This is a genomic window from Streptomyces sp. NPDC059866, assembly GCF_042731325.1.
GTDB lineage: Bacteria > Actinomycetota > Actinomycetes > Streptomycetales > Streptomycetaceae > Streptomyces > Streptomyces flavusporus.
Window position 1 is genome coordinate 114,651 of record NZ_JBHWJT010000024.1, and the last position, 53,457, is coordinate 168,107.

The 53,457-nt window shown below is 68.2% G+C and carries 58 protein-coding genes, 1 tRNA gene, 3 pseudogenes and 1 riboswitch (2 of these 63 running past the window's edge); of the genes and pseudogenes, 38 read left to right on the top strand and 24 right to left on the bottom strand.

Annotated elements, in window-relative coordinates:
- From ACFV7R_RS32575 to ACFV7R_RS32600, 6 genes are all read left to right on the top strand, one after another.
- On the top strand, positions 1-176 hold the end of the coding sequence (locus tag ACFV7R_RS32575; protein WP_385269869.1) for a DUF2017 domain-containing protein. It extends 427 nt beyond the left edge of the window; only the last 176 of its 603 coding nucleotides appear in the window; its start codon lies off the left edge, out of view; its stop codon occupies positions 174-176.
- 339 nt (positions 177-515) lie between these two features.
- A complete protein-coding gene (locus ACFV7R_RS32580) occupies positions 516-1,934 on the top strand; it encodes an amino acid permease (protein ID WP_385269871.1) in 1,419 nt (472 codons plus the stop codon).
- A 133-nt stretch (positions 1,935-2,067) separates the two neighbouring features.
- The gene (locus ACFV7R_RS32585) at positions 2,068-2,490 is read left to right on the top strand and encodes a Mov34/MPN/PAD-1 family protein (RefSeq protein WP_129799732.1); all 423 of its coding nucleotides are present in this window, start codon (positions 2,068-2,070) and stop codon (positions 2,488-2,490) included.
- A 79-nt stretch (positions 2,491-2,569) separates the two neighbouring features.
- Positions 2,570-2,665: a putative leader peptide gene (locus tag ACFV7R_RS32590; protein WP_309504872.1), complete on the top strand. Its 96-nt coding sequence runs from the start codon at positions 2,570-2,572 to the stop codon at positions 2,663-2,665.
- A gap of 114 nt (positions 2,666-2,779) precedes the next feature.
- The gene (locus tag ACFV7R_RS32595; protein WP_224737453.1) at positions 2,780-3,058 is read left to right on the top strand and encodes a MoaD/ThiS family protein; all 279 of its coding nucleotides are present in this window, start codon (positions 2,780-2,782) and stop codon (positions 3,056-3,058) included.
- 15 nt (positions 3,059-3,073) lie between these two features.
- Positions 3,074-4,024, top strand: a complete 951-nt coding sequence (locus ACFV7R_RS32600; RefSeq protein ID WP_129799730.1) for a PLP-dependent cysteine synthase family protein — start codon at positions 3,074-3,076, stop codon at positions 4,022-4,024.
- 4 nt (positions 4,025-4,028) lie between these two features.
- Here ACFV7R_RS32600 and ACFV7R_RS32605 read toward each other — a convergent pair whose 3' ends face one another.
- The gene (locus ACFV7R_RS32605; protein ID WP_129799729.1) at positions 4,029-4,481 is read right to left on the bottom strand and encodes a type II toxin-antitoxin system PemK/MazF family toxin; all 453 of its coding nucleotides are present in this window, start codon (positions 4,479-4,481) and stop codon (positions 4,029-4,031) included.
- 205 nt (positions 4,482-4,686) lie between these two features.
- Between ACFV7R_RS32605 and ACFV7R_RS32610 the strand changes: the two genes are divergently transcribed.
- On the top strand, positions 4,687-5,439 hold the full coding sequence (locus ACFV7R_RS32610; RefSeq protein ID WP_385269874.1) for an MBL fold metallo-hydrolase: 753 nt from the start codon (positions 4,687-4,689) through the stop codon (positions 5,437-5,439).
- Between the two features lie 73 nt (positions 5,440-5,512).
- On the opposite strand, the gene ACFV7R_RS32615 is transcribed toward ACFV7R_RS32610, so the two are convergent.
- Positions 5,513-6,778 carry a PTS transporter subunit EIIC gene (locus ACFV7R_RS32615; protein ID WP_385269876.1) on the bottom strand — a complete coding sequence of 422 codons (1,266 nt, stop codon included), beginning with the start codon at positions 6,776-6,778 and terminating at the stop codon, positions 5,513-5,515.
- Positions 6,779-6,950: 172 nt separating this feature from the next.
- The gene (locus ACFV7R_RS32620; RefSeq protein ID WP_385269878.1) at positions 6,951-8,237 is read right to left on the bottom strand and encodes a PTS transporter subunit EIIC; all 1,287 of its coding nucleotides are present in this window, start codon (positions 8,235-8,237) and stop codon (positions 6,951-6,953) included.
- Between the two features lie 184 nt (positions 8,238-8,421).
- On the opposite strand from ACFV7R_RS32620, the gene ACFV7R_RS32625 reads away from it, so the two are divergent.
- The 4 genes from ACFV7R_RS32625 (at position 8,422) to rdgB (ending at position 10,648) form a co-directional block, all read left to right on the top strand.
- Positions 8,422-8,655 (top strand): glucose PTS transporter subunit EIIB, encoded by a 234-nt coding sequence (locus ACFV7R_RS32625; RefSeq protein WP_129799725.1) that lies wholly within the window; start codon positions 8,422-8,424, stop codon positions 8,653-8,655.
- Between the two features lie 74 nt (positions 8,656-8,729).
- Positions 8,730-9,467 (top strand): ribonuclease PH, encoded by a 738-nt coding sequence (gene rph / locus ACFV7R_RS32630; RefSeq protein ID WP_129799724.1) that lies wholly within the window; start codon positions 8,730-8,732, stop codon positions 9,465-9,467.
- 142 nt (positions 9,468-9,609) lie between these two features.
- On the top strand, positions 9,610-10,011 hold the full coding sequence (locus ACFV7R_RS32635; protein WP_385269880.1) for a hypothetical protein: 402 nt from the start codon (positions 9,610-9,612) through the stop codon (positions 10,009-10,011).
- A gap of 34 nt (positions 10,012-10,045) precedes the next feature.
- Positions 10,046-10,648, top strand: coding sequence for an RdgB/HAM1 family non-canonical purine NTP pyrophosphatase (gene rdgB, locus ACFV7R_RS32640; RefSeq protein WP_385269882.1), 603 nt, complete (start codon positions 10,046-10,048; stop codon positions 10,646-10,648).
- A 54-nt stretch (positions 10,649-10,702) separates the two neighbouring features.
- On the opposite strand, the gene ACFV7R_RS32645 is transcribed toward rdgB, so the two are convergent.
- The 4 genes and pseudogenes from ACFV7R_RS32645 to bcp all read right to left on the bottom strand — a co-directional run bounded on the left by ACFV7R_RS32645 (position 10,703) and on the right by bcp (position 12,727).
- A tRNA-Leu gene (locus ACFV7R_RS32645) sits at positions 10,703-10,786 on the bottom strand.
- A complete protein-coding gene (locus ACFV7R_RS32650; protein WP_385269884.1) occupies positions 10,786-11,460 on the bottom strand; it encodes an HNH endonuclease signature motif containing protein in 675 nt (224 codons plus the stop codon). Before ACFV7R_RS32650 ends, ACFV7R_RS32645 begins: the two co-directional genes overlap by 1 nt.
- 14 nt (positions 11,461-11,474) lie before the next feature.
- Positions 11,475-12,119 (bottom strand): annotated as a pseudogene (locus tag ACFV7R_RS32655) (HNH endonuclease); the annotation flags it as partial.
- A 140-nt stretch (positions 12,120-12,259) separates the two neighbouring features.
- On the bottom strand, positions 12,260-12,727 hold the full coding sequence (gene bcp, locus ACFV7R_RS32660) for a thioredoxin-dependent thiol peroxidase (RefSeq protein ID WP_385269886.1): 468 nt from the start codon (positions 12,725-12,727) through the stop codon (positions 12,260-12,262).
- A gap of 94 nt (positions 12,728-12,821) precedes the next feature.
- Between bcp and ACFV7R_RS32665 the strand changes: the two genes are divergently transcribed.
- The 3 genes from ACFV7R_RS32665 (at position 12,822) to ACFV7R_RS32675 (ending at position 14,029) form a co-directional block, all read left to right on the top strand.
- Positions 12,822-13,151, top strand: a complete 330-nt coding sequence (locus ACFV7R_RS32665) for a DUF3618 domain-containing protein (RefSeq protein ID WP_385269888.1) — start codon at positions 12,822-12,824, stop codon at positions 13,149-13,151.
- A gap of 44 nt (positions 13,152-13,195) precedes the next feature.
- A complete protein-coding gene (locus tag ACFV7R_RS32670; protein WP_129799718.1) occupies positions 13,196-13,552 on the top strand; it encodes a co-chaperone GroES in 357 nt (118 codons plus the stop codon).
- 47 nt (positions 13,553-13,599) lie between these two features.
- A riboswitch (guanidine-III (ykkC-III) riboswitch) is annotated at positions 13,600-13,672 on the top strand.
- Positions 13,673-13,708: 36 nt separating this feature from the next.
- Positions 13,709-14,029 (top strand): multidrug efflux SMR transporter, encoded by a 321-nt coding sequence (locus ACFV7R_RS32675; protein WP_129799717.1) that lies wholly within the window; start codon positions 13,709-13,711, stop codon positions 14,027-14,029.
- A gap of 10 nt (positions 14,030-14,039) precedes the next feature.
- Here the strand turns inward: ACFV7R_RS32675 and ACFV7R_RS32680 are convergent, their stop codons facing one another.
- A complete protein-coding gene (locus tag ACFV7R_RS32680; RefSeq protein ID WP_385269890.1) occupies positions 14,040-16,424 on the bottom strand; it encodes a transglycosylase domain-containing protein in 2,385 nt (794 codons plus the stop codon).
- A gap of 239 nt (positions 16,425-16,663) precedes the next feature.
- Here ACFV7R_RS32680 and ACFV7R_RS32685 point away from each other — a divergent pair, with 239 nt between their 5' ends.
- The 4 genes from ACFV7R_RS32685 (at position 16,664) to ACFV7R_RS32700 (ending at position 20,132) form a co-directional block, all read left to right on the top strand.
- Complete coding sequence (locus ACFV7R_RS32685; protein WP_385269892.1) at positions 16,664-17,464, top strand: ABC transporter permease; 801 nt, start codon at positions 16,664-16,666, stop codon at positions 17,462-17,464.
- Positions 17,465-17,513: 49 nt separating this feature from the next.
- Positions 17,514-18,278, top strand: a complete 765-nt coding sequence (locus ACFV7R_RS32690) for an ABC transporter permease (protein ID WP_385269978.1) — start codon at positions 17,514-17,516, stop codon at positions 18,276-18,278.
- 4 nt (positions 18,279-18,282) lie between these two features.
- Entirely contained in the window at positions 18,283-19,254 is a 972-nt protein-coding gene (locus ACFV7R_RS32695; protein WP_385269894.1) for an ATP-binding cassette domain-containing protein, read from the top strand.
- Between the two features lie 71 nt (positions 19,255-19,325).
- Positions 19,326-20,132: a DUF1707 domain-containing protein gene (locus ACFV7R_RS32700; protein WP_385269896.1), complete on the top strand. Its 807-nt coding sequence runs from the start codon at positions 19,326-19,328 to the stop codon at positions 20,130-20,132.
- 175 nt (positions 20,133-20,307) lie between these two features.
- Here ACFV7R_RS32700 and ACFV7R_RS32705 read toward each other — a convergent pair whose 3' ends face one another.
- A complete protein-coding gene (locus ACFV7R_RS32705; protein ID WP_385269898.1) occupies positions 20,308-21,639 on the bottom strand; it encodes an SGNH/GDSL hydrolase family protein in 1,332 nt (443 codons plus the stop codon).
- 224 nt (positions 21,640-21,863) lie between these two features.
- On the opposite strand from ACFV7R_RS32705, the gene ACFV7R_RS32710 reads away from it, so the two are divergent.
- Positions 21,864-23,255, top strand: a complete 1,392-nt coding sequence (locus tag ACFV7R_RS32710; protein ID WP_385269980.1) for a DUF445 domain-containing protein — start codon at positions 21,864-21,866, stop codon at positions 23,253-23,255.
- A gap of 186 nt (positions 23,256-23,441) precedes the next feature.
- Here the strand turns inward: ACFV7R_RS32710 and ACFV7R_RS32715 are convergent, their stop codons facing one another.
- Together ACFV7R_RS32715 and ACFV7R_RS32720 are read right to left on the bottom strand one after the other, a co-directional pair.
- Complete coding sequence (locus ACFV7R_RS32715; RefSeq protein ID WP_385269982.1) at positions 23,442-24,902, bottom strand: alginate lyase family protein; 1,461 nt, start codon at positions 24,900-24,902, stop codon at positions 23,442-23,444.
- 155 nt (positions 24,903-25,057) lie between these two features.
- Positions 25,058-25,360 (bottom strand): hypothetical protein, encoded by a 303-nt coding sequence (locus tag ACFV7R_RS32720; RefSeq protein ID WP_385269900.1) that lies wholly within the window; start codon positions 25,358-25,360, stop codon positions 25,058-25,060.
- 160 nt (positions 25,361-25,520) lie between these two features.
- Between ACFV7R_RS32720 and ACFV7R_RS32725 the strand changes: the two genes are divergently transcribed.
- The 7 genes from ACFV7R_RS32725 to ACFV7R_RS32755 all read left to right on the top strand — a co-directional run bounded on the left by ACFV7R_RS32725 (position 25,521) and on the right by ACFV7R_RS32755 (position 29,370).
- Positions 25,521-25,940 (top strand): Hsp20/alpha crystallin family protein, encoded by a 420-nt coding sequence (locus tag ACFV7R_RS32725; protein WP_385269902.1) that lies wholly within the window; start codon positions 25,521-25,523, stop codon positions 25,938-25,940.
- Between the two features lie 93 nt (positions 25,941-26,033).
- A complete protein-coding gene (locus ACFV7R_RS32730; RefSeq protein ID WP_385269904.1) occupies positions 26,034-26,522 on the top strand; it encodes a DUF2267 domain-containing protein in 489 nt (162 codons plus the stop codon).
- Between the two features lie 184 nt (positions 26,523-26,706).
- On the top strand, positions 26,707-27,390 hold the full coding sequence (locus ACFV7R_RS32735; protein WP_385269906.1) for a CPBP family intramembrane glutamic endopeptidase: 684 nt from the start codon (positions 26,707-26,709) through the stop codon (positions 27,388-27,390).
- Positions 27,391-27,782: 392 nt separating this feature from the next.
- Positions 27,783-28,340: a lamin tail domain-containing protein gene (locus tag ACFV7R_RS32740; RefSeq protein ID WP_385269908.1), complete on the top strand. Its 558-nt coding sequence runs from the start codon at positions 27,783-27,785 to the stop codon at positions 28,338-28,340.
- A 73-nt stretch (positions 28,341-28,413) separates the two neighbouring features.
- A complete protein-coding gene (locus tag ACFV7R_RS32745; RefSeq protein WP_385269910.1) occupies positions 28,414-28,629 on the top strand; it encodes a DUF397 domain-containing protein in 216 nt (71 codons plus the stop codon).
- A gap of 58 nt (positions 28,630-28,687) precedes the next feature.
- Entirely contained in the window at positions 28,688-28,975 is a 288-nt protein-coding gene (locus ACFV7R_RS32750; protein WP_385269912.1) for a hypothetical protein, read from the top strand.
- On the top strand, positions 28,972-29,370 hold the full coding sequence (locus ACFV7R_RS32755) for a hypothetical protein (RefSeq protein ID WP_385269914.1): 399 nt from the start codon (positions 28,972-28,974) through the stop codon (positions 29,368-29,370). Before ACFV7R_RS32750 ends, ACFV7R_RS32755 begins: the two co-directional genes overlap by 4 nt.
- A gap of 74 nt (positions 29,371-29,444) precedes the next feature.
- Here ACFV7R_RS32755 and ACFV7R_RS32760 read toward each other — a convergent pair whose 3' ends face one another.
- Together ACFV7R_RS32760 and ACFV7R_RS32765 are read right to left on the bottom strand one after the other, a co-directional pair.
- Complete coding sequence (locus tag ACFV7R_RS32760; RefSeq protein WP_385269916.1) at positions 29,445-30,053, bottom strand: hypothetical protein; 609 nt, start codon at positions 30,051-30,053, stop codon at positions 29,445-29,447.
- A 74-nt stretch (positions 30,054-30,127) separates the two neighbouring features.
- Positions 30,128-31,768 carry a NucA/NucB deoxyribonuclease domain-containing protein gene (locus ACFV7R_RS32765; protein ID WP_385269917.1) on the bottom strand — a complete coding sequence of 547 codons (1,641 nt, stop codon included), beginning with the start codon at positions 31,766-31,768 and terminating at the stop codon, positions 30,128-30,130.
- 815 nt (positions 31,769-32,583) lie between these two features.
- Here ACFV7R_RS32765 and ACFV7R_RS32770 point away from each other — a divergent pair.
- Positions 32,584-34,017: a glycoside hydrolase family 43 protein gene (locus tag ACFV7R_RS32770; protein ID WP_385269919.1), complete on the top strand. Its 1,434-nt coding sequence runs from the start codon at positions 32,584-32,586 to the stop codon at positions 34,015-34,017.
- Between the two features lie 234 nt (positions 34,018-34,251).
- Here ACFV7R_RS32770 and ACFV7R_RS32775 read toward each other — a convergent pair whose 3' ends face one another.
- The gene (locus ACFV7R_RS32775) at positions 34,252-35,268 is read right to left on the bottom strand and encodes an NADP-dependent oxidoreductase (protein WP_385269921.1); all 1,017 of its coding nucleotides are present in this window, start codon (positions 35,266-35,268) and stop codon (positions 34,252-34,254) included.
- Between the two features lie 150 nt (positions 35,269-35,418).
- Between ACFV7R_RS32775 and ACFV7R_RS32780 the strand changes: the two genes are divergently transcribed.
- Complete coding sequence (locus ACFV7R_RS32780; RefSeq protein ID WP_385269923.1) at positions 35,419-36,285, top strand: LysR family transcriptional regulator; 867 nt, start codon at positions 35,419-35,421, stop codon at positions 36,283-36,285.
- 69 nt (positions 36,286-36,354) lie between these two features.
- Here the strand turns inward: ACFV7R_RS32780 and ACFV7R_RS32785 are convergent, their stop codons facing one another.
- From ACFV7R_RS32785 to ACFV7R_RS32800, 4 genes are read right to left on the bottom strand one after another with little or no spacing between them, the layout of a single operon-like run.
- Entirely contained in the window at positions 36,355-37,638 is a 1,284-nt protein-coding gene (locus ACFV7R_RS32785) for a hypothetical protein (protein WP_385269925.1), read from the bottom strand.
- Positions 37,635-37,901, bottom strand: coding sequence for a hypothetical protein (locus ACFV7R_RS32790; protein ID WP_385269927.1), 267 nt, complete (start codon positions 37,899-37,901; stop codon positions 37,635-37,637). The genes ACFV7R_RS32785 and ACFV7R_RS32790 overlap by 4 nt, the downstream gene beginning before the upstream one ends.
- A complete protein-coding gene (locus tag ACFV7R_RS32795) occupies positions 37,898-40,552 on the bottom strand; it encodes an SUMF1/EgtB/PvdO family nonheme iron enzyme (RefSeq protein WP_385269929.1) in 2,655 nt (884 codons plus the stop codon). Before ACFV7R_RS32795 ends, ACFV7R_RS32790 begins: the two co-directional genes overlap by 4 nt.
- A complete protein-coding gene (locus ACFV7R_RS32800) occupies positions 40,549-41,289 on the bottom strand; it encodes a class I SAM-dependent methyltransferase (RefSeq protein WP_385269931.1) in 741 nt (246 codons plus the stop codon). The genes ACFV7R_RS32795 and ACFV7R_RS32800 overlap by 4 nt, the downstream gene beginning before the upstream one ends.
- A gap of 256 nt (positions 41,290-41,545) precedes the next feature.
- On the opposite strand from ACFV7R_RS32800, the gene ACFV7R_RS32805 reads away from it, so the two are divergent.
- Positions 41,546-42,226, top strand: coding sequence for a hypothetical protein (locus ACFV7R_RS32805; RefSeq protein ID WP_385269933.1), 681 nt, complete (start codon positions 41,546-41,548; stop codon positions 42,224-42,226).
- Positions 42,227-42,264: 38 nt separating this feature from the next.
- Positions 42,265-42,711 carry a hypothetical protein gene (locus ACFV7R_RS32810; protein ID WP_385269935.1) on the top strand — a complete coding sequence of 149 codons (447 nt, stop codon included), beginning with the start codon at positions 42,265-42,267 and terminating at the stop codon, positions 42,709-42,711.
- A 378-nt stretch (positions 42,712-43,089) separates the two neighbouring features.
- Here the strand turns inward: ACFV7R_RS32810 and ACFV7R_RS32815 are convergent, their stop codons facing one another.
- Together ACFV7R_RS32815 and ACFV7R_RS32820 are read right to left on the bottom strand one after the other, a co-directional pair.
- The gene (locus ACFV7R_RS32815; RefSeq protein WP_385269937.1) at positions 43,090-43,500 is read right to left on the bottom strand and encodes a cupin domain-containing protein; all 411 of its coding nucleotides are present in this window, start codon (positions 43,498-43,500) and stop codon (positions 43,090-43,092) included.
- Complete coding sequence (locus tag ACFV7R_RS32820) at positions 43,490-43,774, bottom strand: hypothetical protein (protein ID WP_385269939.1); 285 nt, start codon at positions 43,772-43,774, stop codon at positions 43,490-43,492. The genes ACFV7R_RS32815 and ACFV7R_RS32820 overlap by 11 nt, the downstream gene beginning before the upstream one ends.
- A 153-nt stretch (positions 43,775-43,927) precedes the next feature.
- Here ACFV7R_RS32820 and ACFV7R_RS32825 point away from each other — a divergent pair, with 153 nt between their 5' ends.
- Complete coding sequence (locus ACFV7R_RS32825) at positions 43,928-44,437, top strand: hypothetical protein (RefSeq protein WP_385269941.1); 510 nt, start codon at positions 43,928-43,930, stop codon at positions 44,435-44,437.
- Between the two features lie 66 nt (positions 44,438-44,503).
- Here ACFV7R_RS32825 and ACFV7R_RS32830 read toward each other — a convergent pair whose 3' ends face one another.
- On the bottom strand, positions 44,504-47,854 hold the full coding sequence (locus tag ACFV7R_RS32830) for a DNRLRE domain-containing protein (protein ID WP_385269943.1): 3,351 nt from the start codon (positions 47,852-47,854) through the stop codon (positions 44,504-44,506).
- 267 nt (positions 47,855-48,121) lie between these two features.
- Here ACFV7R_RS32830 and ACFV7R_RS32835 point away from each other — a divergent pair, with 267 nt between their 5' ends.
- On the top strand, positions 48,122-48,307 hold the full coding sequence (locus ACFV7R_RS32835) for a hypothetical protein (protein ID WP_385269945.1): 186 nt from the start codon (positions 48,122-48,124) through the stop codon (positions 48,305-48,307).
- 273 nt (positions 48,308-48,580) lie between these two features.
- Here the strand turns inward: ACFV7R_RS32835 and ACFV7R_RS32840 are convergent.
- A pseudogene (locus ACFV7R_RS32840) lies at positions 48,581-48,909 on the bottom strand (IS5/IS1182 family transposase); the annotation flags it as partial.
- A gap of 133 nt (positions 48,910-49,042) precedes the next feature.
- On the opposite strand from ACFV7R_RS32840, the gene ACFV7R_RS32845 reads away from it, so the two are divergent.
- The 4 genes and pseudogenes from ACFV7R_RS32845 to ACFV7R_RS32860 form a co-directional block, all read left to right on the top strand.
- Positions 49,043-49,456, top strand: coding sequence for a VOC family protein (locus ACFV7R_RS32845; protein ID WP_385269947.1), 414 nt, complete (start codon positions 49,043-49,045; stop codon positions 49,454-49,456).
- Between the two features lie 144 nt (positions 49,457-49,600).
- A complete protein-coding gene (locus tag ACFV7R_RS32850) occupies positions 49,601-50,044 on the top strand; it encodes a peptidoglycan-binding protein (RefSeq protein WP_385269949.1) in 444 nt (147 codons plus the stop codon).
- 262 nt (positions 50,045-50,306) lie between these two features.
- Complete coding sequence (locus ACFV7R_RS32855) at positions 50,307-50,606, top strand: hypothetical protein (RefSeq protein ID WP_385269951.1); 300 nt, start codon at positions 50,307-50,309, stop codon at positions 50,604-50,606.
- A 277-nt stretch (positions 50,607-50,883) separates the two neighbouring features.
- Positions 50,884-50,979: pseudogene (locus ACFV7R_RS32860) on the top strand (IS5/IS1182 family transposase); the annotation flags it as partial.
- On the opposite strand, the gene ACFV7R_RS32865 reads toward ACFV7R_RS32860, so the two are convergent.
- Positions 50,980-51,357, bottom strand: coding sequence for a winged helix-turn-helix transcriptional regulator (locus tag ACFV7R_RS32865; protein ID WP_385269953.1), 378 nt, complete (start codon positions 51,355-51,357; stop codon positions 50,980-50,982).
- A gap of 146 nt (positions 51,358-51,503) precedes the next feature.
- Between ACFV7R_RS32865 and ACFV7R_RS32870 the strand changes: the two genes are divergently transcribed.
- Positions 51,504-52,355 carry an NAD(P)-dependent oxidoreductase gene (locus ACFV7R_RS32870; protein WP_385269955.1) on the top strand — a complete coding sequence of 284 codons (852 nt, stop codon included), beginning with the start codon at positions 51,504-51,506 and terminating at the stop codon, positions 52,353-52,355.
- A 173-nt stretch (positions 52,356-52,528) separates the two neighbouring features.
- Here ACFV7R_RS32870 and ACFV7R_RS32875 read toward each other — a convergent pair whose 3' ends face one another.
- Positions 52,529-52,906, bottom strand: a complete 378-nt coding sequence (locus tag ACFV7R_RS32875; protein WP_385269957.1) for a MerR family DNA-binding transcriptional regulator — start codon at positions 52,904-52,906, stop codon at positions 52,529-52,531.
- A gap of 75 nt (positions 52,907-52,981) precedes the next feature.
- On the opposite strand from ACFV7R_RS32875, the gene ACFV7R_RS32880 reads away from it, so the two are divergent.
- A protein-coding gene (locus ACFV7R_RS32880) for an SDR family oxidoreductase (protein WP_385269959.1) crosses the window boundary here: on the top strand, positions 52,982-53,457 show its 5' portion. The gene runs 253 nt beyond the window's last position; 476 of the gene's 729 nt are visible here — the first part of the coding sequence; its start codon is at positions 52,982-52,984; its stop codon lies beyond the right edge, outside the window.

The following is a 53,457-nucleotide window of genomic DNA, read 5'->3' on the forward strand; positions in this document are numbered from 1 at the left end:
TCGGCGCCCTCAACGACCTGCGCCTGGCCATCGGTTCCCGGCTGGAGATCACCGACGAGGACGACAGCGACCTTCTCTACCGGCTGCCGGACGAGGACCCTCGTAAGCCGATGGTGATGGCGTATCTGTGGCTGGGCGGGCTCCAGGAGACGTTGGTCGGCACGCTTATGCCGTAAATGTGCGGATCTTGTGTTCGCTCAGCGGACACTCAAATCCGAATAACGATCCCGTTACCTTGCCTGCGTTGTATGTGTGTTTAAGGTGCGGTCTGTCCGCTTCTTCCTGTGTGATGCGCCACAGGGTCGCCGGGTGATCAGAGTTGCGGCCGTGATAAATCTTCACGACCGCCCGGCGAACACCACCCTTATGTCCGCCGGGTGCGCCACCAGCCGGCGACCGCCGGCCAGGCACGAGCGGCCCGGGGAGGCCGCTCAGCTCCATCAATCCGGGGGGATCGAAACCCGATCCGAGGCCGACGAGAGGCCGGGGTCGGCATGGAGAAAGGCGCACTACACATGACCTCTGCGAAGGTCACCGAAGCCCCTGAAGAGGGGTACGAGCGGGGACTCGGCAGCCGTCAGGTCCAGATGATCGCGATCGGCGGCGCCATCGGCGTCGGCCTGTTCCTGGGTGCCGGGGCGAACATCGCCAAGGCCGGTCCCAGCCTGATCCTCATGTACGCCCTCGCGGGCGTGATCATCTTCTTCATCATGCGGGCGCTCGGTGAGCTCCTGCTCTACCGCCCTGTCTCGGGCTCCTTCGCGGAGTACTCCCGCGAGTTCCTCGGCCCGTTCTTCGGCTACTTCACCGGCTGGACGTACTGGCTGATGTGGGTGGTCACCGGCATGGCGGAACTCACCGCCGCCGCGATCTACGTCAACTACTGGTTCCCGTCCATTCCGCAATGGGTGACGGCACTGGTCTTCCTGGTGATCCTGTTCGGGGTCAACCTGATCTCCGTGAAGCTCTTCGGCGAGCTGGAGTTCTGGTTCTCGATGGTCAAGGTCACCGCCCTGATCGGCATGATCGTGATCGGCCTCGGCGTGCTGACCTTCGGCTTCAGCAGCGCCGGTGACACGGCGGCCGTCTCCAACCTCTGGGCCTTCGACGGCTTCTTCCCCAAGGGCATCGGCTCGTCCCTGATGACCCTCCAGGGCGTCATGTTCGCCTACCTCGCCGTCGAGCTGGTCGGTGTCACGGCCGGCGAGTCCGAGAACCCGGAGAAGACCCTCCCCAAGGCGATCAACACCCTGCCGTGGCGCATCGCCCTGTTCTACGTCGGTGCCCTCACCGTCATCCTCTGCGTCGTGAAGTGGACGGAGTTCGCGCCGGGCGTCAGCCCGTTCGTCGAGGCCTTCGCGCAGATCGGCATCCCGGCGGGCGCGGCCATCGTCAACTTCGTCGTGCTCACCGCGGCGCTGTCGTCCTGCAACTCCGGCATGTACTCGACGGGCCGCATGCTGCGGAACCTGGCCGAGAGCGGCGAGGCCCCCAAGGCCTTCACCAAGCTGTCGTCGACCAAGACGCCCGCCCTGGGCATCCTCGTCTCCGTGTGCTTCATGGGCATCGGCGTGATCCTGAACTACGTCGTCCCGGAGAAGGCCTTCGGCTACGTCACCTCCATCGCCACCGCCGCCGGCATCTGGACCTGGCTGATGATCCTGGTCAGCCACGTCCTGTACCGCCGCGCGGTCGATGCGGGGCGTCTGCCCGCCTCGTCCTTCCCGGCCCCCGGCGGCGCGAAGTGCTCGTACGTCGCCATCGCGTTCCTGCTCTTCGTGACCGGCATCATCGCCTACGACGCCGACGCCCGCGTCTGCCTGTACGTGATGGCCGGCTGGGCCGCCGCCCTGGGCATCGGCTGGATGATCCTCAAGGCCCGCAACCCGGAGATCGCCGAGCGCCGCACGCCGGAGTTCGAGAAGGTCGGCTGACGACCACCGGACGGCCCTGGCGGCAGGGAGTACTCGTGGCACTCCCTGCCGCCGCCGCTCAGGACGTCCGGCATGTGGGCCGCTCCGTACCACCCCTCGGTACGGAGTGGCCCTTCTGCTTATCCTGGCCAGCATGCTGACCCTCACCCAGGCCCTCTTCGACCAGATCGTCGCCCACGCGCGCGAGGACCACCCCGACGAGGCGTGCGGCGTGGTCGCGGGCCCGGTGGGCTCGGGCCGCCCGGAGCGCTTCATCCCGATGCTGAACGCCGCCCGCTCACCCACGTTCTACGAGTTCGACTCCGGCGACCTCCTCAAGCTCTACCGCGAGATGGACGACCGCGACGAGGAGCCGGTGATCATCTACCACTCCCACACGGCCACCGAGGCCTACCCCTCCCGCACCGACATCTCCTACGCCAACGAGCCCGGCGCGCACTACGTCCTGGTCTCCACCGCGGACACCGACGGAGCCGGCGAGTTCCAGTTCCGGTCGTTCCGGATCATCGACGGCGAGGTGACGGAGGAGGAGGTCAAGGTCGTGGAGGCCTACTGATCCCGGGATTCGGTCAGAATTCATCCACTATCCGAGATCACATTCCAGGACCCGGACCGGGAATCGATACGATGAGCCCATGGTTTTCCACGACGTGAGCGAGAAGACGCCGGGCGCACTGCTCGTGGCGCGGCTGCACGTCGACCTGTGCAGGCTCGCCAGCGCCATCTGTTGACGCTGCCCTGCCGCCGTACGGCCGTGAGCCGCGGCGCCTCCTCACGCACGACCTGCTGTAGCTGCGCTGCCGCGCGCCCACCGACCTGACCACTCCCGACAGGAGCCCTGAGCCATGGCCATCGAGGTCCGCATCCCCACCATCCTCCGCCAGTACACCGACGGTCAGAAGGCCGTCGAAGGCAGTGGGGACACCCTCGCCGAGCTGTTCGCCGACCTCGACGCCCGGCACACGGGAATCCAGGCCCGCATCGTGGACGGCGACCAGCTGCGCCGCTTCGTCAACGTCTACCTGAACGACGAGGACGTCCGCTTCCTCGACGGCATCAACACCAAGCTGTCCGACGGCGACAGCGTCACGATCCTGCCGGCCGTGGCCGGCGGCATGGCCTGAGGTCTCTGACCACCGATGCGTTACGACTCCCCGCTGGCCGCGGTGGGCAACACCCCGTTGGTGCGCCTGCCGCGGCTCTCGCCGTCCGCCGACGTCCGGATCTGGGCCAAGCTGGAGGACCGCAACCCGACCGGCTCGGTCAAGGACCGTCCCGCCCTGCACATGATCGAGCAGGCGGAGAAGGACGGCCGGCTGACCCCGGGCTGCACCATCCTCGAGCCCACCTCCGGCAACACCGGCATCTCGCTGGCCATGGCGGCCAAGCTCAAGGGCTACCGCATGGTGTGCGTGATGCCCGAGAACACCTCCACCGAACGCCGGGACCTGCTCGGCATGTGGGGCGCCGAGATCATCTCCTCCCCGGCCGCGGGCGGCTCCAACACCGCCGTCCGCGTCGCCAAGGAGCTGGCCGCCGAGCACCCCGACTGGGTGATGCTCTACCAGTACGGCAACCCGGACAACGCCGGCGCCCACTACGCCACCACCGGCCCCGAGATCCTCGCCGACCTCCCCTCCATCACCCACTTCGTGGCCGGACTGGGGACGACGGGCACGCTGATGGGCGTCGGCCGCTATCTGCGTGAGCACAAGCCGGACGTGAAGATCGTCGCCGCGGAGCCCCGCTACGACGACCTGGTGTACGGCCTGCGCAACCTCGACGAGGGCTTCGTACCCGAGCTGTACGACGCCTCCGTCCTCACCACCCGCTTCTCGGTCGGCTCCGCCGACGCGGTCACCCGCACCCGGGAACTCCTCCAGCAGGAGGGCATCTTCGCGGGTGTCTCCACCGGCGCCGCCCTGCACGCGGCGATCGGCGTCGGAAGGAAGGCGATCAAGGCCGGCGAGAGCGCCGACATCGTGTTCATCGTGGCCGACGGCGGCTGGAAGTACCTCTCCACCGGCGTCTACACCGCGGCCACCACGGAAGAGGCCATCGAGACACTGCAGGGCCAGCTCTGGGCCTGACCCCCTACGTCGCGAGGTGACGGACCTGGTCCCACAGGACCGGGTCCACCACCCCCACCCGCCGCCGGAAGTCCCACACCGCGACCTCCCGCAGCTCGTCCGTCTCCAGGAAACTCGCCCGGCCCTGGGTGTCCCCGACCGAGCCCGGCGGCAGGGGTATCACCCCGGCCCGCTCGTCGTGGAACCTGCTGGTGATCTTCGCGACCGTCGCCCGCCGCCCGTGCACCGCCAGCACCAGACACGGCCGGTCCTTCGCGCCGGGACCGTCCTCGTAGGGCACGTTCGCCCACCAGATCTCCGCGGCCCGCGGCCGCTGCGCCGCCCGCGACCGCTCCGCCCGCCCCGGCGGCCGCGTGCGACGGCCCTCGGGACGCCGCCGCCCCCAGCCGTCGACGAGTGCGGCAACGAGCGCGAGCAGTATCACCGCCGCGAGTGCCAACCACCAGGACGTGTCCATACGATGACGTTACCGGCGCACGCATCAGGTCGCGCGCCCTGTCCCACACCCCATGCGCCCCACATCCAGCCGAATCGGTGACAGCACAGGTGAGTTCGCCCACAACGGCCCTTGGTGGAGGAGCGACCAACGGTTTTGCGCCTTACGCTCGACGGACCGCACGACCCCCGTTTTCTCCACATCCGCCAGCGGAGGTTTCTGCTTCATGAAGCTCACCGTCGTCGGCTGCTCGGGGTCGTTCCCGTCCGCGGAATCGGCCTGCTCGAGCTACCTCGTCGAGGCCGACGGCTTCCGGCTGCTTCTCGACATGGGCAACGGCGCCCTGGGCGAGCTGCAGCGCCACTGCGGTCTCTACGACCTCGACGCGATCTTCCTCAGCCATCTGCACGCCGACCACTGCATCGACATGTGCGCCTACTTCGTGGCGCGCTACTACCGGCACGAGGGCGGCCGCTGCGCCCCCCTCCCGGTCTACGGCCCCGAGGGCACCGAACACCGCCTGACCACCGCGTACGCCGACACCCCCTCGGCCTCCTCGATGAGCGAGGTCTTCGACTTCCACACGGTCAAGCCGTCCACCTTCGAGATCGGCCCCTTCACCGTCCACACCGAGCGGGTGGCCCACCCCGTCGAGGCCTACGGCATCCGCATCGAGCACGGCGGACGGACCCTGACCTACTCCGGCGACACGGGCGTCAGCACGGCACTGGACGAACTCGCCCGGGACGTCGACCTGTTCCTGTGCGAGGCCGCCTTCACCCACGGCAAGGAAAAGATCCCCGACCTGCACCTCAACGGCCGCGAGGCGGGCGAGACGGCCGCCCGGGCAGGCGCCCGCCGGCTGCTGCTCACCCACATCCCCCCGTGGACCGACCCGCAGGTCAACCTGGCCGACGCCCGCGCGGTCTACGACGGGCCGGCGGAGCTGGCGGTGCCCAGGAAGTCGTACGAGATCTGACGCCCACGGCATCACGGCATGACGAAGGCCCCCGGAATTCCGGGGGCCTTCGTACGGTCGGGTCGGACCGGGCCTACTTCGCCTCGGCCTTCTGCAGTTCCGCCAGTTCCTCGTCGGACTCGCGGCCCGGCGTCGGCAGGTTGAACTTGGTGATCGCGAAGCGGAAGACCACGTAGTAGACCGCCGCGAAGCACAGGCCCACCAGCGCCAGGCCCCACGGGTTGGTCGCGATACCCAGGTTCAGGAAGAAGTCGATCGCTCCGGCCGAGAAGCCGAAGCCGTCCTTCATGCCGAGCGCCCAGGTCAGCGCCATCGAGACGCCCGTGAGGACCGCGTGGATCGCGTACAGCACCGGCGCGATGAACATGAACGTGAACTCGATCGGCTCGGTGACACCGGTGAGGAACGAGGTCAGCGCGAGGGAGAACATCATGCCGCCGACAACCTTGCGGCGCTCGGGGCGGGCGCAGTGGACGATCGCCAGGCACGCGGCGGGGAGGGCGAACATCATGATCGGGAAGAAGCCGGTCATGAACTGGCCCGCGGTCGGGTCACCGGCCAGGAAGCGGGCGATGTCGCCGCTCTTGCCCTCGTACTCGCCGGCCTGGAGCCACGGGAAGGAGTTCAGCAGGTGGTGCATGCCGATCGGGATCAGCGCACGGTTGGCGACACCGAAGATGCCCGCGCCGGCCGCCCCCGAACCGACCAGCCACTCACCGAGGTTGTGCAGACCCGCGCCGAGGACCGGCCAGATGTAGCCGAAGACGATGCCGATGAGCAGACCCGCGAAGGCCGACAGGATCGGGATCAGACGGCGGCCGCCGAAGAAGCCCGCCCAGTCCGGCAGCTTGGTGCGGTAGAAGCGCTGGTAGAGAAGGGCGACGACGATGCCCATGACCACGCCGCCGAGGACACCGGCGTTGACCGCCTTCTCCACCATGACGATCTTGTCGTCGACGACCGTGGCCTCCTTGGGGAGGTTGGGGTCGGTGAAGGTGGCGAGGACCTTCTGGAAGACGAGGTAGCCGACGACCGCAGCGAGCGCCGTCGAACCGTCCGACTTCTTCGCGAAGCCGATCGCGATGCCCACGGCGAACAGCAGCGCCATGTTGTCGAGGATCGCGTTGCCGCCGGCCGCCATGAAGCCCGCGATCTTCGTGAGGAACGCGGGGAACTCCGGACGGCCCAGCATGTCGTCGTTGCCGAGCCGGACCAGCAGTGCGGCCGCGGGCAGAACCGCCACCGGCAGCATCAGGCTGCGGCCGATGCGCTGCAGGACAGCCATCGTGCCGGAGCCCTTCTTCTTGTCGGCCGCGGGAGCGGCGCTGGCCGTGGTCACAACTTCCTCCAGTGGGCATGGCGCCGCCCAGGGACAATGAGAAGGGGACGGCGGCGTCCGGCGATGCCCCGCGGCAGCACCGCAAGGGTCTACACCACTCAGTGGTGTAGACCTGTTGTAGCACGATGAAGGCGGGATAAGGAACCCGCGATTCCCGCGCCCGTTCGGCTGCTTACCCCTTCGTGACGTCCTCCACCTCCTCCTCCGCCTCCCGCCCCGGCGTCTTCAGATCGAACCTGGTGATCGCGAAGCGGAACACGACGTAATAGACGGCAGCGAAGCACAGCCCGATCGGAATGATCGCCCAGGGTCTCGTTGCCAGATTCCAGTTGATGAGGTAGTCGATCAGGCCGGCCGAGAAGCTGAACCCGTCGTGCACCCCGAGCCCCCACGTCACCGCCATCGACACACCCGTCAACAGTGCGTGGACCGCATACAGTGCCGGCGCGATGAAGAGGAACGAGTACTCGAGCGGCTCGGTGATGCCTGTGACGAACGACGTCAGGGCGGTGGACAGCATCAGCCCGCCGACCTCCTTGCGGCGGCCCGGCCGCGCGCAGTGCGTCATCGCCAGCGCGGCGGCCGGCAGCGCGAACATCATGATCGGGAAGAACCCTGACGTGAACTGACCCGCGTCCGGATCGCCCGCCAGGAACATGTTGATGTCGCCGTGCACCACCGTGCCGTCGGGCTTGGTGTACGTGCCGAACTGGAACCAGACGGGCACGTTCAGGAACTGGTGCAGGCCGATCACCAGAAGCGCCCGGTTGGCGACGCCGAAGACACCCGCGCCCCACGCGCCCAGGTCGCTCAGCCAGTCGCTGAAACTCTCCAGCGCGGCACCGACCGGCGGCCAGACCCACAGGCACAGCACCGCGAACGCGATCGCCACGAACGCCATGATGATCGGCACCAGCCGACGCCCGTTGAAGAAGCCGAGCCAGTCCACCAGCTTCGTACGGTGGAAACGAGCCCAGAAGAAAGCCGCCAGCAACCCCAGGACAATGCCGCCGAACACCCCCGGATTCGGGTAGGTGAACTCGGTCACCGTCCCGTCCACCACCTGGCAGCCCGTGTCCACCGCCCGCGAACCCTCCGGACAGTCCTCCGGGAACTGGCGCAGCACATTGAAGTAGACGAGGAACCCGGCAACCGCCGCGAGCGCCGTCGACCCGTCCGCCTTCTTCGCCATGCCGATGGCCACACCCACACAGAACAGCAGCGGCAACCCCAACGAAGCGTCCAGGAGCGCGCCGCCCGCGCCCGCCATCACCCTCGAGACATCGGTCCAGCCCAGCCCCTCCTCGCCGAACACATCCGGCTGCCCCAGCCGGTTCAGAATGCCCGCGGCCGGCAGCACCGCGATCGGGAGCTGAAGACTGCGCCCCATCTTCTGCAAGCCCTGGAACAGGCGGTTCCAGCGCACCCGGGAAGGACTGGCAGCGCTGTCGGCACTCATCGGGCTCCTCCCGGAAGGACCGGGTTTGGCGACCACCCCCCAGCTGGTGTAGACCAGTTGGCGGAAGGTTCCGCTGTCGTGACGCCATCATTCGGTACGCACACCATGACCGCGCGCGAAGCTGGGCCAACTGTGGATAACTGCGACATAGCGCTACGGATCAGGCCGGATCAGGGAGAAAGACATGGCCAGCAAGGCTGAGAAAATCGTTGCCGGGCTCGGCGGCATCGACAACATCGAAGAAGTCGAAGGCTGCATCACACGGCTGCGCGTCGAGGTGGCCGACGCCTCGCTGGTCGACGACGCCGCACTCAAGGGCGCCGGCGCCCACGGCGTCGTCAAGATGGGCACCGCCATCCAGGTCGTCATCGGCACCGACGCCGACCCCGTCGCCGCGGACATCGAAGACATGATGTGAGCACCCCCTCACCCTCAGGGGCCCCTTCCCACACCGGAAGGGGCCCCTCGGCCCCAGCGAGCTAGGCTCACCTCATGTCTCGAATCGACGGCCGCACCCCCGAACAACTCCGCCCGATCACCATCGAACGCGGCTGGAGCAAGCACGCCGAAGGCTCCGTCCTCGTCTCCTTCGGCGACACCAAGGTCTTCTGCACCGCATCCGTCACCGAAGGCGTCCCACGCTGGCGCAAAGGCAGCGGCGAAGGCTGGGTCACCGCCGAATACGCCATGCTGCCCCGCTCCACCAACACCCGCGGCGACCGCGAATCCGTCAAGGGCAAGATCGGCGGCCGTACACACGAGATCTCCCGCCTCATCGGCCGCTCCCTGCGCGCCGTCATCGACTACAAGGCCCTCGGCGAGAACACCATCGTCCTCGACTGCGACGTACTCCAGGCCGACGGCGGCACCCGCACCGCCGCCATCACCGGCGCCTACGTCGCCCTCGCCGACGCCGTCTCCTGGGCCCAGAAGAAAAAGCTCGTCAAGCCCGGCCGTAACCCCCTCACCGGCACCGTCTCCGCCGTCTCCGTCGGCATCGTCGGCGGCATCCCCCTGCTCGACCTCTGCTACGAGGAAGACGTCCGCGCCGAAACCGACATGAACGTCGTCTGCACCGGCGACGGACGCTTCGTCGAAGTCCAGGGCACCGCCGAAGCCGAACCCTTCGCCCGTGACGAACTCAACGCCCTCCTCGACCTCGCCGTCGCCGGCTGCACCGAACTGGCAGCACTGCAGCGCACCGCGCTCGAAACCCCCGCCGAAAAGTAAAAGGCACACCAAGACACGGGGTCGGAGCGGGCAACCACGCCCACCACCACCGCGTCTGAAGAAATACGGGCGCACGGCTCATCCCTGTGCGCCCGGCCAGCTGACCGGGCCCGCCGGGCCCAACCAAGGGAGGGACCGTTCCATGGCCGCGAGCCGCCGCCGACGCCGTACCGCCGCCGTCGCCACCACCCTGGCGGCGATAGCGCTGACCGCCGGACTGACCACCGGCTGCGACGCCGTCGACAAGGCACTCGACTGCGTCCAGACCGCCGACGCCATCGCCGACAGCGTCACCGACCTCCAGCAGGCCGTCGACAACGCGGCCAACGACCCGACCCAGCTCGACGAATCCCTCGACTCCATCGAGCAGAACCTCGGCGAAATCGGCGACAAGACCGACAACACCGACGTCAACAAGGCGGTCGACGACCTCGAGAAGGCCGTCACCAACGTCCGCACCGCCATCGAGAACGGCGACGAGACCCCCGACATCAGCCCCGTCACCGACGCCGCCGGCGAACTGACCAAGGTCTGCACGCCGTAACGGGCCCGGCGGGGCAGCCGGGATACTGGACGGCATGACCCGCTTGATCCTCGCCACCCGCAACGCCGGAAAGATCACCGAACTCAAGGCCATCCTCGCCGACGCAGGCCTCCCACACGACCTCGTCGGCGCGGACGCCTACCCCGACATCCCCGACGTCAAGGAAACAGGCGTCACCTTCGCCGAGAACGCACTGCTCAAGGCCCACGCCCTGGCCCAGGCCACCGGCCTGCCCGCCGTGGCCGACGACTCCGGCCTCTGCGTCGACGTCCTCAACGGCGCACCCGGCATCTTCTCCGCCCGCTGGTCCGGCCGCCACGGCGACGACAAGGCCAACCTGGACCTACTGCTGGCCCAGCTGGCCGACATCGCCGACGAGCACCGGGGGGCCCACTTCGCGTGCGCGGCGGCGCTGGCGTTGCCCGACGGTACGGAACGGGTGGTCGAGGGCCAGCTGAGGGGCGTACTGCGGCATGCGCCGGTGGGCACCGGCGGCTTCGGCTACGACCCGATCCTCCAGCCGGAGGGTGAGACGCGGACGTGCGCGGAGCTGAGCCCCGAGGAGAAGAACGCGATCAGCCATCGGGGGAAGGCGTTTCGGGCGTTGGTGCCGGTGGTGCGGGAGTTGTTGGGCTGAGGCAGACACGGCAACGGCCTGCGCATCAATCCTTTGATTCGCAGGCCGTTTATGTGCGGCGGAAGGGATTCGAACCCTCAAGCCCGATCAGGGGCCACAGATCCTAAGTCTGCTGCGTCGCCGTTGCGCCACCGCCGCTAGCCGCCTGCCATCGTACCGGGAGCTGTCCGACGCCTTCTCCCTCCCCTGCACCAGGTGCTGGTGACCGAATGGCAGTTGGGGCACAGCAACCGCAGGTTCTCCCGCCGGTCGTCGCTCCAGTCCCCGTTGATGTGATCGACCTCCAGCGTCATGGGCTTGCCGAGCCACTCGGGGCCGACTCCGCACCTGGAGCACTGCTCGGGTACGCCGACTTCGCATAGCGCGCGGCGTAGGCGCGAGGTCTGCGTCCGGTGCCCGCGGTCGTGCCGTACCAGAACATCTTCTGGGCGTTTGGCGTTTCTTCCCGGCTTTCCCCGCTGGTGCGCCTGGCCCAGGAAGTGGGAGGTCGCAAGGTCGTCCTCGGCGATCCACTCGCGCAGCTTCGCGCGTTGCGAGCCATTGTTCGGTCGCCCCAGGCGGCGCAGCACCTCCCTGATCGAGACCGACTCGGCGACCGCCGCCCGCAACTCCTCGGGGCTGGGCCGGACAGGTCTTCCATGGGGACGGAAATGCGAGACGTCGATGCCGAAGTGAGCGAAACGCTTCATGAGATACCGAGGTAGGTATCCGTAGGGCCGTGTGCCGAAGAAGGCGATGACCTCGTCGATGCCGGAGCACTTCTCGGCGGCTTCTGCCAGCCGCTCGCGGGTGTACTGCACGGAAGTGCCCATGAGGCGGACACCCTGGCACGCCGCTTGCCGCGACCGCGGTAACTATCAGTTGTGGAGTGACAGTTGGGGCAAAGGAGCCGGAGATTTTTGATCCGGTTGTTTCGCCAGTTGCCGTCGATGTGGTCGACCTCAAGTGGCAACGGCTCTCCGAGCCACAACGCCTCGATGCCGCACAGGGCGCAGCGTTCCTCCACGCCCAGTTCCTGCATTGCCCTCTTGAGCCGACTGCTCGGGATGCGTACGGCGTGTACCGACGTGTCCTCGACGAGGATCTCTTCGGCTGTCCGGCGACGCTGGTTGTACCTCATGCGCTCGGTGCGGACCACCGGTGTGAAGTGCGAGGTGTCGATTCCACAGGCCTTGATGCGCCGCGCGATGTTGGCCTGGTGACCACCCACGGAGTCGAGCCCAAGCCGCCGCACCACCTCGTTCACACTCGAGGACGCAGCAACCACCGGCTCGAGGATCTCCCTCGTCCACTTCACCCCCTCCCGCTCGAAGTGCGACGTATCCACCCCCAGCTTCTTCATCCGCTCCCGGATGTAGTTCCGCCTCGAACTCCCCGGATCCACCCCCAACCTCCCCAACGCCTCCGACAACGTCCGCGCCCCCCGAGCCGCCTCCTCCAGCCGCTCCTTGGTGTACGCACTGGCCCCCATCGAGCCCCCTCCGTTCCGGCCACACGTTCGTGGTCCACACGGAGTAACGAACCGTTTATCGGACAGTCACGCCCGAAATGCAAAGCGGCCCGTGCCGGGTCGCCCCGGTACGGGCCGCTCGCGTCGGGCGGAGCCTGTGCTCAGATGTCCAGGTCCTTGATGATCTTGGCCACGTGCCCCGTCGCCCGCACGTTGTACAGCGCGCGCTCGACCTTGCCCTGCTCGTCGACGACGATCGTGGAGCGGATGACGCCCATGTACGTCTTGCCGTAGTTCTTCTTCTCGCCGTAGGCGCCGTAGGCCTCGATGACGGTCTTGTCGGGGTCGCCGGCCAGGGTGACCTTCAGGGATTCCTTCTCGCGGAACTTCGCCAGCTTCTCGGGCTTGTCCGGCGAGATGCCGATGACGTCGTAGCCGGCGGCGGCCAGGACGTCGAGGTTGTCGGTGAAGTCGCAGGCCTGCTTCGTGCAGCCGGGGGTCAGGGCGGCCGGGTAGAAGTAGACGATGACCTTGCGGCCCTTGTGGTCCGACAGGGAGACCTCGTTGCCGTCGGCGTCGGGGAGGGTGAAGGCGGGGGCCACGTCCCCGGGCTGGAGTCGCTCACTCATCGGGCTAGCGTAACCGGGGGTCCTGACGGTGCGGTCGCCCGAAGAACTGACAGACTGTCCGGAACAAGCATCAGCAGACTTCGGAGGCCGTACGGTGGCGGACACGTCGGACACCAGAACCCCGGCGCAGATCGAGGCGGACATCAGGCGCCGCCGCGAAGTGCTGGCCGAGACGCTCGACGAGATCGGGGTGCGGGTGCATCCGAAGACGATCGTCGGGGACGCCAAGGCCAGGGTCGTGTCGAATGTCGATCAGACCCTTGGGCGGGCGTACGTGCAGGTCAATCGGATGGTGAGTGATGTGAAGGGGCAGTTCGTCGATGAGGAGGGCGCGCCTCGGATGGAGCGTGTGCTGCCCGTCGCGCTCGTGGCCGTCGGGGTTGTGGGGCTGCTCGTGCTGGGTACTCGGCGGCGGAACCGCTGACCCTCCCGCGGACGAACGCTTCGATGGCAGGTAGGTTCAAAGGCGTGAGCTCCAACAGAAACGACCACAGCACCCATCCCGACAAGCTGCCCATCCGGATGTTGCACGACCGTGTGCTCGTGCGGCAGGACACCAGTGAGGGCGAGCGGCGTTCCGGTGGCGGCATCCTGATTCCCGCCACGGCGGCCGTGGGCCGTCGGCTGGCGTGGGCGGAGGTTGTCGCGGTGGGGCAGAACGTACGGACCGTCGAGCCGGGCGACCGGGTGCTGTACGACCCGGAGGACCGTGCCGAGGTGGAGGTGCGGGGTATCGCGTATGTGCTGATGCGCGAGCGCGACCTGCATGCCGTGGCCGCGGACCGGTTCGAGGGGTCGGAGGATTCGACCGGGCTGTACCTGTAGACAAGGGCTGAGAAGGGGCTGGTGACCATCGTCACCGGCCCCTTTTGTCGTCCTCCTTGCTACATTCGAAGGAGCCCGACGAGACGCGCCGTACCGGGACGAAGGCAAAGACGACGCACCCCCGTTCGTTCTGTCTGTCTCTCGGAGGTGCCTGTCATGGCCTGGGTTCTGCTGATCGTCGCCGGTGTGCTCGAAGTCGGCTGGTCGGTCGGGATGAAGTACACCGACGGTTTCACGCGGCTGGTTCCGAGCCTGTTCACCGGTGCCGGCATTGTCGCCAGCATGCTGTTGCTGTCGTATGCGGCGAGGTCCCTGCCCATCGGTACGGCCTATGGGGTCTGGGTGGGGATCGGGGCCGCCGGGTCGGCGGTGGTCGGCATGGTGGTGCTGGGGGAGCCGGCGACCGCCGCCCGGATCTTCTTCGTGTGTCTGTTGCTGGTGGCCGTGGTGGGGCTGAAGGCGACGTCGGGGCACTGAGCCGCGCGGTTCACAGTCTGATCGTGTACCGCGGAGCCGAGTTCGATGTGCCCGTGGTCGTTCCGTCGCCGGTGGTGCCGCCGGTGGTGCCGCCTGTGGTGGTGCCGCCGCTTGTGGTGGGGTCACCGCCGGTTGTGGTCCCGCCGCCGGTGGTGGTCCCGCCGTCGGTGGTCGTGCCCCCGTCCGTGGGTGTGCCGCCTGTCGTGGTGTCGCCGGTCGTTCCGTCCGTGGGGGTGCCTCCGGTCGTCCCGTCCGTGGGCGTGCCCCCGGTCGTCCCGCCGTCCGGGGTCTCGTCCGGGCTCTCCTGGTCGGCGTCGTCGCTCGGTGTGGCGCCGTCGGTGGGGGCGTCGGTGCTGGGGTCCTGGGAGGGCGGGATCTCGGGCAGGTCCCATTCCTCGGCGCCGTCCTGGAGCTGGAGGTTGAAGTCGGTGGGTGGGGTGCCTTCGAGGGCGTCCTTGGTGAACTGGGCCCAGATGTCGGCGGGCGCGCCGCCGCCGTTGACGCGGTTCAGGCCCATGGCGCCGTAGAGGGGCATGTGGTCGGCGGTGACGGGGTCCTGGCCCATGACGGCGACGACGGTGGCGAGGTCGGGGGTGTAGCCGGCGAACCAGGCGGCGGTGTCCTCCTCGGCGGTGCCGGTCTTGCCCGCGGCGGGGCGGCCGGCGGCCTGGGCGGCGGTGGCGGTGCCGTTCTCGACGACGCTCTGCAGGACCGATGTCGTGGTGTCGGCGGCTTCGCGGCTGACGGCCTGGTGGGTCTGGCGGGCGGGCAGTTCGATGACCTCGGTGCCGTCCTTGGTGATCTTCTCGATCATGGTGTACGTGCCGTGTTCGCCGTGGTTGGCGAGGGTGGCGTAGGCCTGGGCCATGTCGAGGACGCTGGCCCGGGCCACGCCGAGTGCGATCGACGGGTAGGGGCCCATCTCCGGTGTGGCGGTGGGCAGGCCGAGGTCGATCGCGGTCTGTTCGACCTTGTCGGGGCCGACGTCGACGGCCATCTGTGCGTACACGGCGTTGACGGACTTGTCGGTGGCCTCGCGGACGGTGATGTCGCCGTACGACTTCTGGTCCTCGTTCTCGGGGTTGTAGGCGCTGTTCCAGCCCTGGACGGGGCGTTTGTTGGTGCCGTCGTAGTAGGTGTTGGGGGTGATCGGTGTGCCGCCCTGGGTGGTGGAGTCGTTCTCGACGGCGGAGGTGAACACGAACGGTTTGAAGGTGGAGCCGACCTGGAAGTCCCGGCGGGTGGCGCCGTTGGTGTACTGCTTGACGTAGTCGATGCCGCCGTACAGGGCGACGACCTTGCCGGTCTTGGGGTCGACGGCGGCGCCGCCTGCGCGGACGTAGGTGTCGACCTTGCGGTTCTTCGGGTCGAGTTTGGACATCAGCTGGTCGTTCACGGCGTCGACGAAGGCGTCCTGCCGGGGTTTTTCGAGGGTGGTGGTGATGCGGTAGCCGCCCCTTTCGAGCTCGTCCGGGTCGACGATCTTGTTCTCGGTGAGGTACTGCTTGATCGCGTCGACGACGTAGCCGCGCTGCCCGGACATGCCGGTGGAGACGGTGGCTTCCTTCGGCATCGGGAACTTCAGGCCGGCCCGCTCGGAGCGGCTGAGCCAGCCTTCCTTGACCATGCCGTTGAGGACGTAGTTCCAACGGGCCTCGGCGGCGGGCTTGTTCTCGGGGTGGGCGACGACGTCGTACTCGCTGGGCGCGTTGAGCAGTGCGGCGAGGTAGGCGCCGCGGGCGGGGTCGAGGTCGGTGGCGTCCATGCCGTAGTAGGCGTGGGCGGCGGCCTGGATGCCGTAGGCGTTGCGGCCGAAGTAGCTGGTGTTGAGGTAGCCCTCCAGGATGTCGTCCTTGGTCTTTTCCTGGTCGAGCTTGATCGAGATGAAGAACTCCTTCACCTTGCGGGTGAGGGTCTGTTCCTGGGCGAGGTAGTAGTTCTTGACGTACTGCTGGGTGATCGTGGAGCCGGACTGCTTGCCCTTGCCGGTGGCGGTGTTCCAGGCGGCGCGGAGCATGGCCTGGGGGTCGATGGCGGACTCGCTGTAGAAGTCGCGGTCCTCGGCGGCCAGTACGGCGTGCTGGGCGTCCTTGGAGATCTGGGCGAGGGTGACGTTCTCCCGGTTGACCTCGCCGTCCCGGGCGAGTTGGGAGCCGTCTGCGTAGAGGTAGACGTTGCTCTGCTTGGTGGCGAGGGCGTTCGCCGGTGGGATCTTGACCAGTGAGTAGCCGAGGAAGAACAGGCCGATCACCAGCAGGGCGCCGAGGACGAAGGTGCTGAGCACCATGCGCCAGGTGGGGATGATCCGGCGCCAGCCGGTGCGCTTGGGCCGCTTGGGCTTGCCGTCCCCCGTCGCGCCCTGGGTCGGCTGCTGCGGCTGCGGCTCGTGGCTCATGTCGTGCACGGACTCCTGTTTTCCTCGTACGTTCCGGTACGAATTTCTCCTCGTACGATCCCGTACGATCCAGTACGCCCTCGTACGTCTTCTGCGCCCCCTGTTGAAGACTCTCGCACCAAGCGTTCCGTTCCCGGTTCCCGGCACGCGTTGTGCCCGGAAAATGCGTGGCCGCTCGGATCGGCCGCGTACTAGGCTCCTGCGCTTCGGTGCCGGGCGCGGTCGGGAGGGTGGTGGGTGTGGGCGCGGGACGGTTGTACGTGGCCGTCGCGGTGGGAGGTTTCCGACGATACGCGACGTACCGGGTGGCCACGGTCGCCGGGGTGTTCACCAACACCGTGTTCGGGCTGATCCTCGTCTACACGTACCTGGCGCTGTGGGAGGAGAGACCGCAGCTCGGCGGGTACGACCAGGCGCAGGCCGTCACCTATGTGTGGCTGGGGCAGGCGCTGTTGTCGACGCTCGCGATCGGGGGTGGCGGCTTCGAGGACGAGTTGATCGAGCGTATCCGTACGGGTGATGTGGCGATCGACCTCTACCGGCCGGCCGACCTCCAACTGTGGTGGCTGGCGGGTGACTTGGGGCGGGCGATGTTCCAGTTGCTGGGGCGTGGGGTGGTGCCGTTCGCGTTCGGGGCGCTGGTCTTCGATGTCGCGCTGCCGTCGGATCCGGTGACGTGGGCGGGTTTTCTGCTGGCGGTGCTGCTCGGGATGGTGGTCGGTTTCGGGATCCGGTACCTGGTGGCGCTGAGCGCGTTCTGGCTGATGGACGGCACCGGGGTGGTGCAGATGGCGTGGCTGCTGGGGTTCTTCTGTTCGGGGATGCTGCTGCCGCTGAACGTCTTCCCGGGCCTGCTGGGCGAGATCGTACGGGTGCTGCCGTGGTCGTCGCTGTTGCAGGCGCCGGCGGATGTGCTGCTGGGGCGGGCCGATCCGCTGGGCACGTTCGCGTTCCAGGGGGTGTGGGCGGTTGCGCTGCTGGCGGCGGGGCGGCTGGTGCAGTCGGCGGCGACGCGGCGGGTGGTGGTGCAGGGTGGGTGAGCGCGGTCGGGTGGCGGAGGGGCTGCGGGCGTACGGCCTGATCGTCGCGATGTGGATCCGTTCGACGATGGCGTACCGGGCCTCCTTCGTCATGACCACGGTCGGCAACTTCGCGGCGACGTCGCTGGACTTCGTCGCGATCCTGCTGATGTTCTCCCGCGTGGAGGCGCTCGGCGGTTATGCGCTGCCCGAGATCGCTTTCCTGTACGGCCTGTCCAGTGTCGCTTTCGGTCTTGCCGATCTGGCGATCGGGTCGATGGACCGGCTGGGGCGCCGGGTGCGTGACGGCACGCTGGACACGTTGCTGGTGCGGCCAGCGCCGGTGCTCGCGCAGGTCGCCGCGGACCGCTTCGGGCTGCGCCGCCTGGGCCGGGTCACCCAGGGGGCGCTGGTGCTCGGCTACGCGCTGGCGACGGTGGACATCGACTGGACGCCGCTGAAGGTGCTGCTGATGCCGGTGATGCTGCTCAGCGGGGCGGTGATCTTCTGTGCGGTGTTCGTCGGGGGCGCGGCCTTCCAGTTCGTGGCGCAGGACGCCTCCGAGGTGCAGAACGCGTTCACCTACGGCGGTACGACGCTGCTCCAGTATCCGCCGACCGTGTTCGGCAAGGAGCTGGTGCGCGGGGTGACGTTCGTGCTGCCGCTGGCCTTCGTCAACTGGCTGCCCGCGAGTTATGTGCTGGGGCGGCCGTATCCGCTGGACCTGCCGGCCTGGGTGGCGTTCTCGCCGCCGCTGGTGGCGGTGGGGTGCTGTGCGCTCGCGGGAGTGGCGTGGCGGGCGGGGCTGAAGTCGTATCGAAGCACAGGGAGTTAGACCGTTGACTGGTGGTGGCTTCATCGAACTCGACCGGGTCGAGAAGGTCTTCGACGTGCGGAAGAAGTCCGGTTTCCTCAGGTGGGAGCGGCGTCAGGTGCGGGCCGTCGACTCGCTGTCGTTCTCGGTGGCGCGCGGTGAGATGGTCGGCTACATCGGGCCGAACGGCGCCGGCAAGTCGACCACGATCAAAATGCTGACCGGCATCCTGACCCCGAGCGGCGGGCGGCTGCGGGTGGCCGGCATCGACCCTTCCCGTGAGCGGACGCGGCTCGCGCACCGCATAGGGGTGGTGTTCGGGCAGCGGACGACGCTGTGGTGGGACCTGCCGCTGATCGACTCGTACAAGCTGATGCACCGTATGTACCGGATCCCGGACGCCCGTTACCGGGCGAACCTCGAACAGTGCGTGGAACTGCTGCAGCTGGACGCCCTGTTGGATGTTCCGGTACGGCAGCTCTCCCTCGGTCAGCGGATGCGCGGCGACATCGCGGCCGCCCTGCTGCACGACCCCGAGGTGCTCTACCTGGACGAGCCGACCATCGGCCTGGACGTCATCTCCAAGGCCCGGGTGCGGGAGTTCCTGCGTGAGCTGAACAGCGAGCGCGGGACGACGGTGCTGCTGACCACGCACGACCTGCAGGACATCGAGCAGCTCTGCTCCCGGGTGATGGTCATCGACCACGGCCGTCTGATGTACGACGGTCCGCTGGCCGGTCTGCACGAGGCGGGGGAGAGCGAGCGGACCCTGGTCGTGGACCTGGAGCGCGAGCTGCCGCCGATCGACGCGCCGGCACCGGCCCGGGTGGTACGGGTGGAGGGGCCGCGGCAGTGGCTGGCCTTCCCGGCGGCGCAGTCCGCGGCGCCGCTGGTGGCGCGGATCGCCGCGGAGTATCCGCTGGTGGACCTGTCGGTGCGGGAGCCGGACATCGAGGCGGTGATCGCGCGCATGTACGCGGACCGGGCGACGGCGTAGGGCAGCGTGCAGGCGGCGGGGATGCGCTGAGCGCATAGTCTCCGGGCCGGGGAAAACGTACGCTGCTGTGCATGACCGACGATGCCCCGGAGCTGCGTGCCTCCGACGCCGATCGTGAACGGGTTGCCGAGGTCCTGCGGGACGCCCTCGCGGAGGGCCGGCTGGACATGACGGAGTTCGAGGAGCGGCTGGACGCGACGTACCAGGCACGGACGTACGGCGAGCTGGCGCCGATCACCCGCGACCTGCCGGTTGCCGGCGGCGCCCCGGCCCCCTCGGTCTCGCTGGTCAAGGAACCGGCCGGGAGCGGGAGTTGGGCGGAGCGGATCGTCGGCGGCGAGGGCACCTCGACGTGGGGTGTCGCCGTGATGTCGGGATTCCAGCGCAAGGGGCGCTGGACCGTGCCGAAGCGGTTCACCTGCTTCACCTTCTGGGGCGGCGGCGAGATCGATCTGCGTGAGGCGAACTTCGCCGACCGTGAGGTCGAGATCAACTGCATCGCGATCATGGGCGGGATGAACGTCGTCGTGCCGCCCGGCGTCGAGGTCGTGGTGCGCGGCATCGGGATCATGGGCGGCTTCGATCACCGCGAGGAGGGCGTGCCGGGCGACCCCGGCGCCCCGCGGGTGATCGTCTCCGGGTTCGCCTTCTGGGGTGGGGTCGGCGTGGAACGGAAGCTGACCCGGGCCGAGCGGAAGCGGCTGAAGGAGGAACGCCGGAAGGGGAAGCTGGAGCGCAAGGCGGCGATGCGGGATCTGCACGCGTCGTTCCACGAGGATGTCGCGCAGGCGCATCGCAAGATGGTCGAGGGTCATCGGGATTTCGTGCGCGGGCTGCACGAGGAGCGGCGCGAGCGGCGCGAGCGGCGCGAGGACTGAGCGGCGTAGCCGCGCCACCTCGTCAGTCCGCGGGCATTCGTGCCTCCCCCAGAGGGGGGACCCCCAGGGCGGCACGGGTGGGCGCGGGCGGCGCCCCGCCAACGCCGGGCTGCGCGACCCACCCCCCACCAGCACCAGTGGCGGCGGCACGACTGCCCGCGGGCTGACGGGGGCGTTACAGCTGCGCCGGCACCGACCCCTTCAGGTCCTCGAGGTCGAACTCCTCCGCCATCCGCGCATACCCCTTGTCGTTGGGGTGCAGATGATCGCCCGAGTCGTAGTCGGAGCGGAACCTGCGCGGGTTGTACGGATCCCGCAGCGCCTCGTCGAAGTCGACGACCGCGTCGAACACCCGCCCCGAGCGGATCTCGGCGTTGATCTCCTGCCGTATGGCTTCGCGGGCGTCGCTGTAGCCGCGGTGCCCCTGGAACGGCATCAGGGTCGCGCCGACGACCTTGATGCCGCCCGCGTGCGCCTGGCCGACCAGGGTGCGCAGGCCGTCGAGGATCTGGTCGGGGTCGGTCACCGGAGGATTGCGCAGGATGTCGTTGACGCCGAGGTCGATGACGACGACCTTGACGTTCGTACGGCCCAGGACGTCCCGGGAGAAACGGTTGAGCCCGCTGGGGTTGTCGGCGGGGCGGCCGTTGCCGCCGGTCAGGACGCGGTTGCCGCCGATGCCCTGGTTGACGATGCCGTAGCGGGGCACGTCCTGCCCGGCGTCGGCCGCCTCGCGCAGCCGCTGGGCGAGGACGTCGGTCCAGCGCCGGTTGGCGCCCACGGTCGAGGAGTGGCCCTCGGTGAGGGAGTCGCCGAAGGCGACCAGGGTGCCGTCGGACTCCCTGCTGAGCACGTCCAGCGCGGTCAGGTACCGCCAGGACTCGACCTGCTCGGTGTACGGGGCGCCGGTGACGTCCTCGGCGTAGTCGCCCTGTGCGGCGTAGGAGATCTGGCGCGCATGCGCGTGGACGGTGACCGGCCCGGGCTCGGCGGGGGAGTAGGTGGTGACCAGGACGTCGCTGTCGGGCGGGATGGTCAGGCGCGCGGCGTCGCTCACCATCTGCCGTCCGGCCGGGACGACGACCGTGGTGGTGCCGTTGAACGTCAGCCGCCGCATCGTGTCGGGCGCGGCGGCCGCGCTGTCGTCGGCGGCGGCGAGGGCGATCGTCGCGTGGGTGATGGTCAGCGGCTGCCGGCCGTACAGGTTGGACAGCGTGATCCGGGCACTCGTACCGCCGACACTCGTGTGTACGACGTTGCGCACCGAGCGGTCGGTCAGTCCGGCCGTCTCGGTGCCGGGTTCCGCGGCGGCGGGGGACGTCGACCAGGAGCCGACCCAGATGCCGGTGGAGGCCGGGGCGGCGGAGTTGTGGGGGCGGGGGCCTGCGACCGTGCGCTGGGCGGTGCCGTTGTCGGAGGCCACTCCGACGTAGATGGCGACCGACAGTCCCACGATCAGAGCGATGATCGCGCTGAGTAAGGCATAACCGTGATGACGCCTGGTCATGCGGTGCGTTTCTCCTCGGGCGAAATGGAGCCCGGGGCTCCGATGTTGATCATCCCATGATGCGGCATGGAGCTGCGGGAAGTTGACCGGGTCCCCCCTTCGGGCCACGAGAGTTCACCTGCGAACTTCCCCGCCCGGAAGGACGCCGGGAACTCTTCTTTCGTTCCAGGAGTCGGTCAGGAAGGGACAATGTTGCTGTGAGGGATCGTGAACGGGTGGAGCGGATGGACCGTACGAAACCGGAAGAACAAGGTGAAACCGGAGCAGCTGCCGTAGAGCAGCATGCCCGGCCAGACACCGCCGGTAACCGCGCCGGCGCTCGCGGCAGTGTTCCCGCCTCGGCGGTCCGCGCCATGACGACCTTCAGCGCCGCCGACGAGGAGAAGCAGCGCGGGGTGCGGCGGATGAAACTCACCGCGACCGGCCTGCTGCTGTTCGTGGCCGTGGTGTACGTCCTCGCCAAGTGGGCGTCGAACGCGGGCGCAGGCCCCTGGGCGGGCTATGTCGCGGCGGCGGCCGAGGCCGGCATGGTCGGCGCGCTCGCCGACTGGTTCGCGGTCACCGCCCTCTTCCGCCACCCGCTCGGCATCCCGATCCCGCACACCGCGATCATCCCCACCAAGAAGGACCAGCTGGGCGTCACGCTGGGCGACTTCGTCGGCGAGAACTTCCTCTCCGAGGCCGTCGTACGCCAGCGGCTGCGCGCCGTCGGCATCGGCAGCCGCCTCGGCGCCTGGCTCGCCGAGCCGCAGAACGCCGACCGGGTCACCGCCGAGCTGGCGACGGCCCTCAGAGGCGCCCTGACCGTGCTGCGCGACTCCGACGTCCAGGCCGTGGTCGGCGAGGCGATCACCCGGCGGGCCAACATCCAGGAGATCGCGCCCGGCATAGGCAAGATGCTGGAGAAGATCGTCCTCGACGGCGGCCACAAACGCGTCGTCGACCTCGTCGTCTCCCGTGCGCACGACTGGCTGGTGCTGCACGACGAGCAGGTCATGGACGCCGTGCAGGGCGGCGCGCCCGGCTGGACCCCGCGGTTCGTCGACAAGAAGGTCGGCGAGCGGGTCTACAAGGAGCTGCTGCGCTTCGTCACCGAGATGCGCGACATGCCCTCCCACCCGGCGCGCGGCACCCTCGACCGCTTCCTCACCGACTTCGCCTCCGACCTGCAGTCCGACACCGACACCCGCGCGCGCGTGGAGCGGCTCAAGGGCGAGGTGCTGGGCCGCGGCGAGGTGCAGGACCTGATCGCCTCCGCCTGGACGGCCGTACGCTCCATGATCGTGGCTGCGGCCGAGGACGAGCGCAGCGAGCTACGGCTGCGGGTGCGGGCCTCCCTGCTGTCGCTGGGCGCCCGGATGGCCACCGAACCCAAGGTCCAGGGCAAGGTCGACAGCTGGCTCGAGGGCGCCGCGGTACACGTCGTGACGACGTACCGCAAGGAGATCACCTCCCTGATCACGGACACCGTGGCCAGCTGGGACGCCGAGCACACCACAAAGAAGATCGAGGCCAACATCGGCCGCGACCTGCAGTTCATCCGCATCAACGGCACGGTGGTGGGCTCACTGGCAGGCTTGTTGATCTACACGGTGACGCACGCGCTGGGGGCGTAAGAGCTAGCTGCGGGCAGCCGTGCCGACGCAGCTACGGGCAGTCGTGCCGTCGTAGCTGCGGGCAGTCGTGCCTCCCCCAGTGCCTTAAGGGCCTGGGAGGTGCCCCCAGGGCGGCACGGGTGGGCGCAGCGGCACCCCGCCAGCGCGGGGCAGCGAACCCCACCCACCCGCACCGACACCGGGCACCTACCGAGCCCCGCCACCCGCACGCCCCCGGCGGCGCAGCAGCAACAGCCCACCCGCCAGAGCGGTGACACCAGTGGCGGCAACCCAACCCACAACGTCCCCAGAACCGGTAGCGGCAAGGTCACCGCTCGCAGCGGCCGACGCGGACGCGGCCCCGCCGGCCGGCGAAGGCTGCCCGGAAGGAGCCGAGGACGCCGCCTCGGACGCTGCACCGCCCGGCGTCGGTGTCGGCGTAGGCGTAGGCGAGGACGACGCCCCAACCTCCCCCCGATCCCGAGTGAACGCCAACGTCCCGAACCCCAACTGGTCGTACCCCCCACTGTTGGGCCCGTAGTCCCCACCACCCCCCTCAGGCGCAGCCTTGGCGGCAATCTGCGTGACGTACGACGCATCCAGCCCCCGCCGCTTGGTGTAGTGGTTGGCGATCATCGCCCAGATCGGACGCATCATCGCCGGATCAACGCCCGCAGCCTCACTCGCCGTCTCGGACCCGGACCACCCGTTGATCGCACCCTTCTTACGCGTGTTCGCGGTATACGGCACATCCCCGCCGAGACTCCACTTGGCCACATACTGCGCACCCTTGAGGAACCGGTTGTCGTCGTACCCGTACAGGTCGATCCCCTGGTTCCACGCCATCTCGCAGAACGTCCCCATCAGCCCGATCCCGAGCAGCGCATGCCCCTGGTCCCGTCCGGCCTCGAGCCACTCGGCGAGCCCGTCGTCGTGCACCACGGGGATGGCGTTCTTGATGGAGCCCAGGCCGGCGCCGTTCTTGAAGTACTCGACGGCCCGGTCGACCGCACCCCGGTCGTCGCAGAAGATCCCGGTGGCCAGGACGCAGGCCATCGCGGTGAGATCCCAGTTGGTCCAGTAGTTGGTGACGTAGGCGCCGTTGTGGTTGACGAGGAAGTCGTCACTGAGCGGGAGGAACACCTCCCGCATCATCTTCTGGAACCGCGCCAGCTCGAAGCCGTCGTGGTCGCGGACGAGTTCGGCGGCGTTGGCGAACTGGTAGCCGTAGATGCCGGCGGCGAGGAACCGGTCGGCGGAGCCTTCCACCGACGTCAGTTTCGCCGACCAGGCGTTGAGGATGGCGACCGCGGTGTCGGCGTGCGCGGTGTCGCCGGAGACGTGTGCGCGCAGGGCGTTCTGGTAGGCGGCGTGGATGTCGTTGTAGAGGATCGCGTAGTTCTGCGGGCTGCCCGCTCCTCGGTAGACGGTGGCCTGCGGGTTGGCCGTCCAGCCGCTCTGCGCATGCCGGTTGGCGGTCAGTTTGGCGAACCCGGCGGTGTAGGGCGCGGCGCCCGCCTTGACCTTCGCGGCCATACGGTCCAGGTCGGCGCGGGTGTGCAGGAGGCCCGGGTGGGCGAAGGCGGTGGGGGCGGCGGTTGCGGGGGCCGGTGCGAGGACCGTACTCATGCCGACGGCTCCGGCTGCGGCACCGGTTGCCTTGAGCATGGTCCGTCGGCTGATCTGTCGTGTCACGTCGTCGTACCTCAACGTCGTCGGTGGCGTGCTTGCGCGGGGACGGTGAGGAGACGTGCGGGGACGGCGGGCGATAACAAAAACTGAGGCGCCCGCCGGTCGGCGCGGTGGCCGCAGGGATCCAGGGCTCACGCCCGCCGGTCGGCGACCGCCCACGACGCGAGGGCGACCGCCTCGGCCACCCCGAACACGGCGGGCCAGGCGCCCACCTTCTTGGCCAGCGGATGGGACGCGCCGAAGGCGGTGACGTACGCGGCGGTCAGTGCCCCCGCGGCCTTCCCACCGGCCTGCTCCCGCCACTGCTGCGCGGCCGCGGCCCCCGCGACGGCCAGTACGGCCCCGCCGAGCTGCCGCTTCTTCGTCCAGCGGGCGACGCCGTACCCGCCGACGAGCCCGCTCGCGGCGACGAGTGCGCTGGGAACCCTGGCCATCCGTGCCTCCTGCGTACGAGGGTCTGCTGCACCGAGGCTACCGCTCACCTGCGCCGCAGCACCGAACCTGAGTCGGAGCTTGTCAAGTTTTATCCCCGGAGTTATATAAGAAGCCGTAGGGCATCGCACCCCAGCCCCTTCAGGAAAGGAGTGACCCGTGATGCTCATGCGTACAGACCCGTTCCGCGAATTCGACCGCCTCGCGCAGCAGGTCTTCGGCCCCACCCGCCCGGCCGTGATGCCGATGGACGCCTACCGGGCCGGGGACGACTTCCTCGTCCACTTCGACCTGCCCGGCATCGACCCCGAGACGATCGAGCTGGACGTCGAACGCAACGTCCTGAACGTCCGCGCCGAGCGCCGTTCCCCCGCCCCCGAGGGCGCGGAAATGATCGTCGCCGAGCGCCCCACGGGCAGCTTCACCCGTCAGCTCTTCCTCGGTGACACGCTCGACACGGACCGCATCGACGCCTCGTACGAAGCCGGCGTCCTGACCCTGCGGATCCCCGTGGCGGAGCAGGCGAAGCCGCGCCGTATCCAGATCACCGGCGGTGACAGCCGCAAGCAGATCAGCGGCTGACCGCAGCAGCCGACGCAGAGCGTCCCGCGGACCCCGTACGCCGTCCGCGGGACGCATCCCCTGTGCCCATCGGACCCGAGGAGGAGCCGCACGATGACCACGACGACGGTGCCGACCCCGACGACGCCCGCATCCGTCACCACCCCCCACCCCGCACCGGCACTGCGGCGCCACCCGGCGAGCGACGGCTGGACGGCCCTGGTCGAGGCGGTACGGGAGGCGGGCCAGTACACGACGAGCGCGGAAGCCGAACGCATCACCCGCATCGTCCTCTCCGCCCTGGGCGGCCACGTCACGGGCGAGGAACGAGTGGCCCTGGCCCGAGCCCTCCCGGAAGAGGCGGCCGGCGTCATCACCTCCCAGATCCCGGCGACCCGACCTCTGACGGCGGCGGAGTTCGTCGACTCGGTGGCAGCCCGCATCGAGGGCGCCACCCCGGCCACGGCCCGCTGGGACGTGAGCTCGGTCCTCAGCGTCCTGCCACCCCTGACCGGCGACCCACTGACCGACCGCATCCTGAAGCAACTCCCTCCGGGCTACGCCCTGTTGTTCGGCCGGGCGGACCTGGGCCCGAAGGGCTGACGAACAGGAAAGAACCCCTCGCCCCCGCCCTGACTCGGCGGGGGCGGCCAGACCATCGGGATCCGCACGGACGGGGCGCGGTCGCGCCTGCTCAGTACTGCGAGTGGTCGGCTCCCGTTCCCCTGAACAAGCTTCCCGCCGCCACCTGCGGGATTCTGGAATCAGGATGCGGATCGTCTGTGTCGTGCTCGTTCTGGCCGCCGCGAACCTGATCAACAACTGGCTCGCCCGCGGCCCCGTTGCGTACGTCCTCACCTGTGTGGCCGCGACGGCCGTCCTCCTGCTGATCGCCCGCTGGGACGGTCTCACCCCGGCCGATCTCGGGATCGACGCGGCGGGGCTGCGCCGGGGACTGTGGTGGGCGCCCGTCCTGGCCGCTGCCGTCCTCGTCGTCCTTCTCCTCCTCCTCGCCGTTCCGGCCGGCCGAGAGGCGTTCCGGGACTCCAGGGCCGCCGACCTGTCCGTCGGGCAGCTGCTGTCGCGCGTGCTGGTACGCGTACCGATCGGCACCGTACTGCTGGAGGAGACCGCCTTCCGCGGTGTGCTGTGGGCCATGATCCGGCGCCGACGCGGCACGGCATGGGCCACCGCAGCCTCGTCCCTGCTCTTCGGCCTGTGGCACCTGCTGCCCTCCCGCGGCCTCAACCGCTCCAACTCCGCCGTGGGAACAGCCTTCGGAACCGGCTCGGCAAGCGTGGCACCGACCGTGGCGGCGGCCGTCGTCGCCATGGTCGCCGCCGGCGCGGTCCTGTGCGAGCTGCGCCGCCGCTCCGGCAGCCTGCTCGCACCCGCGGCCCTGCACTGGTCGATCAACGGCTTCGGCTACGCCCTGGCCTGGGCGGCGCCCCGCTGGTGGCCTCCCGCCTGAACCAGGGGCACGGACCCGGCCTGGATGTTCGGGATGGACCATCCCGCGATGCTGCGCCGCCGTTACGCACTTTCGGGTGCTGGGGCGGACGGTTGCCGGTCGGCGTGCCGGGACGGTGGTGGCGGGGTTGGCCAGTGCCTGCAGCGGGTTGCAGGTCGGCGGGCCATCAACTCGGGTCATTTGCTACATAAATGGACATTGAAGGCGAGAGTAACGGTAATGTGAGTAATTCGTAACACGGTGCGCGTATCTCGCTCGCGTTCTGCAGTTGCGGCCAAGGTGTGGGTGCGCGGCCGGCCGGCCGCCATCCGTACACCGCACCATCACTTCCGCTTCCAGCCCCACTGGCGGGCTGAACAGCGGAACGGTGCCCGCACTTGCAGGAGGCCTTCGTGTCTTCTTCCCTTGTGACCACCCGTCATCTGTCCGCCGCCGTCCTCGCGGCCGCCACGGTCCTCGGCGCCGGGGCGCTGCCGGCGTCGGCCGCCGACCACCCTCGCTGGGACCGTGCGAAGGTGGGGATCTCGGCCGTGCAGTACGACTCCCCGGGCCGTGACGACTGGTCCAACCGCTCACTGAACAGGGAGTGGGTGGAGATCACCAACAACAGCCGTCGCGAGGTCGACCTGGACGGCTGGACCCTTCAGGACGAGGACGGCAACACCTACGTCTTCGACGGCTACCGCCTCGAGGGCCGCTCGACGGTGCGTATCCACACCGGCGTCGGCCGCGACACCGAGACGGACCTCTTCCAGGACCGCCGCCGCGAGGTCTGGGACAACCGCTCCGACACCGCGACCCTGCGCGATGACCGCGGCCGCTTCGTGGACGACCGCGCGTGGGGCGACGACCGCGACCGTCACCACGGCGGCGACCACCGTGACCGTCACTACCACGACGGCGACCACCGCGACCGTCACCACGACGGTGGCGGCCACCACCGTCGGTAGGGCAGCCGGGCAACTGACACCCATGATGTAGGCGACGGGGCAGGCCGCAAGATTCGGTCTGCCCCGTCGGTGCGTGAGCCAGATCGAGGTGCTCACCACCGCCTTGGGCGGGGGCGCACCACCATACGAAGTGGGAGCCAACGGCTGCGTCGAGGTCGCCGACGGCTACCCCGGCGTAATCCCCGTCCGCGACAGCAGGGCCCCCACTGCCCGCCCGCTGATCTTCTCGGTGGTCTCCTGGTCGACCTTCGTTGAGCGGGTCAAGGCCGAGGTCGGCTTGAACACCTGAGGGTGAAGCCCGTGGGAAACCGGGGCGCAGCAAGTTATAGCGCGGCTATGGTGGCGTTATGGCAGAGACCACAACCATCCAGGTGTCCCGGCAGGTCCGCGACCATCTCGCCCAGGTCGCCAAGGAGCGGGGGATGACCCTCGGGCAGCTCGTCGAGCAACTGGCTTCGGAGCAGCCCACGGCGGAGCAGATCGACGAGCGGGTGGCGGCTGACCGGCAGGTTGTCCGTGACGTGATCGGCGTCGACATCAGCGACGAGGAGTTCGACCGGGCGCCCGACGTGCTTGGCAACATCTACAAGGTCGCTGCCGAGAAGATTCGCAGGGCGCGGGACGCAGCTGCATGATCATTCTGGACACCAGCGCCACCCGTGCCCTCGCGGACGGGCACAAAACATTGAATCTGCTCGCGGGAAACATGGCGCGTACCCCGGGCGACCTCCTCCGGATTCCCGCCCTCTGCCTCATGCGGGCGGAGTCGGAGGACGCTGAGGCCGCGCGGCGGGTGCTTGCGTTCTCCTCAGTCGTCGTCGACGACTTGAACACGGTCGCATCGGTCACCGTCGGCACCATGATCCGGGACGGCTACGGCGGCCCCGATACCTGCCACGCCCTCTACTGCGCACTGCCGCGCCCCGAGTTCACTGGGATGTCGATCCTGCTCACGGACCGGGAACAGGACTATCCGCCCGGCGTGGTCACCGTCGGCATCGACTCCCCCGGCATGCTCGGCTTCCACTGACCCGTACCGCCATCCGATCGGTGTGGGATGCGTGAGCCGCGATGGCGCCAACAGCGTCGACGTATGGGAAACCGTCAGGAAGCGCTGGGATACGGCTTGCCTGTCAAGCCGCCCAGCCAGGGCCCCCGGAGATGCTCGGAACGGAGTTCGGCCCCGGTGATCGCCTGGGCCGCCAGCAGCCCCAGCGCCCCCTCGCTCGGCGCGGCCGGTACCGGGTTCTCTGGCGTCGCGTAGCCATCCGGGAAGCCGGCGCCCCGCAGCGCCCGGCGGGTCTCCTCGCCGAAGTGGCCCCAACGGCGGTTGGTGAGGGCCTCCATGCCGCCCACCCGCCGGCCGTGTTCCCGGAACAGCACCTGCACCTTGTTCGGATCGGACGTGATCGTGCAGGCCGGAGCCAGAGGAGTGGCCAGCGCTTCGAGGACGTCCGGATGCGTGCCGACCCACCCGGTCTGTGCCTCGCTCTCGACGACGATCGACCACTCGTCGTCCAGGGCGGCGGCCGCGAGCAGCACCGGCGGTCCCGCGAACGGAGACCGCTGGGCGAACGCCGCCAGACCCTCCGGCAGCGGCGCGGCGTCCGTGACGCCCATGGCGGTGAGGCAGAAGGAGGGCGAGCGGGGTGCGAGCGTCAGGGCCCAGCCTTCGCCCCACACGCTGGTCAGGTCGAGCGGTTGTGCGTGCATACGTTGGTCTCCCTGGCACGGGGGCCGCCCCGCGGAGCTCCGCGGAGTCTGGCAGGACGGCCCCCGGCGTTCGGCTATTCGACGATCTCGACCCAGAACCGGTCGTTGCTGCCCTCCGGATACGGAAGGCTCGCGTCCCAGGCCAGAATACGGTCCGCGTTGTAGTAGGCGATCAGCTTGCCGCCCGCGGAGGCGTTGTCGGTGATGGGTACCGCCTGTACGGAGAAGTCCCACTCCGCGCTGCCGGCGCCTTCCAGCGTGGAGGCGAAGGGGTACTCGTCGCACTGCTGCGTCGAGGTGTCCGGCCGAGGGTCGAGGCCGAGACCCGTGTACTGCGAGGCATAGGGGCCGGTGCCGTAGCAGGCGCCGTCCTTGTGGTCGCGGTTCTTCTGGTAGTCCTCGGCGTTCAGGGTCGAGTGGATGCGGTGCAGGCCGTAGTGCACCGGCTGTCCCCCGATGGCCTGGCCGGGGATGTCCTTGTCACGCTCCGCGTCCTCCGCGGCCGGCAGGCGCGGGTAGGTGTACTCCGGGCGCGTCTGGGCGCCCAGGATGTGCTGGGCCACCGCGGCCTCGGTGCCGCTCAGGCTGTACGTCAGGATCGGCGTCGCGCCCGGGAACACACACCCGTGGGAGCGGTCGGCACCGAACGGGCCGGTGATGTACGTGGCCGAGTCGCAGCGGATCACCTGCACCGGGGAGTTGCCGGGCTCGTCTGTGCTGAACTCGTCCGACTCGGTGAAGTACTCGACCTGCCAGAAGCTCGGCAGGACCTTGTCCCGGCCGTATCCGGCGGTCGCGGAGTTGCTGATGTCCCAGTAGGCCCAGCTGGGGTTGTTGTTCCAGTTGTCCCAGGTCAGGGTCGCTGGGCTGCGGGAGGCGCCACAGTCGAGCTGGTCCGGGGTGCAGGTGCCGAACAGCGACAGGGGGACGCCGGGCGCGGTCCAGATGTTGTCCCACCAGCCCCAGTCGTACGACACGGAGCCCTGCTTGATCTGCGAGAACAGACGCATGCTGCGCTGGTCCTCAAGACCCTGGGCGACGATCTCCAGCGTGGCCGTCGTCGTACCGAGGTGGTCCACGGGGTTGCCCGCCGCGTCCTTCTCCCAGTAGTCGGCCGTGATCGGCACGCGCTGGCAGAACGTGAACCGGTCGTAGATGCGCCCACCGTCGGAGGAGGCCGCGTCGGTCATGCACGCGTCGTACAGGGCCTGCGACGGCGTTTCACCGATCGTCGTGCCCGTGGCCATGGTCGTGAAGCTGCCGTCCGCAGTCGCCGCGGTGGTCGTGGCCGACGTCCGCGCACCCTGCTGCTGCCGCTGATACGCATCCACCGTGCTCTTCATCGGCGCCGTCCTGCGCCGTACGTCTCGCTCCATGAATTCGGTCGCCTCGGCGAACGTCATGGTCGCGTCGCCCTTGGACGGCTTCGCGGCGGGGCGCCGCTCCGTCTGGAACGGGGTCGCCGGCTTAGGCAGGGGCTTGCCGGACCGCTCGGCGGCCTTGCCGCGCTCGCGCAGCTTCTTCAACTGCGCGGTGGAGATGCCTACTTCGAGTTCTACGGGCTTCAGCGAGTAGTTCGAGTAGGTCGGCAGCGCGGACGCGCTGCCCGTCCCGTCCTGCTCGGCGGCGGCGGCGAACTGCGGGCTGAGCAGTGTCAGACCGAGTGCAATGGCCGCCGCACGGCGGGATATTCGGGCGATTCTGTGACTGTGCACTATGCCTCTCAGAGGTAGTGGAGCCTCCGCCGCGGAACGCGGGGCGGAGTTGATCACAGAACCTAAAGATCATTTACGGGGGAGATGGTTGCGGGCTGTGGATCACCTGTGGGTTCCCTGTGTCGATCTTGGACTCGACCCTTGACTCGATCGGGTCGCGCAGTCCCATTGGCCGGGCAAACGCACCTGGGCGGCCCGTGTTCGCCGAAGTACCTGTCGGTCACGACGGGTCGACGGCCGACGGGGATCACGCCCCGGCGCACGTCGGATCCGCAGGGCCGGCGGACGTGTCGCGCAATCGGCTTCGAAGGAGACATCACCCTCGCCCTCGGCTATGGCCAGGACGAAGTCCCACCCCTGGACACGATCGAGCGCCTCGCCGCAGTCCTTGTCGAGAGCCGACGTGCGAACTTGTTCGAGATCGAACTCGCCCGATCCATTGACGCCTCTCCGTCCTCACCCCTACCTTCTGACCGAATTCACGAACATTGTTCGCAATATCGAACAACTTGCTTCTGAAGGGAACTGCCGTGCCCGCACCCGCCCGTGGTCATCCGCTGGGCAGCGAGCCAGTCCATCCCCGCTTCATGGTTCGCGGTTCGCAATTCCGGGGTGAAAGGGATGCCTGACTCGCGACAGCCCGTCTCCGGTCGCCGCTACGCCCGAAGGAACTCCGGCTCCTCGGCCGTTGACCGGCAGGACACGATGCTCCGCATCCCGCGGTAGCCGGTCCGTGCCGCCGGCGCAGAGACCGAGCTTCACCCGCGACCCCACTCTCATCCAGTCGTCACACTTGTAGAGAGACAGGAGATGCAATGCCCACGGTTCTCTCCCGGCTCGCGACGATATTGGTCAGCGCCTGCCTACTCTTCACATCCCAAGTCGTGACCGCACCTCAGCGGGCTGCCGCCGCCGACCCGGGCTACCTGATGACGCACTTCATCGGGGAGGGGGCGACCGGTCAGCAGATCTACTTCTCGCACAGCACGGACGGCCTGAACTGGACCGACCTCAACGGTGGAGGGATGACCCTGCGCTCCACGGTGGGTACGAAGGGGGTGCGCGACCCCGCCCTGGTCCGCGCCCCGGGCGGTGACAAGTACTGGATCATCGCGACCGACCTGTGCATCGGCTGCGGACAGTCGTGGGACGACGCCGTGAACAACGGCAGCCGTAACCTCGTGGTGTGGGAGTCCACGGACCTGGTCACCTGGTCGGCACCGAGGCTCCTCAACGTCGCCGGCGCGATCCCCGACGGGCGCAACGCGTGGGCGCCCGAGGCGATCTGGAACCCGGAGACCAACGACTACGTCCTGTACTGGGCGACGAACGCGACGCGGAACGGCGTACTCAAGCACCGCATCTACTACGCCCGCACCACGGACTTCCGCACCATCACCACCCCGCAGGTCTACATCGATCGCGCCGGCACCCAGGGCATCATCGACACCCAGATCGTTCCGGTGCCGTCAGGTGTCGGCGACTACCGCTATGTGCGTGCCTCCGGCGACGGCCAGATCACGCTCGAAGGCAGCAACTCGATCCTCGGAACGTGGACCGACCTCGGCAACCTCTCCGGCATCGGCCTGACCGGCTCTCAGGTCGAGGGCCCGATGTGGATGAAGTTCAGGGACCGCAACGAGTGGGCCCTGTACCTCGACCAGTACGCTTCCGGACGCGGTTACATGCCGGTCCTGACGACCAACCCGTCCACCTCCGGCACCTACCGGCTCCCGGCGTCGGGCAGCTACAACATGGGCGGCACCAAGAAGCGCCACGGCTCGATCCTCAACCTCACGGCCGCTGAGGAGAGCCGCGTCCTCGCACGCTGGCCCAACACGGCGATCAACCGGCTCCAGTCGTTCAACTACCAGGACCGCTACGTACGGCACGCCAACCTCGACGTACGCATCGACCCGAACGTCAGCCCCGCCGCCGACGCCCAGTTCCGGCTGAGGCCCGGCCTGGCAGGCTCCGGCACCGTCTCCTTCGAGTCAGTGAACTTCCCCGGGTACTTCCTGCGGCACTCCAACTTCGACTTCCAGCTCGCCTACAACGACGGCACCACCCAGTTCGCCCAGGACGCCACCTTCTGCCAGGTCGCCGGGCTCGCCGACTCGGCATGGTCGTCGTTCCAGTCGTACAACCACCCGGACCGGTACATCCGGCACTACGCCTTCCAACTGCGGCTCGACCCGATCACCACCGCGACGGGGCGCAGCGACGCCACCTTCCGTGTGACGAGCTGACCCGACAGGGGCGTCGGCGCCACCGCCACCCTCCTCGCGGTCATGGCAGTAAACCTCAATGGCCTGGCTGTGATCTCCAGGAATGTATGCCTAATAAGCATCGTGGGTTGGTCGTCAGGGCGGAAGCGTTCTCGCCTGGCGAGATGGATGGTTGGCCTTGACCATCCCGGTTCGGTGAGGTGACGCAGGTCCCGGGACGCATGACGCGACCCCTGATGATCAAGGTGTCTGAGGTCATCGTGAGGCTTGCGTGCTGTCGCGCACGATGATCTTGCCGGTGTTCTGGCCGCGCAGCATTCCCAGGAACGCATCCACGATCCGCTCGAACCCGTCAACCACCGTCTCGTCCAGAGCGAGCCGGCCACTCTGCAGATGCGGTACGGCGAACTCGTACAACTCCTCCTGCACATCACGGTAGTTGCTGACCAGGAACCCCTCCATGCGGATGCTCTTCTCCACGATGTCCGCGTAGTCGAAGCGCGGCGGCGGTGCGTCAGGGGTGTTGTACTGGCTGATCGTGCCGATGCGGACGATGCGCCCGAACTCACGCAACGCACCCACCGCCGCGGCCAGTTGCTCGCCGCCGACGTTGTCGACGAACACGTCGATGCCGTCCGGTGCGACCTTGCCGAGCAGGTCGGCGGCGGGCCCGTCGTGGTAGTCGAAGACGGCGTCGTAGCCGACCTCCCGCGTGAGATGGCCGGCCTTCGCTGCCGAGCCGGCGCTGCCCACGAGCCGTCCGGCGCCGAGCAGCCGGGCGAACCGCCCGGTCGCCGTGCCGACCCCGCCCGCTGCGGCCGACACGAACAGGTCCTCGCCCTCCTGGAGCCGGGCGATGCGGGTCAGACCGACATAGGCGGTCAGGCCGGTGCCGCCGAGGATGCCCAGGTACGCGGTCAGGGGCACCCCGTCGAAGCGGGGCAGCTGCCGGACCTCCTCGGGCGTGACAACCGCGTGCGTGCGCCAGCCCTGCCGGTGGAACACGATCTCACCCTCGGCCAGCCGAGGCGTGCGCGAGGCGATAACCCGCCCGATGGTGCGGCCCTCCAGCGGTGCGTCGAGCGCGAAGCCGCCGGGCACGTCGTCCATCATCTCGCGGTGATAGGGGTCGACGGACCAGTAGAGGTTCTCCACAAGAGCACTGCCGACCACGGGCTCGGGAACCGTGGACTCGACGAAGGCGAAATGCCCGGCGGTGGAAAAGCCGTGCGGGCGGGCGGTCTGGTGCACGGTGAGCGCGGTCTCGTTCATGACCGGACCGTAGGGCGGGAATGCGCCTGGTGGGCAGCCGGTTGGGCTCATGCGACACCCCGTTCCATGAGCAGTTCTCATACGTTGAGGTGAGCGCCCCGTGGCCCGCACGATCGACTCCGATCTCGCCCCCACGAACTGCGCGTCCTGGTGGCGGTCGCGGACACCGGCGGCTTCTCGGCCGCGGCCGAGAGGCTCGGTCTGACTCAGTCCGCGGTCTCCCACTCGGTTCGCGGCAGCGAGCGCAAGATCGGTGCCGTGCTCTTCGAACGCGGCCGCACCGGCGCCCGTCCCACCCCGGCCGGAGAGAAGGCCGTGGCGCACGCCCGCCGCATCCTGCGCCTGCTGGACGTCCTGACCGCTGAGGCGCGCGGTGCGGCCCGGTCCGACACTGCGGAGGGGCCGCTGCGGATCGCGGCTTTCCGCAGCGCGGCTCTCCATCTGCTGCCGCCCGTCCTGCAGCGGCTGCGCGCCCGGCATCCCGCGATCGAGCCGCGGGTGCGGATCGTACGCGAGGTGGGGCGCGGCACCGCGGGCGAAGTGGCCGACGGGAAAGCCGACATAGCCATCGCCACGCTGGGCGGCTCCGTGCCGCTTCCATCAGGGCTGGTCGCGAGCGGACTCTTCGAGGAGCCGTACGCCCTGGTGCACGCGGCGGGTCACGCCGCCCCGCGTTCGCTGCCGCTGGTCGACTGGGCCGAAAACTGTGGCTCGTACACCCGCGACTGGTGGGCTGCACAGGACTGGATCCCGAAAGCGACCGTCGAGGCCGAGGACGACGGAGCGGTGCTCTCCTTGGTGAGCGGAGGCCACGGAATGGCGATCATGCCCGCGCTCTCCTTGGCCGGAGCACCGAACTCGATCGGCATCACCGATCTCGGCCCTCAGCGCCCCACACGCCAGATCGGCTACGTCACCACCTCCGAACTGGCCGGATCCGCCGTCGTACGCGCCTTGGTGAGGGAACTGCGGGCCACGGTGCCCCAGGAGATGAGCGTTCTCAGCCGCGAGGCTTGACCAGGTCGAGTGCGTGACCCGGGTGTGACCGGCAGTGGTCGACGCGCGTGAAGACGGCAAGCCGGTGTTCTACGCCTTGCCATCCTCTCCCCGCAGGGACGACAGGACCAGGCGCCCATACCGTGTGGTGAGGGCCGCGGCTGTGGCGGCGACCGACAGGGTGAGCGCGATGAGCAGGTGTGCCACAGAGTGGTCGTCGAGCACCTGCAGGATGCTGAGGGCCGTACCGAGTGGCAGGCCGAGAATGGTGAGGACGCCCAGGGCTCCGCTGATCTGCTGGCTTTCCTGGGTCTGTACAAGCCTGCTGTAGTCGGCCGCTTCAGCAAGGATTCCGTCGAATCGTGCTGGTAGCCGGTGCTGGTTCTGGAAGGCGAGCAGCAGATCGTTCGCCGCGCCGTGTGCTGTGAGGTGCTGTCGCCAGTAGGTGCTGCGAAAGACAGCGATGTTCCTCTCCAGTGTGGCGACCCGGTGTGCCAGCCGTGAGGAGTTGAATACCTCGGAGATCTCGTCGGTGAGCTCGTCGATGTGGTCGCGCTGGAGCGAACCGAGGAGCAGGGCGTCGAGATAGACGGTACGGGAGTGCAGCGCGCCGAATTCGAAGAAGTCGCCCTCACCGGTGTCGGCCCGGTGACCGAGGAAGGCAGCCCCTTGACGGAGCACCAGGGCGCTCCAGTCCGCCGAGATCCTTACGGTGTCCTTGAGCTGTTCGTCGGCGGTCTCCGGAGGCAGGGGGAAGTCCTCCGGTGTGGAGCGTGAGGCCAGTTGCCACAGCCAGCGGTCCGCGGTGGCGGGAAGTGCGCCTTCTGGGCCGGAGCGGAGGGTGGGGGACTGCTGCGCCGTAGGGGTCATGAAGGCGATGCTGTAAGGACGGTCTATGGCGAACGGTGCGTCGGGGGCACGAACGTCGGCGATGCCGGCGAGAAGCCCAGCCGGGTCGAAGGGCCCGGTGAGCGGCTCACCGGCGGGATACAGCCGCCGTCCAGCCAGGGCCCGCAGTACTGGCAGCAGCGGTCTTTGCACACTGAAGTGCAGGACAGCGAGGGCGTGTTCGGGGTTGCGAGCGGTGGCCGCGCGGAGAAGTTCCATGCCGAGCAGGTGAAGCCCGTCATGCTTGATGTCCGTCGGCAGGTGCCAGCGACGCGGACGTCCGGGGGCCCCGTACAGCGCGCGTGCGGAGGCGGGGGCGAAGTAGGTGGAGCGGGTCTGCGCGTCGGTGCGGCGGTTGCCCAGCTCGAAGGGGAAGGGACCTTCGGGCCAGTTGGGGGGGCGTAGCAGCCGCACGGGCAGGACGACGGTCAGTTCCTGGCGTGCCCCTGTGACGTTTTCGAGGGGCGGAGCCCCGTAGGTGGTCACCGGTAGTACTCGGCTGGGTCGGGCTGGTCGAGGCGAATGACGAACTCCGCCCGGTCGGGGCTTGCCGCGCTGACATGAAAGCGGACGCGTTCACCCGTGCGGATGGTCCGGAATCCCTCGGTCACGATCTGCCGGTAGTCGAAGCTGTAGTACCGCTCGTCCTCGTCGTCCCGGACGATGTAGGAGCCGAGCGCACCGCTCGGCCCTCCGCCACTCGGGCGCCTGTCGACGATGGTTCCGTGGCGCGGACCGCCGCCGCTCATGCCGTCGCCTCCTCTGTCCCGGACGTATCGATGTCCTGCACGCAACGGAAGCCGACCGCGTTGCTTCCGCCGCGCTTGCGGTAGATGCCCTTGCTGCTGGTCTGCACCGCACGCATCGGGTTGTCGTAGCTGCCACCGCAGATGACGGCCTCGCCGGGGTCGTCCAGGCTGGTGGAGGTCCATTCCCAGCAGTTGCCCACCATGTCGAGGACACCGAACGGGGAGCGGTTTCCCGGGCGTTCGTCGAAGGGTGTCGCCCCGGCTCGCCGAACGGCGTCGCCTGCGAAATCCCGGTACCACGCCTGATACGTCACGACAGGCCGGCCGACCCATGTGTCGGCGCAGTTGACACGGGTGCTGTCGGGGGAGTCGCCCCAGGGAAACAGGCGCCCGTCGGAGCCACGCGCGGCGGCCTCCCATTCGAGGGAGGTCGGCAGACGTTTGCCCTCGAACGCGGCGAAGGCGTATGCGCTCCACCAGTTGACGCAGATGGCGGGGTGGGCGTCGTAGCGCGGATTCTCGTAGTAGTCGGGCCGCTTCAGACGGTCGGTCCAGGGGCGGTGTGTGACGCCGGCCGGCTGGGCGGGGTGGTCCCACTGCGAGGTGCCGTCCGCGTCGAGGGCGTCGAGGAAGCGGCGGTAGCGTGCGACGGTCACGGCGTGGCGGTCGAAGCGTACGGAACGCTCGACGCGGCGGATCAGCAGCCGCTCGGCCGGCCCGACCAGGTATGCCCCGGCGGGCAGCACGCAGTCGTCAGTCTCCGGACTGCCGGGCATTCCGGCGAGGAAGGCCCGCACCTGCTCGGTGAGAAAGGCGCCGCCGGGAAGGTCCGCTGCCTGGTCCCGGTTCGCCCGCTCGGCCAGAAACCTGGCAGCCAGGAGTTCCTGGTACGCGGTGTGTACGAAGGCGACGTGATCGGGCCCCGCGGGCCGCAGCAGGGGAGCGAGGACACAGGCGTCGAGATCCAGGCGTCCGCCCTTGAAGGCGTCGGCACCCAACTGCCGATGTATGTCGAGGAGGGAGAACACCGTGCGGTCGGTGAGAAATGCATGCCCGAACACGGCGGGCAGCCGTGGCTCCAGATCGGGCTGCCCAACCTCGGCCAGCGTCCGCGCGAGGTGAGCGCCGAGGATGTCCGCGAGTGGCTTCCCCGCAGGAAGGTCCAGCGCAGTGGTGAGGCGCGTCTCCAGCGGGGTTGCCTCCGGTTCGGCCAGGCGTACGACATGGAAGTGCGGCACGCGGGACGGGTCGACGCCGTTCGCGTACATCTGCTCGACCAGTTGCTCGGAGCGGCCCGCGCCGCTGTCCAGCAGCTGACGTACCTGGGGCGAGTCCGCGAGGAAGGACACCCGTGAACTCATGACCACCGCCGATTCGGCGGACAGGACGGCCGCGAGGTCGGTGAAGAGCCGCAGGAAACCGGCAGCGCTTGGTTCCTCGACGCCCTCGTCGACGGCATCGAGCACGCACAGCGCCGTCCCCGAACGGATCAGGTAGAGGAAGAGTTCGTAGGCGCGCGAGCGGTCCGACGTCATGGCCGGCGCGAGGAGGCGGGCCGCGTACTCGGAGAACGGTTCGTCCTTCGGTTTGAGACCGAGATCGAAGTAGAAGCGGAAGCGGCGGATCTCCGGGTTGACGGCCAGCGAGCGCAGGAGCGTGCTCTTGCCGCTCCCCGGACGGCCGGTGACCAGGACGTTCGCACTGCCGCGCGCCAGGCGGGTCAGGAGCTCCGCCGCGTCGCCGGACTGCTCCATCTTCGACTCGCCGGTGCGGGGATCGGTGGTCAGCGCCGCCGCGGCGAGAGCGGCCCGCGGCTCCGGCGGGTTGTCGGCGGAGGCGAGCTCGGCGAGGTGGGTGTCGAGATTGACGATGGTGTCGACGAAGCCGTCGTACCGCACGATCCGGAGGTCCAGACCCAGCATCTGATGGAGGGCGCCGGGGGCCGCACCGCCGTCGTCGTCCAGGACGACGAAGCGGGTGAGCTTGGGCAGCCGGGTGCGTAGTAGCTCTCCATCGCTCGAGGCAAGGACGGTACTCAGATCGTCGGCATCGCGGGAGAGCATCAGCTCCACGTACTCCAGCCGCATCCCCGACTCACGGCAGAACAGCTGGTACACGGTGTCCGGGCTGAGGACGAACCGCTTGGCCTGCCGGTATCCAAGGGTCACGTACAGCCCGGCAAGGAACTCACAGCGGCGCGCCACCTCGGGCGCCATGTCGGGCTCGCCGCCCAGAAGTGCCGCACTCCCGGTGTCGGTGAACCAGACCAGCACGTCGACGAGCCTGCGGACCGCCAACAGCCCGTCCTCGTCACTGATGTCGTACCCGTCGTGCGTGGAGCGGTTGCGGAGGCGACGAATGTCGTCGAGCGCATCCAGAACCGTGCTGCTGCGAATGTACGGACGGCAGCGCTTGACCAGGTCGTTCAGGGCTTTCGTCGACGGGTCGCCCTCGACGCCGTGGTGGCGCCATAACTCCTTGAGGAGCTTCTCGGTCAGTTTCCCGACCAACGCCACTGCGTTCTCGGGATAGCCGTCATTGAGGGACCGTAACGGCCGCTCCAGATCAAGCCCCAGTCGATCAGCGATCCGCGAGTGGTCGTCGAGTTCACTCCGCAGGCGCCGCAGCCGCTCGTCGACCATGGTGCTCATGCGGACTCCCCACGTCGCCGACCGAGGACGAACGCGAACCGGTCGGGAAACACCAGCACGGGCTCCGGATGAGCGACGCGCATCTCATCGATGCCCTTCTCGATCTCGCTGTCGCTGAAGGTGGAGAGCAGGGACATGTAGCGGGCGCGGACCATGCCGAAGTACTTGTCCCGGTCGATGCGCAGCTCATGCTCGACGTAGCTGAGACCGGCTTCCAGCCCGGCCGCGCCCAGATGTCCCTCAACAACGGCAGGGTCCGGCTGCAGCTCCTCGAAGCGCTCAAGGGCCGCCTCGAACAGGGGGTACTGGATGCTGGCCGGAAGCATCACCACCAGCAGCCGGCCCCCGGGCGCCAGCCGATCGGCCAGGCCGCGAAGCGTGTGTGCCGGATCGGCTACGTGGTGCACGGACTCTTTCAGCCACATCGCGTCGAGCTGCTCGTACGGCAGACGAGTACGCCCTTCGGCGATGTCCTCAGCGGAGGCAACGATCGGCGTCAGATCGCCCGGAGGCGGCGTACCGAGCTGGCTGAGCATCGCCTCGGACGGATCGACGCACAGAATGGGTTGGCGGGGTTGGAGCTGCTTGGCCACTTCCCTGGCAAACAGACCCGTCCCGGAACCGATGTCGGCGATCCGGTCCGTGGGGGCGAGCCGCAGTGCCTCGGCGATCCGGCCGGACATCCAGGGAATGTAGTCCGGACCGTAGACCCAGTGCTCGTCGTACTCGGCGGCCAACTCCTCGTAGTGCCCTCGCACGTCGCGCCCCTCCACGATCCCCCTCGCGTGTCGCCGGTTGTGCCGTACAAGGCACAGGTCAGGCTATCGCGGGTGCTTGATCGGCAACAGGCTGTAACAGGACGTTGGGCAGCCCTGAAGGTACATCGGCTCAACCTAAATGCAGCTGCTCATCGGCAAGTTCGGCTTTCCTCAAGTTCTCCTCAGGGCTTTGATCATTTGATTGTCGCGTGCATGCCCTTCACATACTGTCCAGGTGCTCGATCGCCACGGGGGCGGTCCACCGGAAAGGTGTCACATGGGCATCGGTTCACGGCGCGCTTCGACCGGCGCTGCCACCGCCGCACTGCTTCTCTGCTTCGCCACGGCAGGTACTGCTGCGGCTGAGGAAGTTCCCGCCGACGACACGGCGGCATCTGCTGACGAGGCGACGGACATCAACGAGAGACCGGGCTGGGAGGACGACGCCCCCGAGGAGTCGATCCCGGAACCTGGGCTGCGTCGCTGCGATGGACCGTCGACGTGGTACAGCATCACGTCGAAGAAGGCCTACCACATCCCCTCGTCGTGGAACGGCACCAGGTACAAGGACGGCCCCGGCGGCACGATGACGGTGGCCGTGACCAAGAGCGGCACCATCGCCTTTGAAATCGGCGGATCAATCGAGTGGTCCTCCAACGCGATCATCGCCAAGGCCAAGGCGCAGGTCAGCACGAAAATCACCGGCACCGTGGGTGTCACCACCGGCCACACCTACACCCGCGAGATCAGCAGGAACAAGTACGGCAACCTGCAGTACGGTTCGTGGGGTTACAAGGTGACGTGGAAGAAGTACAAGGCCAGCGGCAACGGCTGCGATGGCGTGGAAATCGGCCACGGTACGGCGACCCTGCCCACAAAGGCCACCGGCTGGAAGTACTGGGAAACCAAGTCATGACGTATGAGGGCACGTGGAGCCGGCTCGCCGGATGTGCCGTGGCGGTGTCGGCCGTCCTGCTCACCTCGTGCACAACGTCCGGCAACGACGAGGACAGGGCTGCGGTTTCCTCACCGCCGTCGCCGACCGCCACGCCGACGACATCCGCGCCGTCGGAGAAGAAGCTCACCGAGCAGGCGCAGACAGCTCTCGCCGCCGTCCACAGCGGAACGCTGGTCGAGGCCGGGGTGGAGCGTGTGACCGACGGCATCCACACCGAGCCAGGTCTGAGCAAGGGCAAGACCTATCGGCTCAACGTGGTGTGCGCCGGAAGCGGCAGTGCGCAACTGGAGTTCGTTCCTGCGGGTGCCGGCCGGGCGGCCACAGTGCCGTGCGACCAGTCGGTGGTGCAGCAGCGGATCACCGCAGACAAGCTGGTCCGCATCAACGTCGAAGGCACCAAGGGGGCCAGCGGCGTGATCGCGTGGCAGATCGATGCCATCTGAGCCGGGCACACGGAGGACGCCTGCCCCCAGCATGACCGCTGAGGGCAGGCGTTTCGCTACGCGAGGTAAGGGCTTCCGCCAACAACTCCCGCTTCTCCGCTTGCGATTCAGGTTCGACAGACAGCAACCGCGGGATGGACAGAGGCACTGGGTAACGGTCAGCCTTGCGAGAAGGAGCATCCGATGAACCCCCTCCACCCCCATCTCGCCGCCGAACTCCGCGCGCGTATGTCCGAGGACCCACGCATTCGCATGCCGCAGGCGGTGCTCCTCCCCGCCGTGCACGATGACCGTGCTGCGGCCGCTGCTAGCCTCCTTTGCGGCGGCCGGCTGCTGTTCGGCCAGGGCGGAAAGAGAGATCCGCAAGACTGGTGGTCATCATGGCTGGGTAACCCGGAGGTGCCGTCGTTCGGCCAGCTCCTCCGCGCTGACCACGGTCAGAACCGGGGTACCCGTCGGCGCGAACATGGTCACCACCAGCTGCGACTGCGCGTCCGGAAGGTTGTTGGCGCCCTGGTAGTGGATCACGTCGCCCCCGGGCTCGAACAGGGCGTCACCGGCCTTGAGCACCCGGGGCGGCTGCCCCTCCAGCTCGAAGAGGATCTCGCCCTGGGTCACGTAGCCGAAGAGCGGCCCGGGGTGTCGGTGCGGCGGCGCGCCGGGGTCACCGGGCGGCAGGGTGACCCGGATGGTCCTGGCCTCGGCGCCATCGGGGATCCGGGCCGCCGCCTCCGGCAGGGTCGTGATCACCTCAACGCCTGGGGGCAGGTGTGCGTGCTCAGCGCTCATGTCTTCCTCCAACAGGGGCTGTCCACAGGAAGGACAAGACGGCCTCCCCGCTTGTGACATCCCTACGCGGCGAACCGCCCAGGCCCGCGCCGGAGATCTGGTCGCCCGAGCGGATGAGGGCGCTCAGCTCGCCCATCCGGTCCCAGGTGTTCACCGCCTTCCTGGCCTGGACCCGGCCTTCCCGCGGCGAGAACGCGACGAACTCGCCATCCGCCGGGGAACCGCTGATGACCAGCTCGTCCTGCGAGGGTGTCGCCGATCCGGACCACGGCATCGCCTTCGGCTACGCGATGCACAGCATCATCGGGGCCCCGACGCGACCGCCCACCTCGTCGGCCGCCTACATCGACTCACCAAGCACAAGGCCGTCGACTAATCCGAGGGCATTATGCTGCTCGCGACTCAACTGATGACGTGCGAGGTGCCCTTGAGCAGGCTGCTGGATGTTTTCGAGACCGTGGTTTCGCCAAGTTATCGCATCTTTGGGCTGGTTGACACGAGTGTCGATACGTATGCACCGCATGCGGATCGCACGAATTGGCTCCTTTCCGCCCCTGGCATGGTCTATCTGCAGGTGCCGCCCCAAGTAATCCGGGCGTCTGTGCGGTTGGAGAGTTGGTCAACCGTCCCTCCGGAAAGCGATGCTCAGTGGTCCGGTGCGGAGGACGTGGAGGTGGAGCTTCCCGGAGGCGACCTCGCGCTGGAAACCATCGACGGGGGGCAGAAAGAAGTTCCCTTGATTCTGCCCTCGTCCGGCTTGTACCGGATGCGATGGCAGTGGATATTCAATCGTGCAGGCGGGCCTTTCACCTCTCCGTTGGCGGGACGCCGGGAACCCTTGCCCATGCCGCCGGGGCACGAAGAGAAACTGAATGGCGCAGATCAATACTGCCTGGTCCAGATCTGGCGCACAGCCGCCAGTGAAGAGACTGAGTGAAAGAAATGCGGGGCCGGTCCGGTGGACCGGCCCCGCATGATGACCATCTCAGACCAGATATCCCGGTCAGTCGCCGATGACGACTATGAACGGGTCATGGCTCAGGATCCGATCATTGTCGTACCAGGCACCGAGACGCCGCCCCGCTTCTTGATTCTCGTCCGAGTCGATGTAGCGGACGGAGAAGTCGTCGCGGTACGGATCACCCTCGTACTGGTAGCGCGCGGCCCCCTGGTAACTGGAAGCGAAGGGGAATTCGTCGCAGTCGCGCTGCTCTCCCGCCGTGGGTCGACCCGGGACGGCGGCGTTGTTGCACGTGGAGGAGACGACGGAGCGGTTGGCGTCGTAGCGTGCCTGCTCGCTCGGCCCGAAGCCCGGTACGAGGCGGTGCATCGGGTTCAAGGCACTCCCACCGGGCAGCTTCTTGTCGCTCTTCGTCGGGTAGGTGCTGCCCGGGTCGTCAAGAGCGTCGCCGATGTGGTCCGCGACCGCGGCTACTCCGATGTACGGCTCCACGGGAGCAGTGGGGTCGGACGTGTCGCCCCTGTCGTAACGCAGGGCGGGCGTGGCATCGGGGAAAACAGAACCCGCCTTTGCTCGTACGTTGTAGGCGGCGCTGTCGAAGCGAATTTCCCCCTGCTCACCCTCGGAGGGTATGACCTGGGAGTAGCCAGGGATCGTGAACTTGAGGACCGGGGTGAACAGGCCCGTGGCGATCTGATCGCCATGGGCGACATCGGGCAGCTTGGGCGCCAGTGACCACAGGTCGAACTTTGTGTCGCCGTTGTACTTCCACTGGCTGGGTGAATCACTGCGGCCGGTATGGACGCCAGGCTGGCAGGCGTCCTCTGCCGTGGGGTTGTCCGGAACTCCGATGTCCCAGTCTCCCTCGCACTCCAGCTTCGCTTCCAACTTGGCGCCGGCCTTGTTGAAATCGCCGCTGGATATGAAGACATCCACATTGAAGTCGAATTCGGCGAACCGGGTCAGCGTGCTGCCGTTCAAGCCGCCTATCTGGCCTCGGCCGATAAGGGTGTTGGTCGAGATGAAGGTGCCTTGCAGATAGCAGCCGGGGGGCCACAGGCCGCACCTGATCGCCGGCATGACCGTCAAGGTCTCCTGGCAGTACGAGAACCGGTTCTTGATCCATCCGGCTGTGTTGTCCGAGTCGTCAGCGTTGTGGCATTCGTTGACGTCGGCGATGTATTCGTACGGATCCTGGCCGTTGTTCTCGGGCTTGCGGCCGCGGTTGAATCTCTGGCTGGGAACGGTGTACGTGCGCTCCCAGGCAGCCATTGTCCCGACAGTCGGCGCCTCTGTCGTGCCAGGCGCCGCCTTTGCCGCGGCAGGCTGCTCAGCGGACGGGCCGGTGCGCGGTGTGATGCCGAGCGCTTCCAGATTGCCGTCCCTGTTCAGGACTTGCTCAACCTGGGCGGGGTCGGCGATCAGCGCGGGATCGTTGATCGTGTAGGTGTCGCCGGGCTGAAGATTGGTGGGAACGCCGGCGGCGGCGGTCTCCACGACGAACGTCCGCCACGGGGACCAGCCCAGGTTGTAGTGGGTACCGTCGTAGGCGTTGGTGCGGAACTTGTACATCTTGCCGTCGACGAGCTGCCCGTCCGGGACCTGCACGGTCGCCCACTCGCCGGGCGTGACGAAGTCGGAGACGAGCACGCCGTCTCCGGCTGGCGTGGTGATCGGCGTGTTGGTTTCCGCGTCGTAGACCTGGAAGCTACCGCTGACCGTGTCGCCGTCCGCGTCCGTGAACTTGTCCCTGAGCGTCGGCGTGAGGGTGTTGACACCCCACACATCGTTGTATGTCTGGAAGGGCGGACCAGCCTGCTGCGCCGTTCCGTCGGAGGGCCGGTAGTTGTAGGTCACGGTCAGCTTCGGCTGGTTCGTGGTGGCGTTGCCGGAGTTGACGCGTTTCCAGGCGCGGGTGTCGTCGGTGGCCGCGCGCAGGCCCATGTAGCCGCGGGTCGCTTTCGCCGAGGCCCAGGTCTGCACGAGGGTGTCGACGTCGGCGTTGATCCACCCGTCGGGCTGGGTGCCGGTGCAGTCCGGGTTGCCGCGGGTCTGGGTCGAGGAGTGGTACTGCTGGTTCCAGGTGGGCTGGTTGGTCCATCGCGACGAGGTGGATGCCGCGGTGGTGTCCCAGACGGTCCACGACTGGGCGGTGCAGTCGGTGTTGCCGGAGTGGAAGTTCCACAGCGCCAGGTTCGTGTCGATGATCAACGCGTCCTGGATGGGCGTGGTGTTCCAGTGGATGAAGGACCGGGCCACGCGGGTGGTGCCGTCCGGGTTGGTGGTGCCGGGGTTGCCGAAGTCGAGTTCGGTGTCGGCGGACCAGTCGACCGTTTCGCCGCGCTGCACGTAGGTGTCGAAGGTGGAGGCCAGGGCGGAGGTCGAGGGGTCGACCGTGACCGGGTACTGGGTCTTGGGGTCGGCGAGGAAGTCCGCGCTGGGCGTGACGACCAGGTCGATGCGGCCGGTGCCCTTGTTCACGACCTTCATGGCGACGCGGGCCCGGTGGGTGTGCTCGCCGGACCGCTTGTCCACCGAGGCGTCCCACATGACCGGGGCGGGCATCGTCGCGCGCCGTTCACCGGTCTCGGCGTCGGTGAACGTCACCGACCCGTCCTTGTTCGCCTTGGCCTTCAGCCCCTTGGCCTTGACCGGCAGTGTGTAGGAGTAGGTGCCGGAGGGCTTCTTGTCGATCTCCACGTACTGCTCGAAGCCGGTCCGCGTGGCCTCGACGATGACGTCGGCGCCGGGCACGGCCTCCCGGTAGCGGGCGGTGGTGCCGTTCAGCTCCGGCGCGGGAAGACCGCCCTTCCACTGCAGCGTCACCGACTGGTCGCCGGTGCCGAGGGTGACGAGATCGCGCGGGGCGGCGTCCTTGGCGGCGGCCAGCGAGCGCGGGGCGGTGCCGCCCTTGCCGGCCAGGCGCAGCCCGTGGGGGTGCTCCTTCGCCTTCACGGTTCCGTCGCCGGCCCTGGTCAGGGTGGCGTCGACCTTGCGCCACTTGCCGGCCCGCCAGACCCGCTCGGGCCCGGAAGTCAGCTCGGTGGTGAGGGTGCCGTCGGGGTTGGCCACGGTGTACGAGGTGGCCGTCGTCTCGTCGTGGGCGACGACCTTCTTGCCGGTCTTCTTCGCCTCAAGGATCGCCCACGCCTTCGAGCCCTTGGCGTGCCGGGGCGCCCCTTGCGTGTCGGCCTTGTGGATCTCCGATTTGGACGGCTGGGAGGCCTTGGCCGGCTCGCTGGTCGCCTCCGCGGTGCGCTCCGGGGCGGGAGCCGCCGCGGCCTGGCCGGTGGCGGCGATGCCGACCTCGGCGATCAGCAGCAGTGCGGCTGCCGCCGCAAGACGGTTGCGTCTTCTGCGTCTTGGCGCGGTGGGTTGGGTGGATGGATACACGAAGTGCCGTGTCCTTCCCGCTAGGTCAAACTCAAACGTCTGTGCGAAAACCGCACGGGCGGCAGAACTCTAGGCAGGAAGATCAACACCCATGGAGCTGATTTCAGGACGCGCCGATTCCGTTCAACTTCTCTGGCGGCAGGTGCTCTTGGTGGCAGGTGGATGTGCATGCCCAAACGTCAGATGGATCACGGCGGGAGCTCAGGGCGACGGGTTGCGGGGCGCACCGCAGCGAGACGAAACGGTGCCGACACGGATACGGCCCCCATGCCGCTGCGGCTGAAAATCGACCTTGCGGAGAAGCCGCCGGGTCCTGAGAGGGCGTCAAGTCCGTTTCTGGTGGATGCCGCGTCCGGGTTGGAGGAGGAAGCCTTGGCGGGTGAGGCGTCCGAGGCGGCTTCGAGTGACGATCAGGGCCGGGTCGTCGGTCGGCATGCCGAGGAGTTCGTGTAGTTCGCGGACCCGGAATGCCTGGTCGGGATGCTGGTTGAAGGCGTTCGGGATGGCCTGGTAGGCGGTGGTCGTCTCGGGCGGATCGGGTTCGTCTCCGGTAGGCGCGAGTTCGGCGATGGCCTTCCGGGTGGTGGCCAGGTCGGCGAGGCGCGCTTCGGTCTCGGGGAGGGCGGCGGTGAGGTGCTCGATCCGGCCGCGTAGTTCGCCGGCCGGGCGTTGGCCCCGTCCTGCCGGGCCTGGAGGTCTTTGAGGAGTTCGGTGATGTTCACGCGACTACCTGGGAGTGTCGCGCCAGGCCGGTGCGGGCGTGGTGAGGCGGCGGGTCATTTCGCGGTGGAGGCCCAGTAGACGCGCGAGGCGGCGTTGTCGGGCCGGTGGCCGTATTCACGGGCCAGACGCCGGTGCAGCATCAACGTGCCGTTGACCTGCTCGACCACCCACCGCTTCGGCTGTGGGACGAAGCCCTTGCCCTGGTCGTACGGATTGCGGCGGACAACCTCGACGGTGATGTCCAGCAGTGCACCGTGGATGATGACCTCGTCCTTGAATCCCTGGTCCGCCATGGCCTTCTCCAGGTGCTTCCCGCACCGCTCGATGCCCTCCCGGCGACGGGGTTGCCACCTTGCGCCGCGAAGCAGCTGATCAAACCGATCAGGAATGAAGAAGCGACGGTCACGGAGCCGCCGTAGCGTGACGCTCATGTGCACCATCACCAACGCACAAAGGGGACAAGGCATGAAAGCGCACGTGAGCTCGATCCTCCTCGGCGTCCGGGACATGGAGCTGTCCAAGCGGTTCTATACGGAGGGTCTCGGCTGGAAGGTCCGGCAGGACTACGGCGTCTCGGTGTTCTTCGAACCGGACGGCGGCTCGCCCGTCGGCTTCTACGGCCGCGAAGGCCTGGCCGACCAGGTGGGCACGAGCCCGGAGGGCAGCGGCTTCAGCGGGCTGGTCCTCACCTACGTGGTCCGCAGCGAGGCGCGGGTCGACGAGGTCATCGCGGAGGCCGAGAAGGCCGGCGCTACGATCCTCAAGCCCGCCGGCACCCTGCCGTGGGGCGGATACGGCGGTTCCTTCGCGGACCCGGACGGCTACATCTGGAGCCTCGGCTACAGCGCCCGGGGAGAGGACCAGCCCTACGCGGAGTAGCCGCCGAAGACAGGCCGGGCGATGGTCTGCGGTCGACGAAACCTCAAACCTTATAGGTGCACGGCGAGATGGAATCTCCTGAGACTGGGCTCGTGAGCGCGAGCCGGCCGGTGTGGTCGGCTCACCCCCCACGGAGGGAAACGAATGCGAGCCTTGACAAGGATCCTCGTCAGTGCCACCACCGCCGTCGGCATAGCCGCCGGGAGCCTGGCACTTGCGGCTACCAGCGCAGCGGCATCCGAAACGCCCACCAAGCAGGTGGTGAGCGCCAAGGCCTACGCCCCACTCGCGACGCAGAACTTCGGCCTGAGCGAAGATGAGGCCAAGGGGCTCCAGGGTTGGCTCAAGCGCGTCTGGGGCTACGAGGGCGAGATCGACGGGAAGCTCGGCACCAACAGTTGGAAGGCGATGCAGCGCCTCCTCAAAGAGCACCACGGCTACACCGATGCGATCGACGGAATCCCCGGAACGAACACGGTCAAGGCGTTACAGCGTTTGCTGAGGCACTACGACTACACCGGCGACATCGACGGAATCGCCGGGCCGGAGACCAGGGCCGCGTTCAAGCGCTTCGCCAACGTGTTCTAGAGCAACTGCAGGCCGGGGCCGACGCGAAGGGTCTGACTACCTGGGACGTCAGCGTGGACTCCACGATCGCCCGCGCCCACCAGCATGCCGCCGGGGCGCGCAAAAGGGGGCCTGCAGAAGGAGCCTCCCGGCGAAGTCGACACCGAGCCCGACGACCACGGCCTCGGACGCGCGCGTGGCGGGCTGACCACCAAGCTGCACCTCGCGGTCGAGCAGGGGCAGAAGCCGCTGTCCCTGCTCGTCACCGCGGGACCTCGGTCGGTTGGACGAGTTCGACGAGGCCGAGGAGCACATGGCGAAGGCCGCATCACTTGGCGACCGGCAGGTGCGGGAGTTGCTGCCGCAGATCGGCATCGACTATTGCCGCAAGTGCACGCGGCCGGCGCAGTTTCGCAGCGGCGGCACCGACGCCGACATTGTCTTCGTGGACATCAAGGCCGGAATGGAATGCGCGAAATGCCGCACGGTGCTCTGCGGCACCTGCGCCTCGGGCGGGCGTTTAGGCCCAGTGAGCCTCGCCTGCCCTGACTGCAGCGGCCAACTTCGGGTGCTGACGAGGTGACGGGCTCGGCGAAGTCCGGTGGTGTCCGTCAAAGCGGAACAAGCTCACGTCGGGGTTGTGGTTGAACGCCCCCCTCGTCGCCGGCCTTCACTTCGGCACGGAACCCAGGGCCCCGACGCGACCGCCCACCTCGTCGGCCGCCTACATCAACTCACCAAGCACAAGGTTGTCGACTAAGAGCTCGCGCGGATAGGCGGGACGGAGCATCCCAGGAGTAGAACAGGCACAGGGCCTGGTGATCATGGAGTTGCGACGCTCTGTGATCACCGGGAGATCTGTGCCTGCACTGTCATCATGGCTGACCGATCTCCTGTGGGAACAATGCGCGGCGCTGCTGCCACAGCGCCCGGTCTACGATCCGGCCCATCCGCTTCTATTGCCGAACTGTCGCGGCATCGTCGACCGAAACCCTTTCGGCCCCGATCCGCTGCATGCGTTCGGTGCCCCAATTCCCCAAGGGGGCCAGGGCAGCGTTGAGCGAGACGCCGTGCTCTGTCAGGGAGTACTCGACCTTCGGTGGCACCTCGCGGTACACCTCACGATGCACGAGCCCGTCTTCTTCCATCTCCCGCAGATGCTGAATCAGCATTTTCTCACTGACGCCCGGCAGACCGCGTCGGAGCTCGGCGAACCGGCGGGTCCCGTAGTTGTGCAGCTCCCACAGGATCAGCGACTTCCACTTGCCGGCGACTACGTCCATCGCCGCGTCGATGCCGCAGAAGTAGGGACCACGTCGTGCTGACGTTGCCATCCGTCCCCTCCAAGACCTACTTACCCACGGGTGAGTACCTGACTAATTAGTCCGTACTGGTCAACCCTACCGGCAGCAGAGAGGATCTAGCCGAACGACGAACACGAGGGGGAACCCCGAAAATGACAACCAACAGCAGAGTCCAGGTGAGCGTTCTCGGGCTGGGCGCGATGGGTAGCGCTCTCGCAGGCGCCCTGGTGAAGGCCGGATACGCGACAACAGTCTGGAACCGCTCACCGGGGAAGGCGGACGACCTCGTTGCGCAGGGCGCGGAGCCCGCCGCCACGGCCGGCGACGCGGTCCGGGCCAGCCGACTGGTGATCGCATGCCTGCTGGACCACGCGTCGGTCCACGAGGTGCTTGATCCGCTCTCGGATGAGCTGGCCGGACGAACCTTGATCAACGTAACCACGACGTCTCCGGCTCAGTCGCGGGAGTTGGCCGCCTGGGCTGCCCATGCCGGGGTCGCGTATCTGGACGGCGGCATCATGGCCGTACCGCACATGATCGGCCAGCCTGAGTCATCGATCCTCTACAGCGGATCGGCCGAGGTCTTCAATCAGTACAAGCCGCTGCTCGACGCGTGGGGAACCACTACCTACTTCGGTGAGGATGCCGGGCTGGCGTCCCTGTACGACCTCGCCCTCCTCGCGGGCATGTACGTCATGTTCGCCGGATTCATGCACGGCGCCGCCATGGTCGCGCCGGCCGGCGTGACGGCGGGCGAGTTCGCTGCCATGGCCACACCTTGGCTGACCGCCATGACCGGAGCCTTCCAAGGGTTCGCCGCAGTCATCGACGGCGGGGACTACACCGTCGAGGGGCAACAGAGCCTCGAGTTCTCCGACCTCAGTGACCTCCTGGCCGCCAGTTCCGACCAGGGCATCAGCACCGAGGTAGTCGCCATGGTCCAGCGGCTCGTCCGGCGCCAGATCGATGCAGGCCACGGAGAGGAAGGCTTCGCCCGAATCATCGAGAGCATCAAGCAACCGGGCTAAGAGCTCGCGCGGACGGCGTGGGGTCATGGTCGCCTGGTGGGCACAGAGCGCCGCAACTCCATGATCACCAAACCCTGTGCCTGTTCTACTCCTGGGATGCTCCATCGCGCCTATCCGCGCGACCTCTAATACTCCAGCCGTAGATCGCTGGTGCGACGCCCGACCGACCGCGCCTACGGGTGCGTGTCCGTGATCGCGATGACCTCGTCGAGGCGGTCCAGGGCAGCCTGCAAGTCGTCGACCTTGGCCTGGATGCGGTCCCGCTCGGCTCGCAGCATGGCTCGTTGCTCGGCGTCGGTGTGCCCGGAGTCCCAGCACGGAAGGAGTTCCGTGATCCTTCGGCTGGTCAGGCCAGCGGCGAACATCTGCTGGAAGAAACGGACCAGGGGGATGGCATCCTGCCGGTAGAGGCGCTGGCCGGATGGGCTGCGCTCCGCGATGAGCAGCCCCTGCTGCTCGTAGTAGCGCACGGCGCGTACCGAGACGCCGGCACCCCGCGCCACCTCGCCGATGCGGATCAGCCGCTCGGCCGCGGCCTCTGTGACGGTCATGGTGATTCCCCTCACCCCGGCCCTGATGACCAGCACTTGCCTCTGACGTCAACGTCAGGTTTTAGCGTACCGGGCATGGACATCAACAACTCAGTTGCCCTTGTCACCGGAGCCAACCGCGGCCTGGGCCGCGCCTTCGCCCAGCGCCTGCTCGAACGGGGCGCCCGCAAGGTCTACGCGACGGCTCGCCGGCCCGAGACCGTGGACCTGCCCGGGGTCGACGTGCTGCCCCTCGACATCGCCGATCCCGCATCCGTGAGGGCCGCAGCCGAGGCCGCCCCGGACGTCTCGCTGCTCATCAACAACGCGGGGATCCAGACGGGGACCGACCTGGTGAACGGTTCGCTGGACGCGGTACGGCACGAGCTGGAGACCAACATGTTCGGCCACCTGGGAATGATCCGGGAGTTCGCGTCGGCGCTCGCCAGGAACGGCGGGGGCGCGATCGTCAACGTCCTCTCCGCCATGTCATGGTTCGGGGGCAAGGGCGCCAATGCCTACCACCTGACCAAGGCCGCCGCCTGGGCCATGACCAACGGCGTCCGCCTGGA

What these genes read in the sequence shown, in the direction of transcription:
- ACFV7R_RS32710 (WP_385269980.1), top strand. Translation starts at nt 21,864, where the DNA reads ATGGACCGTACGAAACCGGAAGAACAAGGTGAAACCGGAGCAGCTGCC.
- ACFV7R_RS32775 (WP_385269921.1), bottom strand. Translation starts at nt 35,268, where the DNA reads ATGAACGAGACCGCGCTCACCGTGCACCAGACCGCCCGCCCGCACGGC.
- ACFV7R_RS32700 (WP_385269896.1), top strand. Translation starts at nt 19,326, where the DNA reads ATGACCGACGATGCCCCGGAGCTGCGTGCCTCCGACGCCGATCGTGAA.
- ACFV7R_RS32715 (WP_385269982.1), bottom strand. Translation starts at nt 24,902, where the DNA reads ATGCTCAAGGCAACCGGTGCCGCAGCCGGAGCCGTCGGCATGAGTACG.
- ACFV7R_RS32750 (WP_385269912.1), top strand. Translation starts at nt 28,688, where the DNA reads ATGGCAGAGACCACAACCATCCAGGTGTCCCGGCAGGTCCGCGACCAT.
- ACFV7R_RS32610 (WP_385269874.1), top strand. Translation starts at nt 4,687, where the DNA reads ATGAAGCTCACCGTCGTCGGCTGCTCGGGGTCGTTCCCGTCCGCGGAA.
- ACFV7R_RS32675 (WP_129799717.1), top strand. Translation starts at nt 13,709, where the DNA reads ATGGCCTGGGTTCTGCTGATCGTCGCCGGTGTGCTCGAAGTCGGCTGG.
- ACFV7R_RS32680 (WP_385269890.1), bottom strand. Translation starts at nt 16,424, where the DNA reads ATGAGCCACGAGCCGCAGCCGCAGCAGCCGACCCAGGGCGCGACGGGG.
- ACFV7R_RS32705 (WP_385269898.1), bottom strand. Translation starts at nt 21,639, where the DNA reads ATGACCAGGCGTCATCACGGTTATGCCTTACTCAGCGCGATCATCGCT.
- ACFV7R_RS32820 (WP_385269939.1), bottom strand. Translation starts at nt 43,774, where the DNA reads ATGCCGTGGTCCGGATCGGCGACACCCTCGCAGGACGAGCTGGTCATC.
- ACFV7R_RS32845 (WP_385269947.1), top strand. Translation starts at nt 49,043, where the DNA reads ATGAAAGCGCACGTGAGCTCGATCCTCCTCGGCGTCCGGGACATGGAG.
- ACFV7R_RS32720 (WP_385269900.1), bottom strand. Translation starts at nt 25,360, where the DNA reads ATGGCCAGGGTTCCCAGCGCACTCGTCGCCGCGAGCGGGCTCGTCGGC.
- ACFV7R_RS32605 (WP_129799729.1), bottom strand. Translation starts at nt 4,481, where the DNA reads ATGGACACGTCCTGGTGGTTGGCACTCGCGGCGGTGATACTGCTCGCG.
- ACFV7R_RS32585 (WP_129799732.1), top strand. Translation starts at nt 2,068, where the DNA reads ATGCTGACCCTCACCCAGGCCCTCTTCGACCAGATCGTCGCCCACGCG.
- ACFV7R_RS32760 (WP_385269916.1), bottom strand. Translation starts at nt 30,053, where the DNA reads ATGCACGCACAACCGCTCGACCTGACCAGCGTGTGGGGCGAAGGCTGG.
- rph (WP_129799724.1), top strand. Translation starts at nt 8,730, where the DNA reads ATGTCTCGAATCGACGGCCGCACCCCCGAACAACTCCGCCCGATCACC.
- bcp (WP_385269886.1), bottom strand. Translation starts at nt 12,727, where the DNA reads ATGAGTGAGCGACTCCAGCCCGGGGACGTGGCCCCCGCCTTCACCCTC.
- ACFV7R_RS32620 (WP_385269878.1), bottom strand. Translation starts at nt 8,237, where the DNA reads ATGAGTGCCGACAGCGCTGCCAGTCCTTCCCGGGTGCGCTGGAACCGC.
- ACFV7R_RS32725 (WP_385269902.1), top strand. Translation starts at nt 25,521, where the DNA reads ATGCTCATGCGTACAGACCCGTTCCGCGAATTCGACCGCCTCGCGCAG.
- ACFV7R_RS32635 (WP_385269880.1), top strand. Translation starts at nt 9,610, where the DNA reads ATGGCCGCGAGCCGCCGCCGACGCCGTACCGCCGCCGTCGCCACCACC.
- ACFV7R_RS32835 (WP_385269945.1), top strand. Translation starts at nt 48,122, where the DNA reads ATGCCGCTGCGGCTGAAAATCGACCTTGCGGAGAAGCCGCCGGGTCCT.
- ACFV7R_RS32755 (WP_385269914.1), top strand. Translation starts at nt 28,972, where the DNA reads ATGATCATTCTGGACACCAGCGCCACCCGTGCCCTCGCGGACGGGCAC.
- ACFV7R_RS32865 (WP_385269953.1), bottom strand. Translation starts at nt 51,357, where the DNA reads ATGGCAACGTCAGCACGACGTGGTCCCTACTTCTGCGGCATCGACGCG.
- ACFV7R_RS32790 (WP_385269927.1), bottom strand. Translation starts at nt 37,901, where the DNA reads ATGAGCGGCGGCGGTCCGCGCCACGGAACCATCGTCGACAGGCGCCCG.
- ACFV7R_RS32580 (WP_385269871.1), top strand. Translation starts at nt 516, where the DNA reads ATGACCTCTGCGAAGGTCACCGAAGCCCCTGAAGAGGGGTACGAGCGG.
- ACFV7R_RS32590 (WP_309504872.1), top strand. Translation starts at nt 2,570, where the DNA reads ATGGTTTTCCACGACGTGAGCGAGAAGACGCCGGGCGCACTGCTCGTG.
- rdgB (WP_385269882.1), top strand. Translation starts at nt 10,046, where the DNA reads ATGACCCGCTTGATCCTCGCCACCCGCAACGCCGGAAAGATCACCGAA.
- ACFV7R_RS32770 (WP_385269919.1), top strand. Translation starts at nt 32,584, where the DNA reads ATGCCCACGGTTCTCTCCCGGCTCGCGACGATATTGGTCAGCGCCTGC.
- ACFV7R_RS32875 (WP_385269957.1), bottom strand. Translation starts at nt 52,906, where the DNA reads ATGACCGTCACAGAGGCCGCGGCCGAGCGGCTGATCCGCATCGGCGAG.
- ACFV7R_RS32650 (WP_385269884.1), bottom strand. Translation starts at nt 11,460, where the DNA reads ATGGGCACTTCCGTGCAGTACACCCGCGAGCGGCTGGCAGAAGCCGCC.
- ACFV7R_RS32815 (WP_385269937.1), bottom strand. Translation starts at nt 43,500, where the DNA reads ATGAGCGCTGAGCACGCACACCTGCCCCCAGGCGTTGAGGTGATCACG.
- ACFV7R_RS32625 (WP_129799725.1), top strand. Translation starts at nt 8,422, where the DNA reads ATGGCCAGCAAGGCTGAGAAAATCGTTGCCGGGCTCGGCGGCATCGAC.
- ACFV7R_RS32690 (WP_385269978.1), top strand. Translation starts at nt 17,514, where the DNA reads ATGTGGATCCGTTCGACGATGGCGTACCGGGCCTCCTTCGTCATGACC.
- ACFV7R_RS32850 (WP_385269949.1), top strand. Translation starts at nt 49,601, where the DNA reads ATGCGAGCCTTGACAAGGATCCTCGTCAGTGCCACCACCGCCGTCGGC.
- ACFV7R_RS32600 (WP_129799730.1), top strand. Translation starts at nt 3,074, where the DNA reads ATGCGTTACGACTCCCCGCTGGCCGCGGTGGGCAACACCCCGTTGGTG.
- ACFV7R_RS32795 (WP_385269929.1), bottom strand. Translation starts at nt 40,552, where the DNA reads ATGAGCACCATGGTCGACGAGCGGCTGCGGCGCCTGCGGAGTGAACTC.
- ACFV7R_RS32730 (WP_385269904.1), top strand. Translation starts at nt 26,034, where the DNA reads ATGACCACGACGACGGTGCCGACCCCGACGACGCCCGCATCCGTCACC.
- ACFV7R_RS32595 (WP_224737453.1), top strand. Translation starts at nt 2,780, where the DNA reads ATGGCCATCGAGGTCCGCATCCCCACCATCCTCCGCCAGTACACCGAC.